Source organism: Agrobacterium tumefaciens, assembly GCF_013337285.1.
GTDB classification, from domain to species: Bacteria; Pseudomonadota; Alphaproteobacteria; order Rhizobiales; family Rhizobiaceae; genus Agrobacterium; species Agrobacterium burrii.
Window position 1 is genome coordinate 1 of the sequence record NZ_SUPW01000007.1, and the last position, 57671, is coordinate 57671.

The following is a 57671-nucleotide window of genomic DNA, read 5'->3' on the forward strand; positions in this document are numbered from 1 at the left end:
CGCCGCCCTCGTTCAGTGAGCGGACTTATAAGAGATCACCCGCAAACAAGTCAACAGCCCAAATCACAAAAAATAAGAAAATCAGGCAAACTATTGAATTTAAAATATAATTTTCATTTTCAGTCACTACCCGATGCAAAAGGCGCCGCCGCGCTGCCGGTTTTGCACAGGAGAACAGAGCCCGCGACATCAAGGCGAGCCCCGCGCCTTCTTTTGGCCCGGTTCCTCGCTAATTGCTTTGCCAACGAAGCGTTAATGCGGGCATGCGTGCGCGTGTCCTTATGTAGGCCGTTGCGACATATCTTTCGATGCGTCGATCAATTTGACTCATGGCTTTGAAAGTTGCACACCTTCGCCTGAAGTTTCTGGAGAGCGCATGACCGACGGGGCACAGCTGGTATGACTGCGGATCGTAATGTGATCCGGTCGCTAGGCACGGAACCGCCAATTCTGGCGGAAGGGCGCCGTGCACCCGATCGTCGCGAAATTTCGCTGCGATGGCTCTCCGGTACATTCCTGACCGGCATCACTTCTTCCATATTGATGGGTGTGGCTCTTTTTGCAGCCCTGGACGGTCGCCAGCAGCTCGCCATTCCCGCCGAGGCCTTCGCCAAGGCGGACATGGGTAACAATGCGACGGAAGCGGCGCGGCGCGGCACGCGCCTTATCGCCCCGAATATCGCGGCCCGGCCATCCGACCGGTCGATCATGGAAGTCTCGACCGTCATCAATGAAGGCGACAAGGAAGTGGTCCGCAAGGTTCCCTTCTCTCACGTCAAAATTCCCCTGGCGGCGAATTACGCCAAGCAGGATGACTATCCCGCCTTCGATCCCCTGAACATTTTCGCGAGCAACGACGACAAGGACGCCGCGGCGCCGGCGCCGAGCCGTACGGGAACGATCTACGGCTCCGAGGTTGAATCCGAAGTCAGCCTGAAGACCGTGGCCTTTCCCGTCCAGCACTCCAAATACGCCTTTGCCGGCTCCTTGAGTTTCGACGAGGTCGAGGAAGCGGTACGCTCGAACGGCTCGATCCTGACGGATGGCAACGAGCAGCTTGCTGCGCTTTATTACATCGACCCGCGCCGCTTCGATAATGATGAAGGCGATGTGGATATCACGGCCGGCCTCGCGGCCCGTGTCGTCGAGCAGAATATGTCGGTTTCAACCCCGCAATCCGCCTCAGTGCCGGTCAAGGAATATGCCGACGACGTGATCCCTGCCCGCCAGACCGAGACAATCGAGGCCGCTTTGTTCGGTGCGGGTTACTCCAAGGCACAATCATCGGAGATCGCCGGGCTGCTGTCACCGCAACTCCAGTCGAACAATGTTGAAAGCGGCGACGTGCTGCGTGTCGGCATTATTCAGGAAGACGAAAAAAGCGATATCGTGCGCGTCAGCCTTTATCGCAAGGGCCGCCATATGGTCACCATGGCCGTCGATGACCGGAAAAACTTCATCAAGGCCAGCGAACCGCCGAAACTCGACGCGGTCGCGACTGCCTTTGACAGCACGCCTGCACCAGCGGCCGGTCGCGACCTGCCGAGCGTCTATGACGGTGTCTACCGCGCCGCTCTCGCTTATGGCATGAACCAGAGCATGGTTTCGCAACTTATCAAGCTTCTGGCCAGCAGCGTCGATTTTCAGGCGCAGCTCAAACCGGCGGATACGCTGGAAGCCTTCTTCTCCGTGGAAGATGCCGACGGCAAGGCGACCGACAAGTCGGAACTGCTCTACGTCAATGCCAAGTTCGGCGACAACGAGACGCGTTTTTACCGGTTCCAGAACCCTGATGACAACAGCATCGATTATTTCGACGAAAACGGTAAAAGCATCCGGCAATTCCTGTTGCGCAACCCTGTTCCGAACGGCCGCATGACATCCGGTTTCGGCATGCGCCGTCACCCGGTTCTAAAATTCAGCCGCATGCACACCGGCACCGACTGGGCCGCCGCCCGCGGCACGCCGATCATCGCGACCGGCAACGGCACTGTCGAGAAAGCAGGCTGGGCCTCCGGTTACGGCAACCAGACCCTGCTTCGCCACGCCAATGGCTATGTTTCCTCCTATAATCACCAGAGTGCCATCGCCAAGGGCGTCACCGAGGGCTCCAAGGTCCGGCAGGGCCAGGTCATCGGTTATGTCGGATCTACCGGCCTTTCGACCGGCGCCCACCTGCATTACGAACTGATCGTCAACGGCACGAAAGTGGACGCGATGAAAGTGCGCCTGCCGGGCGGCAAGTCGCTTTCCGGCGATGCGCTCGCACGGTTCTCGGACGAGAGAAAGCGCATCGACAATCTTCTCAACATCGAAGACAAGCCAAATCAGGTGGCGAGCCGGTAACTCACCTGACGTCGTAGCCTGAAAAATCGGTCAAATAAAAAGGGCTCCGTTTCCGGAGCCCTTTTGCTTTATGCCGCATCTGCCGTTTCCGTTTCGGCCTCGCTCTTCGGAGGCTTGACCTTGAACAGCAGCCGATCGGTGCCAGACGTCACTTTGACCCGCGAACCATCGGGGATTTCGCCGCCGAGGATCATTTCGGCAAGCCTGTCCTCAACCGACTTCTGGATCACCCGCTTCAGCGGACGTGCGCCGTAAGCGGGATCATAGCCCTTGTTGGCGAGCCAGCTGCGGGCATCCTCATCCAGTTCGAGCGAGATCTTGCGATCGCCGAGAAGCGAGACAAGCCGCTTGAGCTGGATTTCCACGATCGCACCCATCTCGTCGCGCCGCAGGCGGTGGAAGAGGATGATATCGTCGATACGGTTGAGGAATTCCGGCCGGAAGTGCGACCGGACCCGCTCCATCACCAACTCGCGAACCGAATCCACATCGTCATTGTCGCCCATCTGCGTCATGAATTCCGAACCGAGGTTCGAGGTCATGATGATGATGGTGTTCTTGAAATCGACGGTGCGGCCCTGGCCATCCGTCAGGCGGCCATCATCCAGCACCTGCAACAGGACGTTGAAGACGTCCGGATGCGCTTTCTCGATCTCGTCAAACAGCACCACCTGATAGGGCCGGCGGCGAACGGCTTCGGTCAGGGCACCACCCTCTTCGTAACCGACATAACCCGGAGGTGCACCGATGAGCCGGGCAACGGAGTGTTTCTCCATATATTCCGACATATCGAGGCGAACCATCGCAGTTTCGTCGTCGAACAGGAAGCGGGCGAGCGACTTCGTCAGCTCGGTTTTGCCCACACCGGTCGGGCCGAGGAAGATGAACGAGCCGATCGGCCGGTTGGGATCCTGGAGACCGGCACGCGAGCGGCGAACCGCCTTGGACACAGCCTGTACGGCCTCACCCTGTCCGACAACGGACTTGGCAAGCTCGTCTTCCATGCGCAGCAGCTTTTCGCGCTGACCTTCCAGCATCTTGTCGACGGGAATGCCGGTCCAGCGAGAAACGATATGGGCGATATTATCAGGCGTCACCACTTCCTGAACCATCGAGCCGCCGCCGCTGCTGTCGCGCGCTTCCGCCGCAGCCAGTTCCTTTTCAAGGCCCGGAATGATGCCATAGGTCAATTCGCCGGCGCGCTGGAACTGGCCGTTGCGCTGGGCAATCGCCAGTTCGTTGCGGGCGTCGTCCAGCTGCTTCTTGAGGTCTGCGGCATGGCCAAGCTTCTGCTTTTCTGATTGCCAGCGGGCCGTCAGCGCATCTGCTTTTTCTTCCGTATCGGCCAGCTCATCTTCGAGCTTTTTCAGCCGGTCGGCGGAAGACTGGTCAGTCTCCTGCTTGAGGGCCTCGCGCTCGATCTTGAGCTGAATGATGCGGCGGTCCAGTTCGTCCAGTTCTTCCGGCTTGGAATCCACCTGCATGCGAAGACGCGAAGCGGCCTCGTCCATCAGGTCGATTGCCTTGTCGGGCAGGAACCGGTCGGTAATGTAACGGTTGGAAAGCGTCGCAGCCGCAACCAGCGCCGAATCCGAGATGCGGACCTTGTGGTGCTGTTCGTATTTTTCCTTCAGACCGCGCAGGATCGAGATCGTGTCTTCAACGGTCGGTTCATCCACCAGCACGGGCTGGAAACGGCGGGCAAGGGCCGGATCCTTTTCCACGTGTTTGCGATATTCATCGAGCGTGGTGGCGCCAACGCAATGAAGTTCGCCGCGGGCAAGTGCTGGCTTCAGCAGATTGGAGGCGTCCATCGCCCCATCGGCCTTGCCGGCACCGACCAGCGTGTGCATCTCATCGATGAACAGGATGATGCCGCCATTTTCGGCCTGCACCTCATTGAGTACGGCCTTCAGACGTTCTTCGAATTCACCGCGATATTTTGCACCGGCAATCAGCGCGCCCATATCGAGCGCCATCAGCTTCTTGTCCTTGAGGCTTTCCGGCACATCGCCATTGACGATGCGCAGCGCAAGCCCTTCGGCAATCGCCGTTTTACCGACGCCGGGTTCGCCGATTAGCACCGGGTTGTTCTTGGTGCGGCGTGACAGCACCTGAATGGTACGGCGGATTTCGTCGTCACGACCGATGACAGGGTCGAGCCTGCCCTCGCGGGCCTCTTCCGTCAGATCGCGCGCGAATTTCTTCAGCGCGTCAAAACCCTGTTCGGCATTGGAGCTATCGGCCGTACGGCCCTTGCGGATTTCATTGATGACCTGATTGAGGCCCTGCGCCGTCACGCCCGCCTTCTTCAGCGAAGCCGAAGTGGAAGCAGAGCTTTCAATCGCCAGAGCCTGCAAAAGGCGCTCGACAGTCACGAAGCTGTCGCCCGCCTTTTTTGCGAGATCTTCAGCAGTCGAGAAAACCTTGGCGAGCGGAGCGGTCAGCGAAAGACCACCATTGCCGCCGGAAACCTTGGGCAATTTCGCCAGTGCCGCGTCATTGGCAAGACGCGCTTCTTTCGCGTTGCCACCGGCACGCTCAATCAGCGATGCTGCCATGCCCTGCTCGTCATCGAGCAAAACCTTGAGAACATGTTCGGCAGAAAACTGCTGGTGATTTTCCGCAAGCGCAAAGGTCTGCGCCGATTGCAGAAAACCGCGAACACGTTCGGAGTATTTTTCAATATTCATAGTCGAACCTCCATTGACCGGCCCGCCCGCTTTCGGCACGGCTCCGGGTGTTAGGGTTGAGGCTCCCTCAAAAGGCAAGCCCCGCTACGACAGCCGTGTTTAAAGGATTTCACGATCGCCGCCTCTCGAAGGTCGGTTGCCGGCGAATGCGGCTTCCGTCCTTCCTGCACGAATATGGGAGGCATTTTCATCGGTTTAAAGGGGCGTAAAACCGCCGTTCGGGAAATTTTCGCCTGTTTTGACAGACATCAGCTTCGTGTCACGCATCCGCCCTCTTCGCCGACGGGTTCCTCCCCATATGAACGCCAAAAACAAAAAACTCCGGCAAGCCGGAGTTTTTCAATCGCGTGTTCGGCCGCGTGTTTGGCGCGGTCTGTTTGAAATCCCTGCTTATTCAGCAGCGTTTTCAAGGGGGGCCGGTGTTGCGTCTTCGCCGGCTGGCGCTTCTTCACCTTCGGCACCTTCCGCCGCTGCGGCACGGCGCGGGCGACGCGGGCGCGGGGTCGTGGCACGACGGGGCTTTGGCGCACGTTCGGTCGCGGGCGCTTCCGACTGCTGCTGCTCTTCCTCGACGGCCACTTCCATGGGCGTACCTTCGATGACGGGCTGCGGCGCCTGGCTGGCGTCGTAAACCGGCGGCTGCTGTTCGGACGAGACCTGCGGCTGGCGCGGCTGACGTTCCTGCCGCTCACGGCGGTCCGGACGTTCGCGACGTTCCTGGCGTGGCTCGCTCCGTTCAGGGCGCTCCTGGCGCTCCGGCTGCTGGACGCGCTCTACCTGTTCGGAATGCTGCTGCGGTGCAACGAAGCCGTCGTCGCCATCGTTTCCATCCATATCGTCGGCATCCGCGTCGGCGGCATTGTATTCACCGCGATCGTCGCGCTGGAACCGTTCCTGCATCTGGGCCTGAGCCGTGGCAATGATGCGGTTGTAATGCTCCGCGTGCTGCAGATAGTTTTCCGCGATCACACGGTCACCGGAACTCTGCGCGTCCCGGGCAAGGGCAGCGTATTTTTCCGCTATATGCTGGGCTGTACCGCGAATCTTAACATCGGGGCCGGAACTGTCATAAGTCCTGGTGAGCGGGTTACCGCCCTTGCGGTTAAAGTTGTTGTTACCGCCACCATTGTTATTGTTGTTATTATTGTTGCTTCCACGCCCCCGGCCGCGCTTGTTTTGCTGTCCTGGCCTCATCAATTGCTCACCTGAATTCTGTTTTGCTGACAATCTGGTTATTTTCATGCAATTCCGGACGGAAAACCGCTGGAAATTTTTCCTGAAATTGTTCCGTCACGCGTCCCGCCGAAGATAACCCCGGACAAAACCTCGCGTGTGACGACCGGTCGCGCAAATGCTGCACCGAGCCGCCTGCGAACAAAGTTTACTGATTCACATGCCGGAAACGCCCAGCCTTTCAGGGCTCTCAAAAGAACCCGCTTCGGGACTGACCCATACCCTGACGAATCTGCGTTCGTCCTCAGCCACCCTGCATGTGGCCGCAAACTATCCCGCTTCCCGCGGAAATCCAAGCCTTTTCTTTTGCTGTGCAAAATATCCTTGCAAAAAATCCGCCGCCATATCGCGAAGAACTATCTCCGGAAGATCAAAACTCTGTCGTTGCCGCCATAATCCTTCACGGCGTCTACAAGAGAGAAACCGTTGGAAGCAAATATGTCGGAAACATCAAGCCTTTGATCGAAACCGATCTCTACACCAACGATCCCGTTTTCCACAAGAAATCGGCCTGCGTCGGCAGCAATAAGGCGGTACGGTGCAAGGCCGTCCTGACCTCCGTCCAGCGCCGCCATCGGATCGTGATGACGAACCTCTCGGTCGAGCGTTGTAACGATATCGCTTCTTATATAAGGCGGATTCGACACAATTATGTCAAAGCGGCCGGAGATTTTCTCAAACCAGTCGCTATGCCTGATCTCGAAACGCGCTTCGAGCCCGTTTCGGGACGCGTTTCTGGCAGCTGTCTCCAGCGCATCAGCGGAAATATCACTGCCGACACCCGTCACCTCCGGGCATTCCTTCAAAAGCGCCAGACAGATCGCACCCGTGCCCGTGCCTAAATCCAGAATGCGGGCGCTACCCTTTTGGGAAACCGCCTCTTTTAACGCCGGCAAAAGCGTGTCGACGAGAACCTCCGTATCCGGGCGGGGTTCGAGCGTCTCCTTCGACAACAGAAGATCGAGGCCATGAAACTCCCGGTGACCGAGGATGCGATGGACCGGCTCTCCCCCCGCCCGCCTTTCGATCATGACGGCGATGCGGGCCTGCTCTTCCTGCGTAATGGGCCTGTCAGGCTTCATCACGAAATCGGTCAGTGAAAAGGCGATAACCTCTGCGATCAACAGGCGCGCATCGAGAAGCGGATCGGCAACACCGGCCGCCTGCAGCCGTTTGCGGGCGGCGGCAAGTTCTACCGAAACGGTTCCCTCAGCGCCGCTCAAAGCTGCTGTTCGCCAAGCAATGCCAGCTGGCCGGCCTGATAATCGGCGATCAACGCATCCACAAGCTCATCGATTTCACCTTCGATCATCCGGTCAAGCTTGTAGAGGGTAAGGTTGATGCGATGATCGGTGACGCGCCCCTGCGGAAAATTATAGGTGCGGATGCGCTCGGACCGGTCACCCGAACCAACCTGGCTCTTGCGGTCAGCCGAACGCTCGCTATCCACCTTCTGGCGCTCGATGTCGTAAAGGCGTGAGCGCAGAACCTGCATCGCCTTGGCGCGGTTCTGGTGCTGGGATTTCTCCGAACTCGTGACGATCAGGCCCGTGGGAAGATGGGTGATGCGAACGGCGGAGTCCGTGGTGTTGACGTGCTGGCCACCCGCACCCGAGGCACGCATCGTATCGATGCGTATATCCTCCGGGCGGATTTCGACGTCGATGTCCTCCGCTTCCGGTAGCACCGCAACGGTGGCGGCGGAGGTATGGATACGGCCGCTTGCTTCCGTTTCCGGCACCCGCTGAACGCGATGTACGCCGGATTCGAATTTCAGCTTGGAGAAGACCCCTCGCCCGGTAATCGTGGCGATAATTTCCTTGTAACCGCCCGCTTCACCTTCGCTGGCGGAAAGCACCTCGACTTTCCAGCCCTTGGTCGACGCGAAGCGCTCATACATACGGAACAGATCTCCGGCAAACAGCGCCGCCTCGGAGCCGCCGGTACCGGCACGGATTTCAAGGATCGCGCTTTTTTCATCCGCCGCATCCTTGGGAAGCAGCAGGACCTGCATATCCTTCTCAAGCTCACCGATGCGGGCCTCGACGTCAGGCAGTTCCATTTCCGCCAGATCGCGCATGTCCCTGTCGGTCGTCCTGTCGGCGAGCAGCGCCTCGAGATCGGCAGCCTCGGCAATCGCCTTTTCGTAGTCGCGAATTTTGTTCACGACCGGCTGAAGCTCAGAATATTCCGAAGCCAGCTTCACATAGACATCCGCCGCCGGGCCAGCCGACATCCGCGCTTCGATCTCTCCGAAACGCCTTTCCAGTTCGCGCATTTTTTCGACGGGAAGCTTCGCCACCAGTCACTCCGATAATGAAATAAGTCTTTTAAATGGGAATGGAATGCGCTGCAGCAAAGCGTAACAACACCTCGCGCCCGCTTTCCAGCGAATTATGATCGTCAAGCGCAGCATTCAGCTCGTCGGCAAGGCGCGCGGCGTCCAGCCCGAGCAGCATGGCCTTGACCGGACCGATTGCCGTCGGCGACATGGAGATCGACCGGAAACCGAGACCGATCAGCGCCATGGCAGTCAGCGGCTTGCCCGCCATCTCACCGCATAGCGTGACCGATGTGTGGTGCTTTTCGCCGGCGCGAACAATATCACGCAGAATGCGCAGGAACGGCTTGCCGAGATTGTCGAAACGATCCGAAACCCGGGCATTGCCACGATCGACCGCCATGGAAAACTGGAACAGGTCGTTTGACCCCACGGAAACGAAATCCACCTCCTGCATCAGCTCGTCGAGCTGCCACATCAAGGACGGCACTTCCAGCATCGCGCCGAATTGCAGCTTTTTCGGCAGCGCATGGCTGAATTTCGAAAGATGCTGCACTTCCTTCTGCAGAAGATCGCGTGCGGCCCGGATTTCGGATACCTCGGTCACCATCGGCAACATCATGCGCAGTTCCGCTCCGGACGCGGCGCGCAGCAGCGCGCGCATCTGTGTGCGCATCAGGCCCGGCCGGTCGAGCGACAGGCGGATCGCCCGCCAGCCCAGCGCCGGGTTTTCCTCTTCCTGGCCCCGCATATAGGAGACGACCTTGTCGCCGCCGATATCGAGCGTGCGGAAGGTGACGCTCTTGCCCTTGGCCTGCCGCAGAACCGAGCGGTAGAAAGCCTCCTGCTCCTCGCCCTTCGGCATGTTGGACGCGATCATGAATTGCAGCTCGGTGCGGAACAGGCCGATGCCATCGGCACCGGATTCCTCGAGCTGCGGCAGATCGACCAAGAGGCCCGCATTCATCTTGAGGTTGACCTTCTGGCCATCCTTGGTAATCGGCTCGACATTGCGCAGCGCGCGGAACTGCTCCTGCCGCTTGGCACGCAGGCGAACTTTTTCCTCATAGGCGCGCTGCAAATCCGACATCGGCCGCAGATGCACCTGGCCGTCATCACCATCGATGATGATCGGATCGTTATTTTCCGCCAGCGCGACGATACCGGCCGCCTGGCCGATGATCGGAATACCCATGGCGCGCGCCACGATGACGACGTGACTCGTCACCGCCCCGTCTTCGAGCACCAGACCGCGCAGTTTCTCACGCGGGTAATCCAGTAATTCGGCAGCACCCATGGCGCGTGCCAGAACGATGGCGTCCAGCGGAAAATCCAGCTCCGGGCTGCGACCGCCGAAACCGATCAGCTGGCGCAGCAGCCGGTTGGCGAGATCGTCGAAATCATGCATGCGCTCGCGCAGATAAGGATCGGTCAGGCGCATCATGCGCGCCTTGGTGTCGCTCTGCACCTTCTCGACCGCCGCTTCGGCCGTCAGGCCGTTGCGGATCGCCTCTTCCATGCGCCGCACCCACCCCTGATCGTGGGCGAACATGCGATAGGTTTCCAGAACCTCGCGGTGCTCACCTTCAGTCGGCACGTCGCGGCGCTGCAACATGTCATCGATCGACAGGCGCAGCGAACCGATGGCGTCGGCAAGACGCAGGATTTCCGTATCCGCGTCCTCGTTCAAGAGATTGGTGACGACAATGCGGGGATCGTGCAGCACGACGTGGCCAAGACCGATGCCTTCACCGTAACCGTCGCCATCGATGGAGACGGCACGCGTCAGGTCCAGCTCCACGCCGGGGCGGGTGATCTTTTTCAACTCGCCGCTCGCCACTATTTCAGCGATAAGCATCGCGGTTGTCTCAAGCGCTTCAACTTCATCCTCCCGGTATGTTCGGCTGACCTTGTTCTGAACCACAAGAACGCCAAGAGTGCGACCGGAACGCAAAATCGGCACGCCGAGGAAGGAATGATAAATTTCCTCACCGGTTTCAGGAAGATAGCGGAAAGCAGGATGCGCCTGTGCATCGGAAAGATTGAGCGGCTGAGCGGAAGCGGCGATGGTGCCGACAAGACCCTGCCCCATTTTCAACTGGGCAAGATGCACGGCATCCTTGTTAAGACCTTCGGTGGCATAAAGTTCCAGCACGCTGTCGGAACGCAGCACGTAGACCGAGCAAACCTCTGCCACCATGTTGCTGGCTATCTGACGGACGATCTGGTCCAGGCGGTCCTGCGGCTCAAGGTGCTCCGCCATCATTTCGCGCAGCCGCTTGAGCAGGACGCGCGGACCTGCAGAAAGGTCTCTCATCGCGTTTGCTCCCCGACGCTTCCGATCCGAATGTCATAATATTCGAGAATCAAAACGTCATTTAAAAAATTTATAGCGCGAGAAGCGCGTCCCGCAAGGGACACGCTTTCAAGAAACGCCACATCGGAAGAACGCAACCCCGAAGAATCGGAGCATCGGGAACCGATGTCTCGGGTTCAAGCCTTATCGAGACCGTAGGCGGAATGCAAAGTGCGAACGGCAAGTTCGGCGTAGGCGCCATCGATCAGGATCGAAATCTTGATCTCTGACGTGGTGATGGCCTTGATGTTGATGTTCTTCTCGGCAAGCGCCTTGAAGGCGCTCGCGGCAACGCCGGCGTGGCTGCGCATGCCGATACCGATGACCGAAACCTTGGCGAGACCCGTCTCGTTCTGGGCAACGTCGAAGCCGATCTGGGCCTTGTTCTCGTCGAGAACCTTGAGAGCCTTGGCAACGTCACCCGAAGGAACGGTGAAAGTCATGTCGGTGCGCGAGCCATCTTCGGAGATGTTCTGCACGATCATGTCAACATTGATATGCGCTTCTGCGAGCGGACCGAAGATCGCGGCGGAAACGCCCGGACGGTCGGCCACGCGGCGCAGCGAAATCTGTGCTTCATCCTTGGCATAGGCGATGCCGGTTACGACTTCCTGTTCCACGATTTCATCCTCGTCACAAATCAAAGTACCGGGCGGGTTGATGAGGTCGCCCATGCCCGGCGCATCGGGATCCTCGAAACTGGAGCGAACGAAGGTGCGCACCTTGTGTACCATGGCAAGCTCGACGGAGCGAACCTGCAGAACCTTCGCGCCGAGAGACGCCATTTCAAGCATTTCCTCGAAGGCGATCTTCTTCATGCGGCGAGCCTTGGGCTCGATGCGGGGATCGGTGGTGTAGACGCCATCGACATCGGTATAGATATCGCAACGATCCGCCTTCACGGCCGCAGCAATAGCCACAGCCGACGTGTCCGATCCGCCGCGACCGAGCGTCGCGATGCGGTTATCCGGACCGATGCCCTGGAAACCGGCAACGACGGCAACCTGACCTTCGCCCATGCGGTGAACGATATCCGAACCGTCAATCTCGAGGATGCGGGCGGCGCCATGCGCATTATCGGTGCGGATAGGGATCTGCCAGCCCTGCCATGAGCGCGCGTTGATGCCCATGGACTGCAGCGTAATCGCCAGCAGACCTGACGTCACCTGCTCGCCGGATGCGACGACCGCATCATATTCGCGCGCATCATAGAAGGAGGCGGCGTTGGTGCCGGCCACCTTCGCAGCATTCTGCACCCAGTCCACCAATTCGTTGGTTTTGCCGGACATGGCGGAAACGACCACGGCCACTTCATGGCCGGCATCCACTTCGCGTTTCACATGCCGTGCGACATTGTGAATGCGTTCGAGGTTCGCGACGGACGTGCCGCCGAATTTCATGACAATGCGAGCCATAGCCTTGACCAGTACATCCCTTTTTTCCGCCAGCCGGTTTTCACCCGGTGTGGACAAGAACAAACCCAGTCGGCCCTTCCTGACAAAGAGCCTCAAGTTGCGGGTCTCTTAGCGAAAAGGCGGGGGGCACGCAATGCCGTTTATGAACCATGCGGTACGCCTTTTGGCCGACCTTCGCGACGGACGGTGACGGGCTGGAACAGAAGGCGGGAGAAAGTACCCGTAAAAGAGCGTACCGCAGTGCACTGTACAAACGGGCCTATTCGCAGTATGAGCGCGGGCAATGCAACCGGCCAGATGGCCGAAATGGCCAGTATCGGCTGCCCCGGAGACTTTAGAACCTATTGGTTTCGGGCGGATGCGGGCAGCTTCATATCCGAAAGACGGTAGATGACAGACACCCAGGGTATCGCCCCGGCGATCGCGCAGGCGTTGGAAAAACGCGGTTACAAAGACTTGACCCCCGTACAGGAGGCGATGCTTTCGCCTGAACTCGCCGACAAGGATGCGCTGGTTTCCGCGCAGACCGGCTCCGGCAAGACGGTTGCCTTCGGCATTGCGCTTGCAACCACGCTGCTGCGTGACACAAATCGTTTCGGTCAGGCCTCCGCACCCCTGGCGCTTGCCATTGCGCCAACCCGCGAACTGGCCATGCAGGTCAAGCGCGAGCTGGAATGGCTTTATGAATTCACCGGCGTCTCGATTGCATCCTGCGTCGGCGGCATGGATATCCGCAGCGAGCGCCGGGCGCTGGAACGCGGCGCTCATATCGTTGTCGGCACACCTGGCCGTCTCTGCGATCATATCAAGCGCAACGCGCTCGATCTGTCCTCGCTGCGCGCCGTGGTGCTGGACGAAGCCGACGAGATGCTCGATCTCGGTTTCCGTGAAGATCTGGAATTCATTCTGGAAGAATCGCCCGCCGATCGCCGCACGCTGATGTTCTCGGCCACCGTTCCGCGCAGCATCGCCAAGCTTGCCGAAAGCTACCAGAAGAACGCCGTGCGCATCGCCACCGCTTCCGAGCAGAAGCAGCATGTGGATATTGAATATCGCGCCCTGCTGGTGTCGCCTTCCGATCGTGAGAACGCCATCATCAACGCGCTGCGCTTTTACGAAGCCCGCAACGCCATCGTGTTCTGCTCCACCCGCGCCGCCGTCAACCACCTGACGGCCCGCCTGAACAATCGCGGCTTCTCCGTCGTGGCTCTCTCCGGCGAACTGACACAGAACGAGCGCACCCACGCCCTGCAGGCCATGCGTGACGGCCGCGCCCGCGTTTGCGTGGCGACCGACGTTGCCGCCCGCGGCATCGACCTGCCGGGTCTGGAACTCGTCATCCATGCCGACCTGCCGACCAATTCGGAAACGCTTCTGCACCGTTCGGGCCGCACCGGCCGCGCCGGTCAGAAGGGCGTCAGCGCCATCATTGTGCCGGTAAGCCAGCGCCGCAAGGCCGAACGCCTTCTCGAAGGCGCCAAGGTCAGCCCGGCATGGGTTCGTCCGCCCTCCGTCGAAGAGATCGTCGAGCGCGACGGCGCAAGGCTTCTGGCCGATCCGACACTCAGCGAAGCGGTGGCTGAGGACGAACGCGATTTCGTCAACCAGCTGCTCGAACAGCATGGCGCGGAAAAAGTCGCCGCCGCCTTCGTGCGCCTTTATCATGCGGGACGCTCGGCCCCCGAAGACATCTTCGAAGTCGCGCTCGACAACACCCGCAAGCCGCGCCGCGACAGTTTCGAAACGGTCGAAAACAACGCGCCGCGCCGCGAACGGTCCGACTTCTCCGACAGCGCGTGGTTCTCGCTGTCCGTCGGCCGCAAGCAGAGCGCCGAGCCGCGCTGGCTTATCCCGATGCTGTGCCGTTTCGGCAAGATCACCCGCCAGGATATCGGCGCGATCCGCATGCAGCAGACGGAAACCTTCGTGGAACTGGCGGCCGACGCCGTCGACCGTTTCACCTCCGCCATCGGCAAGGACATGATGCTCGAAAAGGGCATTCGCCTGAAGCAGATGGAAGGCAAGCCGGAAATGACCGGCAACGCCCGTGAAGACACAAGGCCCGCCACAGCGCAGCGCAAATTCACGAAATCCGACAATGCGAGCGCGCCGCGCGACGACCGCAAGGGTGATGACAAGCCCTGGAAGAAGAAAAAGGCATTCGGCGACAAGCCTAAATACGAAGGCAAGAAGGACAAGCCGTTCGAAAAGCGTGGGCCGAAGCCGACGAAGGGCTAAGCCTACTTTATTGGTAATCCTCGGTTCAAGGCCGAGGATTACGTCCGGTCAGAGACAATGCACCACAAAAAAGCCCCGCGTCTGCGGGGCTTTTCTTTTGTCTACAGAACGCCGTCACTCAGAACTCAAGCGCGCGATCGCCGTTTTCATCCTTGATGCGGTTCGGCAGACCAATCTTGTTCAGGATGTTCAGGAACGGCTTCGGCGGCAGTTCTTCCACATTGGCCATCTGCTTCACATCCCATTCGCCGGTGGCGATGAGCATGGCAGCGGCGACCGGGGGAACGCCGGCGGTGTAGGAAATGCCCTGCGAGCCAACTTCTTCGTAAGCTTCCTTGTGGTCGGCCACGTTGTAGATGAAGACTTCGCGTTCCTTGCCATCCTTGATGCCCTTGACGATATCGCCAATGCAGGTCTTGCCGACATAGTCAGGCGCCAGCGAGGACGGATCGGGCAGGACGGCCTTGACCAGCTTGAGCGGCACGACTTCCAGACCTTCTGCCGTCTTGACCGGCTTTTCGGACAGGAGACCGAGGTTCTTCAGCACGGTGAAGACGTTGATATAGTGATCGCCGAAGCCCATCCAGAAGCGCACATCGGCACCGTCCATATTTTTGGAAAGCGAATGCACTTCGTCATGGCCGGTCATGTAGGCCTTCTGCTTGCCGACGACAGGCAGATCGAATTCCTGGCCGACTTCGAACATCTGGTTCGTCTGCCACTCACCCTTCTGCCAGGAATAGACAACGCCGGTGAATTCGCGGAAGTTGATTTCCGGATCGAAATTGGTCGAGAACCAGCGGCCATGGCTGCCGGCATTGATGTCGACGATATCGACCGAGGTGACCTTGTCGAAATATTCATCCTTGGCAAGGCGGGCATAGGCATTGACCACGCCGGGGTCGAAACCGACGCCGAGAATGGCGGTGACGCCCTTTTCCTTGCACTCAGCGGCGCGCTTCCACTCGTAGTTTCCATACCACGGCGGCGCCTCGCAAATCTTGGTCGGATCCTCATGGATCGCCGTGTCCATATAGGCAACACCTGCGTCCATGCAGGCACGAAGAACGGACATATTAACGAAAGACGAACCGACATTGATGACGATTTCCACGCCGGTCTGTTTAATCAAGGCTTTCGTCGCCTCGATATCCATAGCGTCAAGCGCATGGGCCTCAAGTTTCACATCTGTCTTGAGGCTGTTCTTTTCGCGTACGGACTCGACAATCTTGCGGCACTTTTCCAAAGTCCGTGACGCAATATGAATGTCTCCCAATACATCGCTGTTCTGGGCGCATTTATGCGCCACGACCTGTGCTACGCCACCGGCGCCGATGATCAGAACGTTCTTCTTCATTTCAGGTGATGCCTCCTTTTCCCCGCAGGGATAAGCTTCGTTTGATGTTGAAACAGGGTTTTAAGACAGGCTTTGCTCGAAATCGGCAAAGTCGAATTCACGAACGGCGCGCACGGTGCCGTCCAGTTCCTTGATGGCGATCGCCGGCATCTTCACGCCGTTGAACCAGTTCTTCTTGACCATGGTGTAACCGGCCGCGTCCTGGAAGGAGATGCGGTCACCGACCCTCAGCTCCTTGTCAAAGCGGAAATCGCCGAAAATATCACCGGCCAGGCAGGACTTGCCGCAGACCATATAGGGATGTTCGCCCTCGTTCGGCGAAACCTTCGCGGTTTCGCGATAGATCAGCAGATCGAGCATGTGGGCTTCGATGGAGCTGTCGACGATGGCGAGATTCTTGCCATTGAACAGCGTGTCGAGAACCGTCACCTCAAGTGTGGTGCTTTTGGTAATCGAAGCTTCGCCGGGTTCCAGATAGACCTGCACGCCATATTTTTCCGAGAACGCCCGCAGGCGGTCGCAGAACTGATCAAGCGGGTAATTGTCGCCGGTGAAATGAATGCCGCCGCCGAGGCTGACCCATTCGGCACGTGACAGCAGCGATCCGAACTTCTCCTCGATCTGCGCCAACATACGATCGAAGAGTTCGAAATCGCCGTTTTCGCAATTGTTGTGGATCATGAAACCGGAAATGCGGTCCATGACCTTGTCGACCTTGGCGACGTCCCATTCACCAAGACGGCTGAAAGGACGCGCGGGATCGGCAAGATCGAAACTGGAGGAGCTGACCTGCGGATTGAGACGCAGGCCACGCGTGATGCCGGCGGCCTTGTCGGCGAAACGCTCCAGCTGACCGATCGAATTGAAGATGATCTTGTCGGCGTTTGATATCACCTCGTCGATTTCGTAGTCGGCATAGGCAACGGAATAGGCGTGGGTTTCGCCACCGAATTTTTCGCGGCCAAGGCGCACCTCATAAAGCGAGGACGAGGTGGTGCCGTCCATATATTGCGACATGAAATCGAACACCGACCATGTGGCGAAGCATTTCAGCGCCAGAAGCGCCTTGGCCCCGGATTTTTCCCGCACATAAGCAATCTTCTCCATGTTTTGGAGAAGTTTTGTCTTGTCGATGAGGTAATAAGGCGTCTGAAGCATGGCGTTTCACATATTGATTGAAGTCAAGGTACGTCTCGATGATGGGCCTTATATGATGCTTGTGACAGGAAAACAAATGTCCGGCACTTAATTCCCGGAAAATCGCCCCCGGCCCGGAAAGTGCTGAAAGAAACACGTCACGTTACGGAACCAAGGCCGCACCGGCGCGTTTGAATGGCGGACAGGCGGGTGTTTCTTCCGCCGAAATGAAGGTTCGTGCGTGGCAGCAGTCGGTAAACATGCCGCCATCCCGTCAACGATGTTCAGGAAGGACTCCACCTATGGCAAGCGTGCGTAGCAGCGTTAATGACAAGATCCAGCAATCCCTCGAAAACGGTGATGCCGCCGACGTGGCAGCGCAGCTCGCCCAGCTTCGCGAAGATCTGGCAAATCTTGCCAAGAGTGTGAAAGCGCTCGGCGTCGGTGCCTCGCATGAGCTGAAGGCGCAGGCCGCCCGCGTGGCTGATGACGCGCTCACCGCCTCTGGCGAAATGGCCGACAGTGTGCGTAGCGAAATTTCGTCGCTGAACGATAATCTGACCGATCAGGTCCAGAGAAACCCGCTCCAGTCCCTCGGCATCGCCGTTGGCGTCGGCTTCGTGCTCGCTCTCCTCACACGTCGATAAGGCCGCATCATGCTTGAGGCATTGCTGGTCTATCTGGGAGACACCCAGCGCGAAGGACGCGTGGTGACGCGGCGTCTGCGTGCCACCATAATCCTGTGGGTGCTGACCGGTGTCTTTTTCCTGATTGCCTTCGTCGCCGCCGTGGTTGCAGGGTCGATCTATCTTGCCCGGCATGTCGGCGCGGGTCCCGCCGCGCTCGTCGTCGCGGGCACCGCGTTTCTGCTCGGCGTCATCATGCTGGTAGCGCTGGCAATCGTAAAAAGGCCCAGAGCCTATGCCGCACGGCCGGTAGCACCTTTGACGGCTGCTCCGCTGACGGCAGCCCCCCTCGCCTTGCAGTCACTGTTGACGCTGGCGATCCAGGCGCGGCCCTATGCGACGCTCGCTGTTGCCATGGCCGCCGGTTTCTTGGCGACAAGGGCCAATACGAGGAAAAAGAAATAAACACGCCTTCGGGCGTGTTTTATGCACTTCCGCAGACCCTCATAAAAGCTGTGCATCCAGATGATGGATGCGCAGTTTTTTTTATGTTACGCGCAATGGATAGACTGGCAAATGGCGTCCCGCGCCACGCCGCCCTTATTTGAACAAAGTGACATACAGTCTCGGCGCGTCCGTATTTATTGAAAGGCGTTTGATGAAGAAGAAAGTCCTTGTCGTTGGCGGTGCCGGTTATATCGGTTCGCACACCTGCCTTCTCCTCTCTGAGCGAGGATATGAACCGGTTGTTTTCGACAATCTGTCCAATGGACATGAGGAATTCGTCCGCTGGGGGCCCTTCGAACAGGGTGATATTCGCGACCGGGCGCGGCTGGACGAAGTCTTCGCCAAACACCAGCCGGAAGCCGTTCTGCATTTTGCGGCGCTGATCGAAGTCGGCGAATCGGTGAAGCAGCCCGTCGCCTTTTACGATAATAACGTCATCGGCTCGCTCAACCTTCTGTCCGCCGCGATTGATGCCGGCGTCACCGCCTTCGTCTTTTCCTCCACCTGCGCCACTTACGGATTGCCGGAGCAGGTGCCGATCGACGAGACGCACCGGCAGGCGCCGATCAACCCCTATGGCCGCACCAAATGGGTGGTGGAGCAGGCGCTGAAGGATTACAGCACCTATAAGGGCCTGCGCTCGGTCATGCTGCGCTACTTCAATGCCGCGGGCGCGGATTTCGAGGGCCGTATCGGCGAGTGGCACAAGCCGGAAACCCACGCCATCCCGCTCGCCATCGAGGCCGCACTCGGACGACGTCAGGGCTTCAAGGTGTTCGGCACGGATTACGACACCCGGGACGGCACCTGCGTGCGCGATTACATTCACATCCTCGATCTCGCTGACGCACATGTGCGGGCGGTGGATTATCTGCTGGCCGGCGGCGAAACCGTCGAACTCAACCTCGGCACCGGCACCGGCACCACGGTAAAGGAACTGCTGGCGGCAATTTCCGAGGTGTCGGGCCGCCCCTTCCCGGTCGAATATACCGGCCGGCGCGACGGCGACTCCACCACACTCGTGGCCAATAACGACAAGGCTAAAGAGGTTCTGGGCTGGGAACCGCGTTATTCCCTGTCGGATATCATCAAATCCGCCTGGGCATGGCATTCATCCCGCAACGCCGGCGATTAAGCGGCCCGTGGGCCAAAACAAAAAAGACACCGGCCACTGGCCGGTGTCTCTCGCGGGACGGCTGAAGCCAACTCCCGCTCCTGCCTCCCAGGTATGGAATTAAGGCTTGGTGGCGGATGTGGTCGTGCTGTCAGGTGCCGCCGGGGTTGCCGCGTTCTTCTCGCTGGTCTTCTGTTCCAGCGTCTTGAACTCAGGTGCACTCTTTAGGGTTTCCGCCGTTTCGGTCGTCGTCAGGCGGATGGTGCCATCCTGCGCATTGCGCGTCATCGTCACCTTGTCCATGGGCACGGCTACATCCTTGGCGCCGATGCCGAGGAAACCGCCAACGCCGATCACGGCTGCGACCAGACCGCCATCTTCTTCCATGATGAGGTTGGTGACGTTACCGATGCTTTCATCGGCTGCGGTGTAGACCGACTTACCAATATAGTCATTGGCGCTGATCTGCGTTTCACCCTGCTCGGTGATGTAAGCGCCACCCGTCGTTGTGGCCGCGCTGTCATTAGCAGCAGGAGCCGCAGGCGTCATCGGAGTGGCAGGCGGCGTTGCCGGCTCTGTCTGCGCACCCGGATTTGCCGGAGCAGGCTGGGTGGTGCCCTGAGCGATGGCAAGCGGCGCGAAAGCCGTCGTGCCCATCAGGGCTGCGGTGACGAGTATCGTAAGTTTCTGTGCCATTTCGTACCTTCCTTTCATCGTTCTCAACTGGCCGAGCGGGAATGAATTTCGCTTCCGCTCGCTGGCCGGTTCGTCTTGCAAACGGGCTGGTCGTTGAAATAGTTCCGATTTTTTCGGTCAAACCGGTTCATTTGCCGCATGTCGCGACAACCGAAGGTAAAAATCAGGCATTGCTAACGGGGGACAGCGCGGTATTATCCTTGCCGTAACAATGCCATAACTGCCGGAGTTTTTTATATGCCTCAACCCGGCAACAGACTGAAAGACATGATCTCGGCTTTACGGCGGCGCAGCGCGAATTTCTTTCCGACCGCCTCCATCGGCACTTATCTGGTGGTGATGGCAACCGTCATCACCCTGCCGCTGATCCTTTTTGTCGGCTATCTGATGCTGCGCCTCGAAGCCGAAAAACGCGACGACCTGCAAAGGGAGACCATCGAGGATGTCCGGGTCGTCAGCCGCAACATCGACCGTCGCCTGCAGGAAATCGCCACCTCGCTCAATCTGCTGTCGCAGTTTCCCGAGCTTGAGAGTGGCAATCTTGCAGCTTTTCAGGGACGCGTCGCCGAAAGCCTGAAAAGGGAGGGCCTCTACGCCCTGCTCGCCGCCAAGGATGGCCAGCAGCGTCTCAACACCCGGGTGCCCTATGGCCAGCCTCTCGGCAAGGTGCCGGCGGAGGCCAATCTGGCGAAGGCGATAGAATCCCGCCGTATCACCGTCTCTGATCTGTTTTTCGGCTCCACCAGCAATGAGTGGGTGTTCAACGTCACCATGCCGCTCGACCCGGAACTGAGCCTGGCCGGAGATGCCCTGATCCTGACGCAGAATGCCAGCGATCTGAGCCGGCTTATTCCCACGGAAAACCTGCCGCGCAACTGGGCGGTCGCCATCATCGACGGCACCAACCGGGTTGTCGTTTCCAGCGCGCAGGATGAGGCGGCAGTCGGAAAACCCTTTGTCACCCCCGAAATATTGTCGGAAATGCAGGCCTTCAGTGGCAATTTCTTCGACGGCAAGGGCAATCTCTATGCCTATGCGCAATTGCCGGGCTGGCAGTGGAAAACCGTGATGTGGGGACCGCTTGCCGCAAGCCAGGCAGCACTGATCGACACATGGCGACAGATGATGATCGGCAGCCTCGTGCTGGTACTGATCGCCATCGGCGGCGCCTATCTGGTCGGCCGGCAATTGCGCAGCTCCATTCGCGATCTGACCCATATGGCGGAGCGCATCGGCGAAGGCGAGATCGTTGCGCCTGTCGATACCAAGATAAAGGAAGCCAATCAGGTCGCCATCGCGCTCTCCAACGCTTCCTTTGACAGAAGCCAGTCGGAAGAGCGGCTGCAATTGCTGCTGCATGAACTGGTTCACCGCTCCAAGAATATTCTGACGCTGGTTCAGGCGATGATACGGCAATTGGGGCGGGAAAATAAAAGCATCCCGGAATTCCAGAAAGAAGTCGACCATCGCCTGCGCGGTCTCGGCATGTCGATCCGGGCACTGGCGGAGGTTCAGTGGCAGGGGTTGCCGATCCACAAGCTGATCGAGACCCACCTCGAAGTTTTCGGCACCGTTTCGGAACGTGTCGTGCTGGCGGGAGACGATTTCATGCTTTCTCCGGAAGCGGCGCAGAATTTCGGGCTTGTGGTGCACGAGCTGACCACCAATTCCATTAAATATGGCGCGCTTTCGGCGCCGCTCGGGAAAATCACCGTGAGTTGGAAGCCGCTCGAAAAAGACGGTCGGCAGATGCTCCATCTTCTCTGGACCGAGACGGGCGGACCACCGGCTAGAGAGCCGAGCCGCAAAGGTTTCGGCACCACGGTCATCAAAAGACATGCGGAAGGCGCATTCGGCGGACATGTGACGACGGAATACCGCGAAACCGGCTTCGAATGGTCTCTGGAAGCGCCTATCCGCTATTTTACGCCGAAGCGACCGGACCCGGCGCACTGAAGCGCAACGGCGGTGAGAATGGCAGAAAATCTGCCCATTGCTAAAAAAATGCATTTTCCGGGAACCGAATGCGGTTGCATGCATTATTACTGCAGGCCAAGCAATTCCCCCGTCCCCGCCTGAAGCTTGGCTGACTATAAACGGGTTTCGCCCCTGAAAACCCGTCATAAAAATAGCACGGCTCTCCTATGGGCCGTGCTTTTTTATTGCGCCTTCGCAGATTGAAACAGGCTTTCGGCCTGACCTGAGGTCCGACAACTTTCTCAGGAATCCGTGCTATCGCCTGAAGGGAATTTCAACCGGTAAACGATGCGCTCCGGCGTCAGCTGGTATTCGGCACTTCCTCCAAGAGCGGAAGGAACCACCTTTTCCAGCACGACGCTGCCAAAACTGCCGCGCCTTGCCTCTGCAGGCTCCTTCGACGGCATCATCGGCTCGTTCCATTCGACGATATAAAAATCACCGTCCTGGCGACATTGCAGGGATATAGGCGGGTGATAGGCAAGATTGCCGCTGTGGCTCACCGTGTTGACGACCAGCTCATGGAAGGCCAGCCCGATATAAAGCGCACCATTCGGATTAAGCAGCAGGTTTTCCCCTTCCATGTGGATGAGGTTCGGATATTCCGGCACATAGAGATCGAATTGCTGGCGGAGAAGCTCGAATATGCGCGCGCCCCGCCAGTCCGAATCCGTGATGAGATCCTGGCTCTGGGCAAGCGCGTGCAGCCGCCCACGGAACTTGCGCAGAAAGTCATCTTTGGTGAGGCTGAAACGGGCTGTCTGGCCCGCAAGGCTCTGGATGATCGCCAGCAGGTTTTTGGAGCGATGGCTAACTTCTCGCAGCAGCGAGCGCAGAAGCTGCTCGCGCCGCCGTTCCGCCGTTACCTCCCGAATGGTGGTTTTCATCACCATCTGTTTGGCCTGGTTGACGGTGGAATGGACCTGAAACTGGAAAACGCGGTCCTTGCCCGCACTGACTTCCAGCATGCCCCGGCTACCAGCCGTGTTCATGTCCTTTTTGAGGTTCTCGAGCCGCACCGAGAGATCATTGCCGAACAGATTTTCATCGGTTGGATGGGAATCGGCCGGCAATTTCCAGACATCCGGCAGATTAGCCACGAATATGTAATCGCGCTTCCAGTCCTGCAGCATGACTGTCTCACCCGAATCGAGCAAGGCGAGAACGAGCGAATCATGAAGCTCACTCTCGTCCCTCTCCGCGTTATGCCATGCCAGCCGATGCAAATTCGTCTCCTTGCAGAAAGCCGCGGGTCAACGCCACGACTGTAACCGCCAACGCCCGGGCACCACACTGGTTCCCGGCCCGTCTGCGATTTCGGCAAATTTCACGCCGCGACGCGAGAGCTTTCGTTGAAAAACAGGGCCTGGCTGATAAGCGCTTTCACCATGTCCGGGTTGAAAGGTTTCGTCACAAGGAACGTCGGCTCAGGCCGCTCGCCCGTCAAAAGACGCTCGGGGAAAGCCGTGATGAAGATCACCGGGAGGGTGGTCATCTGCAGGATGTCCTTCATCGCATCGAGACCGGAACTGCCGTCGGCAAGCTGAATATCGGCAAGGATCATTTTCGGCTGCGTGCGATGGAAAAGGTCAAGCGCCTCGGTATGCGTGCGGGCGATACCCGTGACGCGGTGACCGAGATCGGTGACCATCTGTTCGATATCCATGGCGATCAGAGGTTCGTCCTCGATGATCATGATATCGGTTGCGACCTGCCGGGCGATTTCGGAAGCCGCCTCATCGATCAGCCTGCCGACCTGGTCTTCCGACACTTTCAGAACCTCTGCGGCTTCCGAAGGCGAGAACTCTTCGACCGTCGTCAACAGGAAAGCCTGACGTGCAAGCGGCGGGACGGCGGAGAGGTTCGCAGAAGCGCGCTTTTCCCATCCCGAAAGGTTTTCATCGGCCTTAATATTGATCGTGACGGAACTAAAGATCGATACGAACAATTGATAAAGCGAAACGCGATCGCTGCTTGTCTGCGGGAAGATGCTGATATCGGCGATCAGAGCTTCGAGTGTTGCCGCAACATAGGCATCGCCCGTGGATTGTGAGCCGCAAACGGCACGCGCGAACCTGCGCAGATATGGCAGGTGCGGTGCGATGCGTGTAGAAACTGACATGGAATTCTCCCCTTTCATGCGGTCTGCAACGCAAACCCAAGATAGCAACGTGCGTATCGCAAAAAAAGTTCCCGACTGCCGGAACTATTTTTTTCACCGCGCATTATTTGCCACGACACAAAAGGAATACCGGACGTTATGAGCATGTTTCAATCGGACCAAGATTCGCCGGACAATTCGGCCGCCCCCCAGGTTCCACATTCCGGGCGGGCGGTGATTTCCCGCAAGCTTAGGGAGCTTTACGATGCCGTTCAGGATGAAGGCATCCCTGACAAATTCCTCGATCTTCTCGAAAAACTCGATGAAGCCGAAAGCAAAGCCAAAACAAAGGCTTCGGAGGAATGATGGCGAAAGAGCCGGAGCAGACAGAATATAATTTCAAGCGGGAAATGCTGGCGGCGCTGCCGAACCTGCGCGCCTTCGCAATTTCGCTCATCCGCTCGAGGGATCGTGCTGACGACCTCGTGCAGGACACGATCATGAAGGCCTGGGCGAAACAGGAGAGTTTCCAGCCGGGCACCAACATGCGCGCATGGCTGGTGACGATCCTGCGCAACGAGTTCTATAGCCAGATACGCAAATCCGGCCGCGAAGTGCAGGATACGGACGGTGTCTATACCTCGCGCCTTTCAGTGCCGCCCGAACAGCATGGTTCGGTAGACCTTCAGGATTTCCGTGCAGCACTGGAGAAACTGCCGGATGACCAGCGTGAAGCCATCCTGCTGATCGGCGCGTCAGGCTTTGCCTATGAGGAAGCCGCCGAGATTTGCGGCTGCCCGGTCGGCACGATCAAGAGCCGTGTTAGCCGCGCAAGATTGCGCCTTCAGGAGCTGCTGGGTATCGAAAACGAAAACGAATTCGGTCCGGACGCGCAGATGAGCGCTGTCACAGCCGCCGCCACGGCGCGCTGAAAGACCTGAATTTTGACGGCAACGAACGGGCAGGCCTGCGCCTGCCCGTTTTTCATGTCTGCCGGTAACGTGCATTCCGGACGGACGACGAGGCCGTTTTTTCCTGGAATGCCCTAAATGCCGGTTTCCTTGACCGACTGCATGACCACGAAGGTCGAGGTATTGGCGACCGATGGCAGGCTCGAGATTTTCTCACCCAGCACCCGTCGATATTTGCGGATGTCGCTGGTGCGCACTTTCAGGAGATAATCGAAGGCGCCGGCGATCATGTGGCATTCCTCGACTTCCTTGATCTTGCGAACCGCCGTGTTGAATTCCTCCAATGCCTTTTCCCGCGTATCGGAAAGTTTGACTTCGGCAAAGGCGATGTGATCGACGCCGAGTTTATGTGGATTGAGCACGGCCCGGAAGCCAAGAATATACCCCTCATCCACCAGCCGCTTCAGCCGCGTCTGGCATGGCGTCTTGGAAAGACCGACCCTTTTCGACAGTTGCAGCACCGACATGCGGCCGTCCTCGCTCAAGGCTTCCAGGATCTTGAGATCGAAGTGGTCCAGATCGTCTGTTTTGTGGCTATTTGCCATGTTATTTCACGCCATTTGAAGAAAATAAAAGTTCATATGGCCTGTTTTATTCCAAAAATAGGGCCATAGCAATTTCTCCAGCGATGGTATTGTCAGCAGCAGGATGAAAAGCGGCGGGCGGAGGACACGCTGCCGCCGACGGCCTTTCTTCAACAGCTTTTTCAGGATTTTCAGAATGGCCGATGGTGCAAGCAACGCCGGTGTAGCAGTGAACGGTATTTTCCAGAATTTTGCGCCGCCGGTGCGTGAGCAAAGCCCGCTGCGCAAGGCGATCACCGCCGCCTATCGCCGCCCCGAGGAAGAATGCCTGGCCCCATTGATCGAGGCGGCAACGGTGACGCCGGAACAGACGAAAGCCATCCGCACCACCGCCGGCAAGCTGATCGAAGCGCTGCGCGCCAAGACCAAGGGGACCGGCGTTGAAGGGCTGGTGCAGGAATATTCGCTCTCCAGCCATGAGGGCGTGGCGCTGATGTGCCTTGCCGAGGCACTGCTGCGCATTCCCGACACCGCCACCCGCGACGCGCTGATCCGCGACAAGATCGCGCGTGGGGACTGGAAGTCCCATATTGGCGGCGGGCGCTCGCTCTTCGTCAACGCCGCCACCTGGGGTCTCGTCATCACCGGCAAGCTGACCTCGACGGTCAATGACAGCGGCCTTTCGGCAGCGCTGACCAAGCTGATTTCGCGCGCCGGCGAACCCGTCATCCGCCGCGGCGTCGACATGGCGATGCGCATGATGGGCGAACAATTCGTGACCGGCGAAACGATCGGCGAAGCCATCAAGCGCTCCAGGCCGCTGGAGGAAAAGGGCTTCCAGTATTCCTACGACATGCTGGGCGAAGCCGCGACCACCGCCAGGGATGCCGAGCGTTATTACAAGGATTACGAAAACGCCATCCACGCCATCGGCAAGGCCTCTGCCGGCCGCGGCATCTATGGTGGTCCGGGCATCTCCATCAAGCTTTCGGCGCTGCATCCGCGTTACGCCCGCGCGCAGGCCGAGCGGGTGATGGCCGAGCTTCTGCCGCGCGTCAAATCGCTGATGCTGCTCAGCAAGAAATACGACATCGGCCTCAATATCGACGCCGAGGAAGCAGACCGGCTGGAACTTTCGCTTGACCTTCTCGAAGAACTGGCGCTCGACAAGGACCTTGCCGGCTGGAACGGCCTCGGCTTCGTGGTGCAGGCCTATGGCCGCCGCTGCCCCTTCGTGCTGGATTATATCATCGATCTCGCCCGCCGTTCCGGCCGCCGCATCATGGTGCGCCTCGTCAAGGGCGCCTATTGGGATGCGGAGATCAAACGCGCGCAGGTGGACGGGCTGGAGGACTTCCCGGTCTTCACCCGCAAGGTGCACACCGATGTCTCTTACATTGCCTGCGCCCGCAAGCTGCTCGACGCGCGCGACGTGATCTTCCCGCAGTTTGCGACCCACAATGCGCAGTCCATGGCGACGATCTATCATCTGGCTGGCCCCGAATTCAAACTTGGCGATTATGAATTCCAGTGCCTGCATGGCATGGGCGAACCGCTTTACAGCGAGGTCGTCGGCAAGAAGAAGCTCGACCGCCCCTGCCGCTTCTATGCCCCGGTCGGCACGCATGAGACGCTGCTTGCCTATCTGGTTCGCCGTCTTCTCGAAAACGGCGCGAACTCCTCTTTCGTCAACCGCATCGCCGATCCCGCCGTTCCGGTCGATTCCCTGCTGGACGACCCGGTCACAGTGGTCAAGGCTTATGCCGTTCCCGGCGCACGGCACGACCGTATCGCCGCGCCCGCAGGTCTCTTCGGCCCGGAACGCAAAAATTCCGCCGGCCTCGATCTTTCCAGTGAAACAACGCTCTCCGCACTCGACAGCACCTTGAAGGCAGCTGCGGCAACCGAGTGGAAAGCCGCAGCACCGCAGGTGAGCGGCCAGACACGGCCGGTGCTCAACCCCGGCGACCACACGGATGTTGTCGGCCATGTGACCGAACCGACCGAAGCCGATGCCGAAGCGGCGATGCAGCGGGCGGCAGCCTCCACCTGGCCCTCCACCCCTGTTGAAGAGCGCGCCGCCTGCCTGGAGCGCGCCGCCGACGCAATGCAGGCCGAGATGCCCAAGTTGCTCGGCCTCATCATGCGCGAGGCGGGAAAATCCATGCCCAACGCCATTGCCGAAGTGCGCGAGGCGATCGACTTCCTGCGTTATTACGCGGCGGAAGCCCGCAAGAATTTCAAGGCCGGCGAGACACCGCTTGGCCCCGTCGTCTGCATCAGCCCGTGGAACTTCCCGCTCGCCATCTTCATCGGTCAGGTGGCGGCTGCACTGGTTGCCGGCAATCCGGTTCTGGCGAAACCCGCCGAAGAAACGCCTTTGATCGCCGCCCAGGGCGTTCGCCTGCTGCATGAAGCCGGCGTTCCGCAGGACGCCGTGCAGCTTATGCCGGGCGACGGCAAGACGGGCGCGGCACTTGTCGGCTCACCGCTGACGGCGGGGGTGATGTTCACCGGTTCGACAGAAGTGGCGCGGCTCATTCAGGGCCAGCTTGCCGGCCGGGTTCTGACTAACGGCCAGCCGGTTCCGCTGATTGCCGAAACCGGCGGCCAGAACGCCATGATTGTCGATTCCTCGGCGCTCGCCGAACAGGTGGTCGCCGATGTCATCGCATCGGCCTTCGACAGCGCCGGCCAGCGCTGCTCGGCGCTGCGCATTCTCTGCCTGCAGGAAGATGTGGCGGACCGCACGCTCACCATGCTCAAAGGCGCGCTGCATGAATTGCGGATCGGCCGCACCGACCGGCTTTCCGTCGATGTCGGCCCCGTCATCACCGCTGAGGCCAAGGGCATTATTGAAAAGCATGTTGACGACATGCGCGCGCTCGGCCACCGCATCGAACAGATCACGCTTGCGGGTGAAACCGGCAAGGGCACTTTCGTGCCGCCGACCATCATCGAGATGAAATCGCTTGCCGATCTGAAGCGGGAGGTTTTTGGCCCGGTGCTGCATGTCATCCGCTTCAAGCGCGACAATCTCGACCGGCTGATCGATGAGATCAACGCCACCGGTTACGGCCTGACCTTCGGCCTGCATACGCGCCTCGATGACACGATCCAGCATGTGCTGTCGCGCGTCGCGGCCGGCAATCTTTATGTGAACCGCAACATCATCGGCGCGGTTGTCGGCGTGCAGCCCTTTGGCGGACGCGGTCTTTCCGGCACCGGCCCCAAGGCCGGCGGCCCGCTCTATCTCGGCCGCATGACGCAGGCTGCGCCGAAGATTGACCGGGTCGCAAGCCAGCAGGATCAGGCCGCCATCGATCTTGCCCGCTGGCTGGATGAAAACGGCGAAACCGTTGCGGCTGAAGCCGCACGGCAGGCGGCAGCACTTTCCGGTCTCGGCTTCGAAACCGAGCTGGCAGGCCCCGTCGGCGAACGAAACGTGTATGCGCTGCATCCGCGCGGCAGGATCCTGCTGGTCCCGGCAACCGAACAGGGGCTTTACCGCCAGCTTGCGGCAGCGCTCGCCACCGGAAACACGGCCGTCATCGACAATGCCTCTGGTCTCGAAAAATCGATCTATGGACTGCCGGCAACCGTCACCTCGCGCATCGTCTGGGCGGATGACTGGGCAAAATCCGGTCCCTTTGCGGGTGCCTTGGTCGAGGGTGACGCGGAGCGCATCGTGACGACCAACAAAAAAATCGCCACCCTGCCCGGCCCGCTGGTTCTCGTGCAGGCCGCGACCACGGAAGCGCTTTCCGGTGAAAGCCAGCCCTATAATCTCGACTGGCTGGTCGAAGAAGTCTCCGTCAGCGTCAACACGACCGCGGCCGGCGGCAATGCAAGCCTGATGAGTATCGGCTGAGCGGCACCATTGCCCAAAACAAAATCGGCGCGGAAAAATCCGCGCCGATAAAAGCAATACCACAGATCATCATCGCTCCATACGAGCGACAGGTCGCAGATGTCATTCGATGTCGAAGGACACGCCCTGCGCCAGCGGCAGCGACTTCGAATAATTGACCGTGTTGGTGGCGCGGCGCATATAGGCTTTCCACGCATCCGAACCAGATTCACGGCCGCCGCCGGTTTCCTTTTCACCACCGAAAGCGCCACCGATTTCCGCACCCGATGTGCCGATATTGACGTTGGCGATGCCGCAATCCGAGCCTTCCGACGACAGGAAACGTTCCGATTCCTGAATATCGCGGGTGAAGATCGACGATGAAAGACCGGCGGCGACGGCGTTATGCGCGTCGATCGCCTGATCGAGATCGCTGTATTTCATGACATAGAGGATCGGCGCGAAGGTCTCTTCCAGCACCGGGCCAACCTGTTGAGGCATTTCGACAAGCGCGGGCTTCACATAATAAGCATCCGCCGCACCCGTATCCACACGTCCGCCGCCATTCACCACGCCGTCATGGGCTTTCGCCGCCTCAAGCGCCTTCTGCATGCCGTCAAACGCCGCCTTGTCGACCAGCGGGCCGACGAGTGCCGAAGTTTCCAGCGGATTGCCGACAGAGACGGAGGCATAAGCCTTTTTCAGGCGCGGCACGAGCTGATCGTAAACGCTGTCATGCACGAAGAGACGGCGAAGCGTGGTGCAGCGCTGGCCGGCCGTGCCCATGGCGCCAAAGGCAATGGCGCGGAGCGCCATGTCGAGATCGGCGGACGGGCACACGATGCCGGCATTGTTGCCGCCGAGTTCCAGAATGGCGCGGGCAAAGCGCTTTGCCAGACGCGGGCCGACATCACGGCCCATGCGGGTGGAGCCGGTGGCAGAGACCAGCGGCACCTTGGGATTATCCACCAATGCTTCACCCACGGCGCGATCACCGATCAGAAGCTGCGAAAGACCGTCCGGCGCATCGCCGAAGCGGGCAGCGGCCCGTTCGAAGATGCCCTGAACGGCCAGCGCCGTCAGCGGCGTCTTTTCCGATGGCTTCCAGACCACCGAATTGCCGCAAACGATGGCGAGTGCTGCATTCCACGACCAGACGGCGACGGGGAAATTGAAGGCCGAGATGACGCCGACGACACCGAGCGGATGCCAGGTCTCCATCATGCGGTGGCCGGGACGTTCGGTGGCGATGGTGAGGCCATAAAGCTGGCGGGAAAGACCGACGGCGAAATCGCAGATATCGATCATTTCCTGCACTTCGCCGAGACCTTCGGACGGGATCTTGCCCGCTTCCAATGACACGAGACGGCCGAGATCGGTCTTGAAGGCGCGCAGCTCTTCGCCAAGCAACCGGATCAGCTCGCCACGGCGCGGCGCCGGCACATTGCGCCACTGCTTGAAGGCGGCATCGGCCTTATCGACCACGGCTGCCACGCCCTCGACCGAAACGGTCTTCAGGTTCGCGACCTGCTCACCCGTCACCGGGCTGAAGGACGCCATGGTGCCGCCGGTATAAAGATCGCGGGCAACACCCATCCTGTCGAGCAAGGCGGCTGCTTCCTGTTTCACGTCAAGCTTCGTGGTCGCATCCATGTCCAATTATCCTTTTTGGCTGAAAGGGGAGGAAAGGCCGTTTTTGATACGGCGCTTTCAACTCCCGTCGCTCTTCTTTCCCCGAATTTGTCAACGGCGCCGCCAAGCCGGCAAAACACCATTCCATTCTTTCCCGTAATCATATATGGGCATAACAACCCTTTTCCAATGAGGAAAGCGGGTAAGTTGATGCGAGAACGGAATGGATCCACGCAGACGACTGGTCCCCGATATCGTCACCCTGCAGGCGTTTGAATGCGCGGCACGGCATGGCAATTTTACCCGTGCGGCGGAAGAACTCAACCTCACGCAGAGCGCGGTGAGCCGGCAGATCGGCGAACTGGAAGCGCAGACGGGAATGCAGCTTTTCGAGCGCATCCGCAGGCGTGTCGTGCTTTCGGAGGCGGGCCGCAAATTCCTGCCCGATGTACGGCGCCTGTTGCAGCAATCCGAGCAGTTGATGGTGCGTGCGGTCTCGGCCGGAACATCGCACGCATCGCTTTCCGTCGCAACGTTACCAACCTTTGGCTCCCGCTGGCTGATGCCCCGCCTCTCCCGCTTCATCGATGCCAATCCGGATATGGCGATCACGATCGGCTCGCGCTCGCATCCCTTCGATTTCGACGAGGAAGGGTTTGATCTCGCCATTCACTATGGCCAGCCGGTCTGGGCGCATGGAACCTGCACGTTTTTATGCAATGAGGTGATCGTGCCGGTCGCGAGCCCCGCCCTGCTCAGCCGCGCCAACGTGAACCGGGCGCAGGATTTGGCCGAACACCCATTGCTGCATGTGACGACGCGGCCCAAACTATGGACGGAATGGCTGGAGATGAACGGGGTGACGGCGGAAAATGCCTATCATGGCAGCCGTTTCGACCAGTTCTCGATGATCATCGAAGCCGCCGCAAGCGGCATCGGTTTTGCCCTTCTGCCGAAATATCTCATCGAGGCGGAACTAGCCTCCGGCCGCCTCGAAATCGTCTTCGACATCCCCTTGCAGACCGACAAGAGCTATTACGTCGCCCTGCCGGAAGGGCGGCAGGACAATGCGCTTGCCCGTGCCTTTCAGGCCTGGCTTCTCGATCAGGTAGGCAAGCCGGTCTGATTTTCACCGGCGACCAAACCTCAAAGGCGATTGCGGAAAAACGGGTTCCAGCGCACGGTGCCGAGCCTTACCTTTTCACGGATCATCGTAAGTAGTCCCGATCCAGCGATGACGGCGAGACCCAGCACCGCAACGGCGTCAGGGTACTCGTGAAAGAAGGTCATGCCGATCGCCACCGCCCAGAGGATTTGCGAATAATGCGAAGGCGCGATCTGGCTTGCGGGCGCAATGCGGGTCGCAACCAGAAGGGTGATCTGTCCCGTTGCAGTGCAAAGGCCGATGAAGGCGAAGGCCAGAAGCTGGTGCAGGTTGGGCATGACGAAATCGGGAATCGAGGCGATGCCATTAAAAGTCAGGCCGTAAATCAGCAGCACACCCATGATCGAGGTGCGCTTTTCCTTTCCCGCCAGCGAGCGCAGCAGCACGATGGTCATTGCCGCCAGGAACGCCACGCCGATGGCGGCAAAATGCCCGAGTTCCAGCGACTTGAAGCCCGGCCGCACAACGAGAATGACGCCGACGATGCCGGCCAGAACCGCTGCCCAGCGCCACGGGCCGATATTCTCCTTCAGCACCACGGCGGAAAGGACGGTGACGAAAAGCGGCGACAGAAAGATCAGCGCATAGGCTTCCGCCAGCGGAATGGTGGTGAAGGCATAGATGCCGAAAATGCCGGCGAAGAGACCGGAAATCGCGCGCCCATGCACCGCGAAGGGCCGGCTCATGCGCCAGAATTCGCGCCACCTTTCCTCACGCGGCTTGCTGAAAAAGATGAAGATGCCGGAGAAGAGGATGCTGAAGAAGCCGATTTCGAAAACGCTGATCTGCGATCCAAGCGACTTGATGGTGGCATCGCCCATGGAAAAGGTCGCATAAGCGAACAGACCGAGCAGAAAACCCTTTTGCATGTCACTTCCCCGAACACCGACCGCAATGCAAAGCATCCCCCGGCCGCGTGGAACGCGACCCGGACGCCCCTTAAAGGGACAGACAGTCTGGCAGATTTGATCCTCACCCTATGGCTAGACCCGGCTACCTATGAGTGCAAGCCGCAAAAGAAGCAAAATTGCCCAATTGGACCCGGCCAGTGCAAATGGCTGCAAGGTGCGGCAAATTTGTCCCGCCGCCGCCATCACATCACCGTCATGGAAAGAGGTTAGCCGGTGTTGATCGTAGCGCTTGGCGACGGGCATGAAGGCGGCTAAATATTATCTTGTGATTTTCGCCCGCCGATTTCCCCGGCTGGTATTACCGCGTTAACATGGCCTCGCTAACCGAAAGGAAAAAGAATGCGGATTGTGATGATCGGTTCAGGTTATGTCGGCCTCGTGTCCGGCGCGTGTTTTGCAGATTTCGGTCACGATGTGGTCTGCGTCGACAAGATGCCGGAGAAGATCGAGGCCCTGAAAAAAGGCCAAATTCCGATCTTCGAACCGGGTCTGGAGACGATCGTCGCCAACAACGCCAGGGCGGGCCGGTTGAGTTTCACCACCGATCTAACCGCTGCCGTCGCCAATGCCGAGGTCGTCTTCATCGCGGTCGGCACGCCCTCGCGACGCGGCGATGGCCATGCCGATCTCGGTTATGTCTATGCGGCAGCAAAAGAGATCGCCCATGCGCTGGATGGTTTCACCGTCATCGTCACCAAATCCACCGTTCCCGTCGGCACCGGCGATGAGGTGGAGCGTATCATTCGCGAGGAAAACCCTTCCGCCGATTTCGCCGTGGTGTCCAACCCGGAATTCCTGCGCGAAGGTGCAGCCATCGAGGATTTCAAGCGGCCGGACCGTATCGTCGTTGGCCTTTCGGACGAGCGCGCCCGCCCTGTCATGACGGAGGTTTACCGTCCGCTCTACCTCAACCAGTCGCCGCTGCTCTTCACCACGCGGCGCGCCTCGGAACTGATCAAATATGCCGCCAACGCTTTTCTGGCGATGAAGATCACCTTCATCAACGAAATGGCCGACCTCTGCGAAAAGGTCGGCGCCAATGTGCAGGACGTGTCGCGCGGCATCGGTCTCGATGGCCGCATCGGCTCGAAGTTTCTGCATGCCGGCCCGGGATATGGCGGCTCCTGTTTCCCAAAGGATACGCTGGCGCTCGCCAAGACCGCGCAGGATTATGATGCGCCGGTGCGGCTGATCGAAACCACCATCGCCATCAACGACAATCGCAAGCGCGCCATGGGCCGCAAGGTCATCAACGCCATGGGCGGCGACGTGCGCGGCAAGAAGATCGCCGTGCTTGGCCTTACCTTCAAGCCGAATACCGACGACATGCGCGACAGCCCGGCAATCGCCATCATCCAGACCCTGCAGGATGGCGGTGCACGGGTTGTGGGCTACGACCCCGAAGGCATGGCGAATGCCCGCCATCTGATGGAGGATATCGAATACGCAACAGGTCCCTACGAGGCGGCGGAAGATGCCGATGCGGTGGTGATCGTGACGGAATGGAATCAGTTCCGCGCGCTTGATCTGCCGCGCCTGAAGGCGATCATGAAAAACCCTGTTCTGGTGGACCTGCGCAATATTTACCGCACGGATGAAGTCGCCGCGCATGGCTTCATCTATGCTGCCGTCGGCCGCCCGCATGAGGGTGGCTCCGGCAAAGAACTTTAGCGATCTGTCGTCTGGAATTTCACTGAAACAATTTTCGCGCTTCGGTTTAACCGCAAACGCACCAACAGATTCGGGATATAGTCATCATGCGTTATCTGGTTACCGGCACGGCTGGCTTCATCGGCTTTTACGTCGCAAAGCGGCTGCTGGATGCCGGCCACTTCGTGACCGGCTTCGACGGCATGACGAAATATTATGATGTCAGCCTGAAAGAAAAGCGCCACGCCATCCTTTCCCGCTCCAACGGCTTCCGGGCCGAAATCGGCATGCTGGAAGATACCGATGCGCTGAAGCGGGCGGCGGAGGCCGCAGAACCGGAAATCATCATCCATCTCGCCGCCCAGGCCGGTGTTCGTTACAGCCTTGAAAATCCGCGCGCCTATATCGATTCCAATCTCATCGGCTCGTTCAACATGCTGGAGCTCGCGAGAAGCCTTGACGTCAAGCACCTGATGCTGGCATCGACCTCCTCCATCTACGGCGCCAACGAAAAAATCCCCTTTGCGGAGAGCGACAAGGCCGACGAGCCGATGACGCTTTATGCCGCCACCAAAAAATCGATGGAGCTGATGGCGCATAGCTATGCACATCTGCACAAATTACCCACCACAGCATTCCGCTTCTTTACGGTCTACGGGCCATGGGGCCGGCCGGACATGGCGCCGATCAAATTCGTCGATGCCGTCTCCAACGGCCGGCCGATCGATATTTACGGCCAAGGCAATATGAGCCGCGACTTCACCTATATCGACGATCTGGTCGAAGGCATCGTCCGGTTGAGCCAGATCATCCCGTCGGAAGAAAACCGGGTTACGCAGGAAGGTGTCACCGACACACTCTCGCACCACGCGCCCTTCCGCGTCGTCAATATTGGCGGCGGCCAGCCGGTGGAGCTGATGCAATTCGTCGAAACGATCGAAAAGGCAGTCGGCAAGCCGGCAATCCGCAACATGCTGCCGATGCAGCAGGGCGACGTTCCGCGCACCTTTGCCTCACCCGATCTTCTGAGGGCATTGACCGGTTATGTGCCACAAACCCCGGTCGAGGAGGGCATCAAGGCCCTCGTCGCCTGGTATGGGCAAATGCAATCATCCGAACTGCGGGAGTAGTTCAGAGCGTTGCGAGCAACCGGTTGGAGAGCGCGCCACCCGATGCGGCCTGCATGGAGACTTTGGTTTCCACTGCTTCGATGATCGTATCGCTGAAATCAACATTGGTGAGTTCGAGGATATTCGATAACCCACCGGGCGAAAACACGTTCACCTCCAGTATCTTGTCGCCAACAATATCAAGCCCCACGAGGAACATGCCGTCCTCCACCAGCTTCGGCCGCATCATTTCAGCCAGCGCCACGATGTCGTCCGTCACCTTCACCGCTTCCGCCGTGCCTTTGGCGTGGATGTTGGAGCGAAGATCGCCTTTGGCCGGCACGCGACGAAGCGCTGCATATTGGCCGTCCCGCATCAGCGGCCGGCCATTCATCATGAAGAAGCGAATATCGCCGTCCTTGGCGGCCGGCAGATAGGCCTGCGCGATCAGATAACCCTCAAGGCTGACCGCCTCGAAAATCTGGTTGAGGTTGGCTTCCTTGCTGGAGCCGATCTTGAAGACATTCTTGCCGCCGGAGCCCTGCAGCGGCTTGACGATGACGCCCTTGGGATGGGCATCGGCAAAGGCCCGGATTTCCTCGACATTACGCGAAATGATCGTGGTCGGCCGGACGATTTCGGGAAAGCTCTGGAAATAGAGCTTGTTCTGCGCCAGCGCCAGACCTTCCGGATCGTTCAGCACCACAACGCCGCGCTGTTCGGCAAGCCGCCCGAACAGAATGCCGGCATGCACGGCCCATGGCCGTGTCGTCTGGTCGAGCGACGGGTCGTTGCGCAGCATCAGCGCGTCGATTTCCTCGATATCCATGGTCCGCCGCTCCAGCGCCTTATCCTGAAGCGTGGTGTGGAATGTCTCGCCCTTCTTGATTTTCGCCTTCGGCAGTACGGTGGCATGGATGGTCAGGCTGTCATCCGACCGCAAGGTGAAGTCGCCGGGTGTGAGATAAACCACCTCATGGCCGCGATTGAGCGCCGCCCTGGCCAGCAGGCCGGTAGCGTAATTTGGTCCCTCGGTCTCGATGGAATTGACGAAAAATGCAATACGCATGAAGCCCCTCCTATAATGTCGCCAGTTCGGCAATGGATAATCCCGCCCGTATTTTTTCGAGCCGCTCATTGGCCTTAGCGGGCAGTAAGAAAGCGGGCCTGACACCCGGCGGTCGCAAGAGACCGCGCAGGGCAAGCTCCTGCATGACAGGGAAATGGGCGGCAGCGATCTTGCCCATCCAGAATGGATCGAGCGCCCCGCCCCTGCGCAAATGCTCCAGCACCTCGGCCAGCCCACGCAGATAAATCGCATCCTTCGATAGGCCGCCGCCGCGATAGATGCGCAGCACCATGTTGAAAGCGCCGGCCTCGTCGAAACCGTGATCGCGGGTCATGATGCGGAAGGTCTCAACGAAAGTCGCGCCATCAAGCATGGTGGCGCAGCCGACGACGCGCCCGGCAATCAGCCGCAGGCGCTCGCGCGTCATGCCACCGGCCAGATGTTCCGCCAGCACCGCCAGCCCCTCCTGCACGCCCTCATAACCGGAAAGGCCGGTGCGGAAGAGCCGCAGGCCCTGAGACGAGCCGTTGAAATAGGTGAGAAGATGCACGCCGATCTCATGCGACAGCAGTGCCTCGACGCGGCGCTGTTCCATGACGGTGTGGCGGGAAATCAAAAGCTTCTCGCCCGTCACCATCAGGCCGGGCGGCAGGTCGTCGCGGATTTCAACGCGGGCCTTGAATTCCGGTTCTTCCGCCAGATAGGTCTCGACCATCTCGCGCGATTTCCTGGCGACCGCGTAACAATCGACCATGGCGATTTCGCCGCTTTCCTGGGCGCGTGGGCAGTCCTCAAGCACACGAAGCGCCAGCGTGAGAAGGGCGGGTTCGACTGCGCCATAGAGGGCGCGCGAAAAATCGGTGAAGGTTCGGTGATGCAGGTTCGCAAGCATCGTTAGCTGCAGATCGATCTCCTGCTGTTTCTCCCGGTAGAGATGATAGAGCACCGGGTCTTCCAGATGATCGAAGACGACGGAATAGAGCCTGCGTTTCTGCTCCTCGACATCAACGCCGAGCGGCCGATAAAGCAGGCGTGGCGCAAATTGAAAGCTGCCATCGCGAAACTCCTCAAACGCCCGGCGGGCATTGATCGGTGTAACGGACAGAAGAAAATCGAAGGATGAAACGATCTCATCCACTGAGCGATCGGCGCGCCGGACGGCATCGACAAAGGCCTTACGGCCAAGCGCCCGGTGGCTGGTGACTTTCAGCGCATCCATGCCGGAAGCAAATGACGAGAAGGCTTGCAGACCAGCATCGAAAAGATCGGCGATCATCGTCTCACGCAGGCCGGGATAATCGGCGCCGGATTCCGGCTGTCGATAGATCGGCGCGAAGCGCACACTGATGCAGGGAAAATCCAGACCGGCATTCTGAAACCTGAGGATCGGATCGGCATCCAGCTCCGGCCGGGTGATGCGCGGCGTGCGAAACCGCACTTCGGCATCACAGACCGCCTTGATGAAGACCCGGCGGGCTTTCTGCGTTTCCGGTTCGGAGGTCGCTGAAACGGAAACCTCATAATGCGGCAGGAAGGGGGAATCGTCGGCCAGCAGAATATCGTGTTCCAGCTCGCCTATATCGATTACCAAGAAAGCGCCGAAGCGCTGCCGCATGGCCATGCCAACAGCCTCGATCAGCGGCGCAGCCTCCTGAATGTTCGACGCTATGAGATAGGATGCGTGGGCGGCGGCGATATCCCGCGCAGCGAGGTCTTTCGTGCCGCCCGTCAGATGCAGGCAGAGGAACGGCAGCGGCCGGTCGATGTGCAGCCTGCCGTTTTTTCCGACATCCCGGCGGATAGCCTTGCCGGCCTCCAGGCAGGAGACGACATCATCCACCAGATCGGCGATGGGGGAAGGCTCGCTGCGGGCGGAGGAAACACTCATCGCCGCGACCCCAGGCATTTCTCAAGAACCGGCTGAAGGGCGGCGATCGTATCACGGATATCCGAGATCACCCGTGTGTCCGGCTTTCCCGTCCATTCATCCATGAAGAATTTCTTGAACTCGATTGCAATCGCGCAGCCGTTTTCGGCAAATCTTTCGTGGATGAAGCGGGTCTGCTCCCCTTTGCCCTGAAACGCCACATTCTCTCGCACATCAAGGCGTCGACCACCAATGGTCGCTGACGCGAAATGATGACCGACGGCGCTGACCACATCGCTCCAGCGGCTGCGATCCATGGAAAATGTACCGATATTGATATCGGGCGCTTCCACCTGCGCCGTCGCAGGCGCGGCAGCGCCCTGCCGGCGATGATTGTAGCTGTGCGTATCCAGCACCACGAAAGCTCCGTACCGCCGTTCCACCGCGGACAGAACCGTCTCCAGCATCGCATAATAATCGGCGTGGAAGTGGAGCGATTGCCGAAGCGCTTCCTCTGTCGGCTCCTCGTTCCAGACCTCAAGCCCCCAGGATTGCTCGGGCTTCAGGTAGATCGCCTGATCGGCAGCGCGGTTGAGATCGATTTCGAAGCGAGAATGATGAACGACGAGACGATTAGTCAGCCCCGAAATCATCTCGCCGGTGAAGGGATCTTCCTCGCGCAGCCTCTGTTCGGCTGAAAGGGCCATGAACTCCGCCACCTCCGGGCGAATGAAATGGCCGTCATGAATGGCCGTGCCGACAACAGGGGAATTGCCGAAGTCGATCGACCAGAAACCGCTGTTTTTGTTGTGACCGTAATGTTCGCCGTCGCTATGTCTGGCTGCCATGCTGCCTCCCCTGCATCGGGTGTAAAACAACGCGACTTGCCCGTTTGTTCCGGGAAAAATTGCGCACGATACATTTGCCCCCTGTACAGACACCGCCCGAAAAACTGCGGAACCATACCGGAAAGCTCACGTTGTTCTGACAGGAGGGCCGCCGTGTCAAACGGACGTGATGGTGCCGAAGAACATCGGGATTTTTCCGTTTTCTCCCGGTGGCCAACGAAGCGGCAGTCGAGCTTCTTACCCATCCGGCGTCCCTCCGTCCCCACTTTCCGCGCACAAGGAGCTGCGACATGGAAAAGACCGAAACGCGCAAACTTGCGGAAGAATACCTGCGGCTCGGCGGCACACGTCAGGTGATGATCGACGACAACAAGACCTTCGTGCGCCAATGGGAAAACGAACCGGCAGAGGCCGAGACATTCTGGCAAACGCACATCGAAAATCTCGAGGCCGAACGCCGCAAGGACGTGGAATTTTTCCTGCCCTCCGTGAATTCGGACAAGGACGACTGAACACAGAAGGAGACAGACATGACTTCAATCAACGCTGCAAAAATCGTCATTCTCGCAACCGACGGCTATGAACGCTCGGAACTCAGGGTGCCCTACGATCAGCTGAAGGCCAAAGGTGCCGATGTAAAGATCGCCTCGATCAAAACAGGCGAAATCAAGAGCTGGGATGAAAAGAACTGGGGCGACAGCATCGCCGTCGATCTTTCCGCCAAGAACGTCAAATCGGATGATTTTGACGCGCTGGTTCTTCCGGGTGGCCAGATCAACCCGGATATTCTGCGCCATGATGAGGATGCGATGCGCGTGGTGCGCGATTTCGTCAAATCCGGCAAGGTGGTGGCCGCCATCTGCCATGCGCCATGGCTGCTGGTGGAAGCGGATGCCCTGCGCGGTCGTGACGCCACCTCTTATTGGTCGATCAAGACAGACCTGAAAAACGCCGGCGCCAACTGGAAGGACGAAAAGGTGGTGACGGACAAGGGCATCATCACCTCTCGCAGTCCCGAGGACCTGGACGCCTTCGTCGCCAAGATCGTCGAAGAGATCGAGGAAGGCCGCCACGAGCGCCGCGCCGCCTGAGGACCATACAAACCTGTGCCGCCGGTTTCTCCGGCGGCACTCTTAATGGGAGACATCCATGAAAAGCAGATTGCTTTCAGGTGGTGCTGAGCGCACTTTCATTCTCATCATCGAGCCGGAGGAAGAAGCCTTCGAGGCCATCCGGCGTTTTGCGGGCACGGAAAACATCAACGCTGCATCAGTGACGGCCATCGGTGCCTTTGCAACGGCAACCCTCGCCTTTTTCGATCTTTCGACGCGGGAGTACAAGGAAATACCGGTTGCCGAGCAGAGCGAGGTTCTGAGCCTGCTCGGCGATATTACCCTAGATGAAAACGATGACCCCAATCCGCATCTGCATGTGGTGCTGGGCTTTGCGGATGGGTCCACCAGGGGCGGCCATTTTCTGAAGGGAGTGGTACGACCGACCCTGGAAGTGGTCATCCGCGAAACACCCGCGGAATTGCGGCGCAGCTATCGCCCGGAATTCGGCATCGCCCTTATCGATCCCGCGAAATAAACGGCGGAACCGGAAAAACACCATTGCGTTATTCCCCCATGTGAGGGGCGGCATGGCGGCAGCAATCAATCGACAAGACACCGGTGACGATGAGGTCAGACAGTTTCTGACCGGTCTGGCACGCGGCACGGCGGGTGCTCTGCTGTTTGCACTGCCGATGCTGATGACCATGGAAATGTGGTTTCTCGGTCTTTACATCAATCCGTGGCGGCTGCTGCTCCTCTGCATCCTCAACCTGCCGCTGCTGCTGCTTCTCGCCCGCCGCATCGGCTTTGAGAATATTCATTCCTGGGGCCCGGCGCTGCGCGACGCGATCACGGCTTATGGGCTCGGCATAGCCGTCAGCGCCGCTGTGCTGCTGCTGTTCGGTATCCTGAACGACCAGATGACCGTCTCCACCATCATCACCAAGATTGCGCTGCAATCCGTGCCGGCGAGCATCGGCGCGCTGCTCGGCCGCAGTCAGCTCGGCCAGCATTCGGATGCGCAGGACGAAGAAGAAGGCGAATATTCCGGCGAGACCGGTTATCTGCACGAGCTGTTCATGATGATGGTCGGCGCGCTGTTTCTGAGCCTCAATGTCGCGCCGACGGAAGAGATGATCCTGATCGCCTATAAGGTGACGCCCTATCACATTCTGGCGCTCTGCCTGCTGTCGATCGCCATCATGCATGGCTTCGTTTACGCGCTTCATTTCAAGGGCTCTCACCAGCTGCATGAGGGGCAGCAATGGTGGCAGTCCTTCATCCGTTTTACCCTGCCGGGCTATGTCATCGCCATCGCCATCAGCATCTACACGCTCTGGACCTTCGAGCGTCTCGACCATACGTCGCTGTCGCAGATCATGAGCGCCGCCGTCATTCTCGGCGTTCCGGCTTCGATCGGCGCGGCCTCTGCCCGATTGATCCTGTGAGGACAAGATGACGACATCGAAGGGTAACAAACACACCGAAAGTTCCGATCCCCACTGGATAGAATGGGTGACAGGCGCGATCTGCACGCTTCTCGTTACGGCCATGCTCGGCTGGATAGCCTACGACATCTATCGTTACCAGCCGGAGGATGCCCGTTTCGAAATAGCCGTCACCAGCGTGGAGGGGCAATCCGGTTCGTACCGCGTGAAGTTCGATATCCGCAATCTCTCGATGACGACGGCGGCGCAGGTGCAGGTGCGCGGCGACCTGGAGCAAGACGGCGCGATGCAGGAAAGCGCTGATGTGACATTCGATTATGTCGCCTCGGAATCAAAGGATGCCGGCACGCTTTTCTTCCGCAACGACCCCCGCCGCGGCACACTCAATCTCAACGTCTCCGGCTATACCGAGCCGTGAGACCTTTCAGGACTATTTCATGCCAACATCCAAACTGACGAAAGAACGCGATCTCAGGGATTCAAAGCCGCTCTGGGCCGATAGCCCGCGCATCGGCATCCGCAGCGGAAAGACGCCAAAAGCCGACCGTTACGACACGATCGTCGTCGGCGCCGGCATCAGCGGCGCGCTGGTGTCGCACGCGCTGCATCGCCCGGGGCAATCCATGCTGATTATCGATAAAGGCGAACCGGTGATGGGCAGCAGCGTGGCCAGCACCGCGATGATCCAGCACGAGATCGACACACCGCTGACGGAACTCAGAAAGATGATCGGCAAGGATGCCGCCGACAGGGCATGGCAGCGCTCGGCCCGCGCCGTCTTGCGTCTCGAAGAAATCGTCACTTCGCTCGGCATCTCCTGCAGCATGGCGCGCAAGCAGGCGCTTTACCTTGCCGGAGACGAAATGGGGTCTCGCGCGTTGAAGACGGAAGCAGCTGCGCGCGAGGAGGCTGGCATCGAGGCCACGTTCCTCACTGCTGCGGAACTACAAGAACAATATGGCCTAGAGCGGACCGCCGCCATTCTCAGCGACATCTCGGCCTCCGCCAATCCCGCGCAGCTGACAGCGGGCCTGTTGCGCCACACGGCGGGTGCAGGCGCTGAAATTGTCTCACAGCTTGAAATCACCGATCTTAGAAATCTCGGTGACGAGGTGGTCCTTGCGACCGCTGAGGGCAAAATCCTCTCCGCCCGCAATGTCGTCTTCTGCACCGGATATCAATTTCTGAAGATGCTCGAAAGTCCGAAACACCAGATCATTTCCACCTGGGCAATGGCGAGCAGGAAAGGACTTGAACTGCCGGACTGGCTGGAGAACCACATCGTCTGGGAGGCTTCCGACCCCTATCTTTATCTGCGCACCGATCGAAACGGACGCATGATTGCCGGCGGCGAAGATGAGGAAAATCCCACCGCCTTCCAGTCGGAGCGCAAGCTGGCCACTAAAACGAAAATTATCCGCAGCAAGATCGAAAAACTGCTCGGCGTCGATATCGGCGAACCGGAATATCGCTGGGCAGCGGCGTTTGGCACCACCACCACCGGCCTGCCGCTGATCGGCACGGTTCCCGGCATGAAGAATGTCTATGCCGTCATGGGTTTCGGCGGCAACGGCATCACCTTCAGCCAGATCGCCGCCGAAATCGTCGCCGCCGCCGTTAATGGCGGCAAGGACCCAGACGCCGATCTTTTCCGCTTCGGTTGATGCCCGATCAGTCTTCCTTGATGCCGGCGGCCACCTGCATGCGGCGAAGCGTCCAGAGAACGATAATCCCGACGCCGGAGGCTAACAGCGCGAGCGGCCACATGCCGAGCCCGGCAGAGAGGCCGATCGCGGCCGAAAGCCACATGCTGGCCCCCGTCGTCAGGCCTTTGACGTCACCTTTGGTATAAACGACCACGCCCGCGGCTAGAAAGGCGATGCCGGCCGTCACGGCCTCCACCAGCCGGATGGGATCGAGCCGCGCCGCCTCATGGCCTTCCGCCATCGTCTCCATCATGTGGATGGTGATGACACAGAAGGTGACGGCGGCAAGGCCGATCAGCATGTTGGTGCGCAGACCGGCGGTGTTCTTGTGAAACTCCCGCTCCAGCCCGATCAGGCCGCACAGGATGACCGCGCCGAACACGCGCACCAGCAGCACCTCGAAAGGCATGGAAACATTCATGGAAAATTCTTCTGCAAGGCTCTGGGGCACTATCGCGTCTCCTCCCGAAATTTCATCACCAGTAAGTTCGGGAAGGCCGGTTGGTTCCGCGCGGCAATATAAACGTTGCGCGCAACGGAGCCGGAACCATAGGGACTGCGAAGGGTTTGTCTCCCGTGCGCATAAGCGCACATCGTGAATTTTCACACCATGGGAGAAGGAACAATGGCCGAGAAGAAACTCGACGACCTGTTTTATGATACGCTGAAGGATATCTATTACGCCGAAAGGCAGATTCTGAAAGCCCTGCCGAAAATGGCCCGGGCAGCGACCGACCCGAAGCTGAAACAGGCGTTTGAAAAACACAAGGAAGAGACGCAGGGTCACGTGGAGCGCCTGCAGGAAGTATTCGAAGTCATCGGCAAGCGGGCGCAGGGCAAGACCTGTGAAGCGATCCAGGGCATCATCGCCGAGGGCGAAGAGATCATTGATGAGTTCAAGGGCACTGCGGCGCTCGATGCCGGTCTCATTTCGTCGGCCCAGGCCGTCGAGCATTATGAAATCGCCCGTTACGGCACGCTGAAAGCCTGGGCGGAAAAGCTTGGGCACACAAAGGCGGTTTCGCTGCTGGACGCCACGCTCAAGGAAGAAACCAAGACCGACGATGCGCTGACCTCGCTCGCCAAGACCTCGATCAATGCTGCGGCTCAGAAAAAGGCGGCATGATCACCTCTTCAACCGCACAAGCAAAAACCGGAATGGTCTCCCATTCCGGTTTTTTATTTATCTGAAGCTGCCGCGTTTTACGGCAGCGTATAAGCGATCACATAGTCGCCCGGTTTGGTGCCGACGGAACCATGACCACCCGCAACCATCACCACATATTGCTTGCCGCCTTCCAGCGCATAGGTCATGGGCGTTGCCTGACCACCGGCCGGCAGGCGCGCTTCCCAGAGCTGTTTGCCGGTTGTGAGGTCGTAAGCGCGCAGAAAATTATCCACAGCAGCACCGAGGAAGGCCACGCCGCCCTTGGTGATCATCGGCCCGCCAATGCCCGGCACGCCCACCTTGAAGGGCAACGGCAGCGGCGTCATGTCATAGACCGTGCCGTTCTTGTGCTTGTAGGCGATATCGCCGGTGCGCAGATCAGCACCCGCGACATAACCCCATGGCGGCGCCTGGCAGGGGATTTTCAACGGACCGAGGAACGGTCCCATGAACACGCCATAAGGCGCGCCGTCATTGCGGTTCAGACCTTGCTCGCTACCCTTCTCATCCTGTCCCTTCGGGGGGATGTCGGCGCGCGGAACGAGCTTGGAGGTAAAGGCAAGATATGTCGGCATGCCGAACATGACCTGCCGCTCGGGATCTACCGCTACGCTGCCCCAGTTGAAGGTGCCGAAATTGCCCGGATAGATGATCGAGCCATTAAGCGAGGGCGGCGTATAACGGCCCTTGTAGTCCAGCTGATGGAAGCGGATGCGGCAGGCGAGCTGATCGAACATGGAGACGCCCCACATGTCCTTTTCCTTCAGCGGCTCCGGCTTGAAAGACAGGGCCGTCGTCGGCTGCGTCGGCGAGGTGAAGTCTTCAGGGATCGCTCCGCCCGGTGCCGGTTCTTCCGTAATCGGCAGAAGCGGCTCGCCGGTGCGCCGGTCGAGAACATAGATATCGCCCTGTTTGGTCGGACCGACAAGGGCAGGCACGCTCTGGCCGTCCTTCGTAATGTCGAGCAGCACAGGCTGTGCGGGAACGTCCATGTCCCAGAGATCGTGATGGACCGTCTGGCGCACCCAGCGGTCCTTGCCGGTATTGATATCGAGCGCAACAATGGAGGAGGAATATTTCTCCACATTCTCGCTGCGGCCCATGCCAAGCTGGTCCGGCACCTGATTGCCGAGCGGGACATAAACCAGGCCGAGGCCCTCGTCATAGCTCAGTACCGACCAGCTGTTCGGCGAGTTGGTCGTATAGGTCTCGCCCGCCGCAATCGGCTCGGTCTTTTCCGGATTGCCGGAATCCCAGTTCCAGATCAGGGCACCGCTGTTCACATCGAAAGCACGGATGACGCCGGACTGTTCCTGCGTGGAATAATTGTCATTCACCGCACCGCCGATGATGATCTTGCCCGCCGCGATGACGGGCGGCGAGGTCGAATAATAATAACCGGCAGGATTGTATTTCATGCCCTGCTCGAGATGCAGGACACCCTGATCGGCAAAGGAGGTGCAGACCTGACCGGTCGCAGCATCAAGCGCGATCAGCCGCGCATCCGAAGTCGGCAGGTAGACGCGCTCGGCGCATGCCGTGCCTTGAGCGGCATTCGGCTCGGCATAATAGGAAACGCCACGGCACGTCTGGTGCTGGCGGTCCGGATTGAGACCGACATTCGGGTCGTATTTCCACTTTTCCTTGCCGGTTGCCGCATCGATGGCGATCGCCCAATTATGCGGCGTGCAGATGTAAAGTGAATTGCCAACCTTGAGCGGCGTCACCTGATAGGTGGTTTCACCCACGTCGTCAGGCAGTTTCACGTCGCCCGTCTGGTAACGCCAGGCTTCCTTCAGCTGCGAGACATTGTCGACATTGACCTGCGTGAGTGGCGAATAACGCTGGCCATAAGGCGTGCGGCCATATTGGTGCCATTCGCTATCCGGCACGTTCCCGCCATAGGCGGGCGTCGCAGACACTGTCTCCTGCGACAATGAACCGGACTTGCCGTGCGGATCCTGCGTCATGGAATATCCGGCGACCACGATCGAAGCGAGAACGGACAAGGCGAGCGGCCAAGCGTTCGGGCCGTAGTTAAGCCCCGTTGGGCTGGAAAACCCGAGCGGCTTTCTGACCCAGGGCACAAGCAGCCACAGACCGATGAGAATGACGATGCCGCCACGCGGACCAAGCTGCCACCAGTCGAAACCCACTTCCCAGATTGCCCAGGCGAGCGTTGCGACAATGAAAACAGCATAAACATGGAGTGCGGCGCGATTGCGCTTGAAGAGCAGAGTGGCCGTCAACAGGAAGGCCAAACCAGAAAGGACATAATAAAAACTGCCGCCCAGCATTACGAGCTGGGAGCCGAAACCAAACAGCGCAAGGCCGATCAGCGTGAGAACAACCGCAGTGACGGTGACTGCCATGAATGAAACCCCCGATTCCTGTCACTTTGGGTGAAATGAAATCGGGGCCAATCTGGTTCCACACAAACTATTCATTTGTCATGAAAAATTTCACGTCATGGTCGTTAAGGGTTTTGCGGCGCCCCCGTCGAATCCTGTCGTGAGGGATTTGTATCGGTGGAAGCTGGCGGCGCTACACGGCCATTTGCAGGGTTGTTGTCGAAGCTTCCGGAGCCGGAAGGTTGCTGCGGCACAGGTGCCGTCTCGGTCTGCGTGCTTTGCGGACGATTTTCATCCGGCTCAAAAACCGAATATTCAACGACCGCCCAGACGACCAGCGCAAGAAAAAAGCTGACAATCAGAATGACAAGAACCGGCCGTCCTCTGGATCCCTGCCGCGCCCGGGTTGCCGTCTCCGTTTTCGGAGCGTCCCGACCGTGGAGATAGCTGGCATTTTCTCTGGCCATATCTTTTACTCCCTGTAACCTGCCAATTTAATCCGCAGGGTCAGGGTTTTGTTCCAGATAGAAGAGAGAGCCTTCAGGCACACTCGGCCGCACGGGGCATATCCAGATAAGGATCAGCAGGCGTCTCCAGCGCGCTGAAGCTTTGCCTGAGCCCCAGCCAAGATGTTGTTCGCCGGGCATCGGCATCCGCCGTTTCGCACGGCTTATCCGGGAAGGTTCCAGTGCTCGCGGCGGGAGCAGGGGTTTGGTTCAACCGCACAGGCGCTCGCATGCCACCAAATTCGGAATGACCGCCGGCAGCCCGATATTTTTTTGCCTCAAGGCGACGGCTGCGCCATACCGGCAGAATCTCCAGAAAAGTAAAAATTTTCAACATCATGATTATCAGAAAAATAGATCAATTAAAAACAATGTCCCACTGTGGCATGTTCGCCGGCAATGTGCACCCCCTATTGCGACACAACCACAGCGAATAGTCAGATTGTGCTAATAATACGTCATAAAGCGTCAGATCAGCAGCCTACATCTTCGCGTTTCAGCGCCCCGACAAAGCTACACAATGGAAAATCGCAGAATAATGCCGGAAGCAAGCGACGGCTTCGCAAGGCACGCCGGCAGAAATTACTTTGCGGTCCAGCCACCGTCGATGGAGATAGTCGTTCCTGTGATGGATCGCGCCATGTCACCCGCGAGATAAAGCGCCATCTCCGCCACTTCTTCCGGTTGCACAAATTGTCTGGTCGGCTGCGGCGCAAGCATCACCTTCTTCACCACATCCTCCTCGCTCATGCCATGCACCCGCGCCTGATCCGCGACCTGTGCGGCAACGAGCGGGGTCCAGACATAACCAGGGCAGATCGCATTGCAGGTGATGCCGAGTTCGGCCACCTCCAGCGCCACGCTTTTCGTCAGCCCCACCACCGCATGTTTAGTCGCCACATAAGGCCCCTTGAAGGGCGAGGCACGCAGGCCGTGGGCGGAGGCGATGTTGACGATGCGGCCCCAGCCCCTTTCCTTCATGCCCGGCAGGGCCGCGTGGATGGTGTGAAAAGCGCTGTCGAGCGAGATGGCGACGATGCGGGAAAAATCGGCGAAATCGAACTCGTCGATCGGCGCGACCTTCTGGATGCCGGCATTGTTGACCAGCACGTCGATGTGGCCGAACTCGGCAATGACCGTTTCCGGCAGATGCGCGCTCTCGTCATAGTGGGCGAGATTAGCCGAAAAATAGACCGGCCTGTGCCGCGCCACCTGCGCAACCATCTCCAGGGCCTGCGTCGCCTCTTCCGTCGTCTCTATGCCATGCACCGCGACCAGATACCCCGCCTCGGCAAAACGTTTGGCGATGGCGAGCCCGATGCCGCTGGTGGAACCCGTGACGAGCACGGTTTTCGGTTGGTCCTCCATCGGCCTAGTCCTTCAGTTGCGGCAGGTTGCGGAAAAGATCGAGTGCCTCGGGATTAGCGAGCGCATCGGCATTCTTCACCGGCCGGCCATGAATGGTATCGCGCACCGCGATTTCGGAAATCTTGCCCGAACGGGTGCGGGGAATGGCACTGACGGCGATGATCCTTGCCGGCACATGCCGCGGCGTGGCACCTGAACGGATGCGGGTGCGGATGGTCTTTTCCAGCTCTTCCGTCAGGGCCGCGCCACCTTTCATGCGCAGGAAAAGGATGACCCGCTGGTCTCCATCGAAGTCCTGCCCCACGGCAATGGCCTCTTCCACATCAGGTACCGTTTCCACCTGCCGATAGATCTCAGCCGTGCCGATGCGGACCCCGCCGGGATTGAGCGTCGTGTCCGAACGGCCATGGATGACATAACCGCCGGATGGGCGCATTTCGGCAAAATCGCCATGCGCCCAGATGCCCGGAAAACGGTCGAAATAGGCGGCCTGATAGCGCGAACCATCCTCATCGCCCCAGAATTTGACCGGCATGGACAGATGCGCATTGCGGCAGACAAGCTCACCGGCAACGCCGCGAACGGAACGGCCGTCATCATCCAGCGTATCGATATCCATGCCCAGCATCGCGCCCTGCAATTCACCGCGATGAACCGGCTGCAACGGATTGCCGCCAAGGAAACAGGCGCAGATATCCGTGCCACCGGAAATGGAGGCGAGATGCACGTCGGCCTTCCAGTCGCGATAGATATAATCGAAGGATTGCGGAATGAGCGGCGAGCCGGTGGAAAGAATTGTTCTCAGAGAGGACAGGTCATGGCTTTCACGCGGTTTCAGCCCGGCCTTCAGGCAGGCATCGATGAACTTGGCCGAGGTGCCGAAGGTAGCGATCCGTTCGGCATCGATGAGATCGATCAGCCGCGCAGGGTTGGGATAACCGGGGTTGCCATCATAGGTGACGAGCGTTGCGCCAAGCGCCAGACCGGAGACCTGCCAGTTCCACATCATCCAGCCGCAGGTGGTGAAGTAGAAGAAGCGCTCGCCCTGCCTGATATCGCATTGCAGCTTCTGCTCCTTCATGTGCTGAAGCAGCAGCCCGCCGCCGGAATGGGTGATGCATTTCGGTTTGCCGGTTGTGCCGGAGGAATAAAGGATCGCCAACGGCGCCTTGATAGGCAGCCGGTTGAAGGTAATCTCCCCCACCTTATGTGGCGAGACGAAATCCGTGAGCGTCACACAGCCGAGATCGGCAAGGCCGGAAGGAACCACATCACCGATCAGCACGATCTTTTCGGGTCTCGCACTTTCCGCCACGGCACGGATGGTGGGGCCGACATCGATGCGCTTGCCGGCATAACCATATTCCGGCACGGCGATGAGGATTTTTGGGTCGATCTGCGACAGACGATCGGAAGCGCCGGCCGGGCCGAAATCCGGCGAGCAGGACGACCAGATGGCGCCGATGGCGCTGACGGCCAGATAGCTGACGATCGCCTCGATATCATGAGTGACGATGGCCCCAACTCGGTCGCCTTCCTTCACGCCCGCATGGGTGAGCGCCTGCACCATGCGGGAGACCTCGTCGTAAAGTTCCCTCCGGCTTATCTCGCGCCGGGTGCCATCGTCGCGATGGGCGATGATGGCCAGCCGCTCGTCGGCATCGCGCAGCAGGTTTTCGGCATAGTTGAGCCTAGCACCCGGATAGAACTCAACATCCCGGATCGTAGCACCGGCTTTGAACGCCGTTTCTCCGCGTGTGCCGATAATGCCGAGTTCATCCCACAGCGCATCGTAAAAGTCATCCGGTGCATCGATGGACCAGCGCAGCAGGCCGGCATAATCATCGGCGGCCACCCCGTGCAGTTTTGCCGTTTTCTCTGCGAAGGAAAAAAGTGCCGAGCGCGCCAGCCTTTCCCTCGCCGGCACCCACAAAATATCGGAAGGCGCGGCGTCCGTCATGCTTCGCTCCCGCGCAGCATCTCGACGATGGCGGAAAAATCACGCCCGCCGCCGCCCTCGCCGACGAAGTTCTCGTAAAGCGCCGATGCCGCTGCACCAAGCGGGGTGGAGGCCCCGGCTCCATTGGCGGCCTCCTGCGAAAGCTTCAGATCCTTGAGCATCAGGGCCGCCGCAAATCCGGGCTGGTACTCCTTGTTGGCGGGCGATGTCGGCACCGGCCCCGGCACCGGGCAATAGGTGGTGAGCGACCAGCATTGCCCCGAGGAGGTGGACGCGACATCGAACAGCGCCTGATGCGAAAGACCGAGTTTTTCGCCGAGCACGAAGGCTTCAGAGACCGCAATCATGGAAATGCCGAGGATCATGTTGTTGCAGATCTTCGCCGCCTGGCCGTTGCCGCCCTTGCCGCAATGGACGATCTTCTTGCCCATCGCCTCCAGCACCGGCCTTGCCGCCGAAAAGGCGTCGGCCTCGCCGCCGCACATGAAGGTCAAGGTGCCTGCTGCCGCCCCACCCGTGCCGCCGGAGACAGGCGCATCGACCGAGGGGCAACCGGCGGAAGCGGCCAGCTCATGCGCCTTCAGGGCGCTTTCCATATCCACCGTCGAACAATCGATGAGCAGCGTGCCCGCAGATACCTTTCGAACCAGATCGCCATAGACCGAAACCACATGTTCGCCCTTGGGCAGCATGGTGATGATCACATCAGCCGCTGCCGTCGCCTCGGCGGAATCCGCAGCAACGGGAATGCCGGCTTCCCTCGCCGCCGCGCGGCAGGTTTCAGAAAGGTCAAAACCCCTCACGGTATAACCCGCCCTGACGAGATTGGCGGCCATCGGCAGGCCCATATGTCCAAGTCCGATAAAAGCGACGGTCTTCATGGGAGCGTTCCTTTCAGCGATTATCCGCAAGGATCATGTCGGCAGCCTTTTCGGCAATCATGATCGTCGGCGAATTGGTATTTCCGGATGTGATCCGCGGCATGATGGATGCATCCGCGACACGCAGCCCCGCAAGCCTGCGGAACTTCAGCCTGTTATCGACAACACTTTCCGTATCCGATCCCATGCGCAACGTGCCGACGGGATGAAAAATGGTTGTGCCGATATCGCCCGCCGCCCTGGCGAGATCATTGTCGTTTTCGAAGGAGGGGCCGGGTCGGTATTCCTGTGGCTTGAACCGGGCAAAGGCTGGCTGGGCGACGATGCGGCGCGTCAGTCGCATGGAATCGATGGCCACCTGGCGGTCGCCTTCCGTGGAAAGATAGTTCGGGCGGATTTCCGGCTGCATGGCGAAATCCGGTCCTTTCACATGCACTGAGCCGCGGCTTTCCGGCCGCAGATTGCAGACACTTGCGGTAATGGCCGGAAAAGTGTGAACCGGATCACCAAACTTGTCGAGTGAAACCGGCTGAACATGATATTCCAGATCGGCGGTTTCCTTTTCCGGCGAAGAACGGGTGAAGACGCCGAGCTGGCTGGGCGCCATCGACATCGGCCCGGAGCGGGTCAGCGCATATTCAAGACCGATCCGCGCCTTGCCGAACAGGGTGGAGGCCCTCTCATTCAGCGTCAGAACACCGGAAACCTTATAGACCATGCGCAATTGCAGGTGATCCTGCAGGTTTTCGCCCACGCCCTGAACCTCCGCTACGGTATCGATGCCGGCGGCCTGAAGCACATCACCCCGGCCGACACCGGAAAGCTCCAGAATATGCGGCGAGCCGATTGCCCCCGCGGAAAGCACCGTCTCGCGCCGCGCCCGCATCTTTTTCAAGACACCGTCATGGTGAAACTCCACGCCCGTGACCCGGCCTTCTTCGATGATCAGCCGCTTGACATGCGCCTTGGTGAGGACCGTGAGGTTCTTGCGACCAAGCGCCGGCTTCAGAAATGCCTTGGCCGTGTTCCAGCGCCAGCCAGAGCGCTGGTTCACATCGAAATAACCGGCACCCTCATTGTCGCCGCGGTTGAAATCCTCGGTCGCGGGAATACCCGCTTCACCCGCCGCCTTCTGGAAGGCATCAAGCACATCCCAGCGCACACGGGCTTTTTCCACGCGCCACTCGCCACCGGCGGAATGCAGGTCGCTCTTGCCGCGATAAAAATCCTCCGACTTCAAGAAATAGGGCAGGATGTCGTTCCAGCCCCAGCCCTCGCAGCCGAGCTGACGCCAGACGTCATAGTCCCGCGCCTGACCGCGCATATAGATCATGCCGTTGATGGAGGAGCAGCCGCCCAGAACCTTGCCACGCGGATAGATCAGCGCGCGACCGTTAAGGCCCGGCTCTTCCGCCGTCTTGAAACACCAGTCGGTGCGCGGGTTGTTGATGCAATAGAGATAACCGACCGGAATATGGATCCAGTGGTAATTGTCGTTGCCGCCCGCTTCCAAGAGCAGCACGCGGTTGTTCGGATCTTTCGAAAGGCGGTTGGCGAGAACGCATCCGGCACTCCCCGCTCCGATGACAATATAGTCATATTCGCCCATGCTCTTCTCCATGCGCCGCCCTTGCCGTGTCGTCCCGGACGCGGGGGAGGCCTTTTCCAGTGTTTTCAAAAATGTCTAACCGCGGTGCTGGAAGCCGAGTTTTCTCCCCAGACGCGACGCATAAAACTCGCCGATCAAACCGCGCCGGAACACCAGAACGCAAGCCATGAACACAAGGCCGGTGATGATGGTGACCGGGAAATCCGATGTCGCGAGATAGTTCTGCAAGGTGACCACGAGGCCCGCGCCAAAAATCGGGCCGATCATGGTGCCGATGCCACCGAGCAACGTCATCAGGATCACTTCGCCGGACATTTGCCAGGTGACGTCGGTCAGCGTCGCGAACTGGAAGACCAGCGCTTTCAGACCGCCCGCAAGCCCGGCAAGCGCCGCCGACATGACGAAGGCGCCGAGCTTGTAACGCTGCACGCTGTAGCCAAGCGAAATGGCGCGCTGCTCGTTTTCGCGGATGGATTTCAGGATCATGCCGAAGGGCGAATTGACGAAACGCCAGATGACCAGAAGCGCCAGCACAAAGGCGGCCAGCACCGTGTAATAGATGTTGAGCGGCGCGTTGAGATCAAGAAGGCCGAAGAGATGGCCGCGCGGCACGCCCTGCAAGCCGTCCTCACCATGGGTAAACGGAGCCTGAAGACAGAAGAAATAAAACATCTGCGATAGCGCCAGCGTGATCATGGCGAAATAGATGCCCTGGCGGCGGATGGCGAAAAAGCCGATGACGAGGCCGAGAAGGGCAGCGCCGGCCATGCCGATGACAAGGCCGATTTCCGGTGTCACGCCCCATTCCTTCACCGAATAGGCGGTGAAATAGGCCGCACCGCCGAAAAACGCCGCATGGCCGAAGGACAACAGTCCCGTGTAACCGATGAGCAGATTGAAGGCGCAGGCAAACAGCGCAAAGCACAGGAGCTTCATCAGAAAGATCGGATAGACAAACATCGGCGCGGCGATGAGCAGGGCAAGCCCCGCCAGAATGAGCACGGTCTTGATGGTTCCCGCAGTCGTCGAAACTTCGGCCTGCGGCATCGCACCGGCAGTGGGGTTATGGGTGGCTTTGGACATATCAGGCGTCCTTTCCGAAAAGTCCGGCGGGGCGGATGAGCAGCACAAAGGCCATGATGACGAAAATGACGATGTTGGAGGCCTCCGGGTAAAACACCTTGGTCAGTCCTTCGGCGATGCCGAGCATGTAACCGGTGACAATGGCCCCCATGATCGACCCCATGCCACCGACGACGACCACGGCGAAGACGACGATGATGAGGTTGGTGCCCATCAGCGGCGAGACCTGATAGATGGGCGCCGCCAGCACGCCGGTGAAGCCTGCAAGGCCCGCCCCCAGCGCGTAAGTCAGCGTCAAGAGCACCGGCACGTTGATGCCGAAGGCCTGCACCAGCGTCGGGTTTTCCGTCGCGGCTCGCAGATAGGAGCCAAGCCTCGTTTTTTCGATCAGCGCCCAGGTGGCAAGGCAGGCGACCATTGAGATGACGACGACGAAGGCGCGGTAATTCGGCAGGAACATGAAGCCGAGATTGGTGCCACCGGCAAGCTCACGCGGCACCGAATAGGGCTGGCCCGCCGCACCGTAGAGCCAGCGGAACGTGCCTTCCACCACCAGCGCCAAACCGAAAGTGAAGAGCAGCCCGTAAAGTGGATCGAGATCATATAGCCGCGACAGCATGAGACGCTCAACGATCGCGCCGAAAAGCGCAACGACCAGTGGCGTCACCACCAGCGCCACCCAGAAATTGATGCCGAAATATTGCAGGCCTAGAAAAGCGACGAAAGCGCCGAGCATATATTGCGCCCCATGGGCGAAATTGATGACGCGCAGCAGGCCGAAAATGACGGCAAGGCCCAAAGACAGCAGGGCATAAAACGAGCCGTTGATGAGGCCGATCAGCAATTGCCCGAGCAGGGCCTGAACCGGAATGCCGAAGATCATCGTCATCGTTAAACCCCCAGCACTTTATTGAGTTCGCCCATGCGGGCGGAAAGCTCACCCACCGGAAAACTGCTGACCATCTGGCCATGATCCATCAGGTAGAAACGGTCGGCAATGCGGCTGGCAAAACGGAAATTCTGCTCGACCAGAACAACGGTCATGCCGCGGCTCTTCAGCTTTTGCAGCACTTCGCCGATGCGCTGCACGATAACAGGAGCAAGTCCCTCGGTCGGTTCGTCAAGCAGCAGCACCTTCACTCCGGTGCGCAGGATGCGCGCCATGGCCAGCATCTGCTGCTCGCCACCGGAAAGCTTGGTGCCGGGGCTGGTGCGGCGTTCGTAAAGGTTTGGAAACAGTTCGTATATTTCATCGAGCGTCATGCCGCCGGGTGCAACGACGGGCGGCAGCTTCAGATTTTCCTCGACACTCAGCGTTGCGAAGATACCGCGCTCTTCCGGTACGAACCCGATGCCATATTTCGCCGTGCGATGCAGCGGCACCGGCATCATGTCCTTGCCGCCAAGCGTGATGACGCCCTTGCGGTTGCGGATGATGCCCATGATGGTGCGCAGCGTCGTGGTTTTACCTACACCGTTACGGCCGAGAATGGTGATGGTTTCACCCTCGCCGACGGTCAGATCGACGCCGTGCAGGGCCTGGCTTTCGCCATACCAGGATTTCAGGTTGGAGACTTCGAGCATTGCCGCCATATCAAGCCTCCTCCGTGCCCATATAGGCCGTTCGCACACGCGGATCAGCGGAAACGGCGGCATAATCGCCCTCCGCCAGAATTTCACCGCGCTGCAGAACCGTGACGTGGTGGCAGATATCCGCCACGACTTTCAGATTATGTTCGACCATCAGCACCGCGCGCGTCTTTGCCACCTCGCGGATGAGTTCGGCGACATGAGAGACATCTTCACCACCCATGCCGGCCATCGGCTCGTCCAGCAGCAGAACCTTGGGATCGAGCGCCAGCGTGGTGGCGATTTCGAGAACCCGCTTGCGGCCATAGGAAAGATCGGCCGCAAGCGCATGTTTTTCCCTTGTCAGGCCAACCGTTGCGATCAGCTCCTCGGCACGGGCATTCAGCCTGTCGAGCGAGGACAGCGGCAGCCAGAATTGCGTTGCAAGGCCATTCGGCCTTTGCAATGCCACCCGTACATTTTCCAGAACCGTCAGATGCGGAAACACCGCCGATATCTGGAAAGACCTGACGAGGCCGAGCCGCGCCACCTTGTCCGGCGGCGTCTTTGTTATGTCCGTTCCCATGAAGGTGATCGCCCCGCCTGTCGGCTGGAGAAACTTGGTCAACAGGTTGAAGACCGTGGTTTTGCCGGCGCCGTTCGGACCGATCAGTGCATGCACGCGGGCATGGTGAACATCGAGATCGACATTCTTCACGGCCGCGAATGCGCCGAAGGTCTTGGAGAGACCGCGCGCCGACAGCACGACGCGAGGTTCCGCCTGCCCGGCAAGGGCGGGAGCGATCGTCATGAAACTTTCCCCTTTATTGCGTCAGTCTTTTATTGCGTTACCAGCGGGCAACCGCTTTTTGCGGGGTCCATGAAGGCTTCCTTGCCGGGGATGGTGGCGAGCACCTTGTAATAATCCCACGGCTGCTTGCTCTCATCCGGCTTCTTCACTTCCATGAGATACATGTCGTGGATCATACGGCCATTGGCGGCCACGTGACCGTCCTTGGAGAACACGTCGTTGACGGGCATTTCCTTCATGGCCTTGGCGACGGCATCGGCATCGTCAGTGCCGGCCTTTTCGATGGCCTTCAGATAATGCAGCACGGCGGAATAGGTGCCGGCATGCACCATGTTCGGCATGGCGCCGGTGCGTTCCTTGAACCGCTCGCCGAATTTGCGCGATTCATCATCACGGTCCCAATAAAAACCTTCCGTCAGCGTCAACCCTTGAGCCGCTTCGAGACCAAGCCCGTGCACTTCGGCAAGTGTGAAGAGAAGGGCG

49 protein-coding genes (1 of these 49 running past the window's edge) are annotated in these 57671 nt (G+C 59.3%); 19 read left to right on the forward strand and 30 right to left on the reverse strand.

The window, feature by feature from the left end:
* Positions 1-399 precede the first annotated feature (399 nt).
* Positions 400-2346 carry a M23 family metallopeptidase gene (locus FCH38_RS17820; protein ID WP_174374605.1) on the forward strand — a complete coding sequence of 649 codons (1947 nt, stop codon included), beginning with the start codon at positions 400-402 and terminating at the stop codon, positions 2344-2346.
* A 68-nt stretch (positions 2347-2414) separates the two neighbouring features.
* On the opposite strand, the gene clpB is transcribed toward FCH38_RS17820, so the two are convergent.
* From clpB to FCH38_RS17850, 6 genes are all read right to left on the reverse strand, one after another.
* On the reverse strand, positions 2415-5039 hold the full coding sequence (clpB, locus tag FCH38_RS17825; RefSeq protein ID WP_174374606.1) for an ATP-dependent chaperone ClpB: 2625 nt from the start codon (positions 5037-5039) through the stop codon (positions 2415-2417).
* A gap of 390 nt (positions 5040-5429) precedes the next feature.
* Complete coding sequence (locus FCH38_RS17830; RefSeq protein WP_174374607.1) at positions 5430-6233, reverse strand: DUF4167 domain-containing protein; 804 nt, start codon at positions 6231-6233, stop codon at positions 5430-5432.
* 395 nt (positions 6234-6628) lie between these two features.
* Positions 6629-7495 carry a peptide chain release factor N(5)-glutamine methyltransferase gene (prmC, locus tag FCH38_RS17835; protein ID WP_174374608.1) on the reverse strand — a complete coding sequence of 289 codons (867 nt, stop codon included), beginning with the start codon at positions 7493-7495 and terminating at the stop codon, positions 6629-6631.
* On the reverse strand, positions 7492-8574 hold the full coding sequence (gene prfA, locus FCH38_RS17840) for a peptide chain release factor 1 (RefSeq protein ID WP_149901141.1): 1083 nt from the start codon (positions 8572-8574) through the stop codon (positions 7492-7494). Before prfA ends, prmC begins: the two co-directional genes overlap by 4 nt.
* 28 nt (positions 8575-8602) lie before the next feature.
* Entirely contained in the window at positions 8603-10870 is a 2268-nt protein-coding gene (gene ptsP / locus FCH38_RS17845) for a phosphoenolpyruvate--protein phosphotransferase (protein WP_149901142.1), read from the reverse strand.
* Between the two features lie 176 nt (positions 10871-11046).
* On the reverse strand, positions 11047-12324 hold the full coding sequence (locus FCH38_RS17850; RefSeq protein ID WP_035243307.1) for an aspartate kinase: 1278 nt from the start codon (positions 12322-12324) through the stop codon (positions 11047-11049).
* Between the two features lie 390 nt (positions 12325-12714).
* Between FCH38_RS17850 and FCH38_RS17855 the strand changes: the two genes are divergently transcribed.
* On the forward strand, positions 12715-14562 hold the full coding sequence (locus FCH38_RS17855; RefSeq protein ID WP_149901143.1) for a DEAD/DEAH box helicase: 1848 nt from the start codon (positions 12715-12717) through the stop codon (positions 14560-14562).
* Positions 14563-14680: 118 nt separating this feature from the next.
* Here the strand turns inward: FCH38_RS17855 and FCH38_RS17860 are convergent, their stop codons facing one another.
* A complete protein-coding gene (locus FCH38_RS17860) occupies positions 14681-15919 on the reverse strand; it encodes a saccharopine dehydrogenase family protein (RefSeq protein ID WP_149901144.1) in 1239 nt (412 codons plus the stop codon).
* Between the two features lie 60 nt (positions 15920-15979).
* Positions 15980-17077, reverse strand: coding sequence for a carboxynorspermidine decarboxylase (nspC, locus tag FCH38_RS17865; protein ID WP_149901145.1), 1098 nt, complete (start codon positions 17075-17077; stop codon positions 15980-15982).
* 281 nt (positions 17078-17358) lie between these two features.
* On the opposite strand from nspC, the gene FCH38_RS17870 reads away from it, so the two are divergent.
* The 3 genes from FCH38_RS17870 to galE all read left to right on the forward strand — a co-directional run bounded on the left by FCH38_RS17870 (position 17359) and on the right by galE (position 19324).
* Positions 17359-17703, forward strand: coding sequence for a DUF883 family protein (locus FCH38_RS17870; protein ID WP_142842396.1), 345 nt, complete (start codon positions 17359-17361; stop codon positions 17701-17703).
* Between the two features lie 9 nt (positions 17704-17712).
* A complete protein-coding gene (locus FCH38_RS17875; RefSeq protein ID WP_003498528.1) occupies positions 17713-18147 on the forward strand; it encodes a hypothetical protein in 435 nt (144 codons plus the stop codon).
* A 193-nt stretch (positions 18148-18340) separates the two neighbouring features.
* A complete protein-coding gene (gene galE, locus FCH38_RS17880; protein ID WP_045015763.1) occupies positions 18341-19324 on the forward strand; it encodes a UDP-glucose 4-epimerase GalE in 984 nt (327 codons plus the stop codon).
* Positions 19325-19423: 99 nt separating this feature from the next.
* Here galE and FCH38_RS17885 read toward each other — a convergent pair whose 3' ends face one another.
* Positions 19424-19999, reverse strand: a complete 576-nt coding sequence (locus tag FCH38_RS17885; RefSeq protein ID WP_149901147.1) for a PRC-barrel domain-containing protein — start codon at positions 19997-19999, stop codon at positions 19424-19426.
* A gap of 237 nt (positions 20000-20236) precedes the next feature.
* Here FCH38_RS17885 and FCH38_RS17890 point away from each other — a divergent pair, with 237 nt between their 5' ends.
* Positions 20237-21955, forward strand: a complete 1719-nt coding sequence (locus FCH38_RS17890) for a sensor histidine kinase (RefSeq protein ID WP_153515782.1) — start codon at positions 20237-20239, stop codon at positions 21953-21955.
* 263 nt (positions 21956-22218) lie between these two features.
* Here FCH38_RS17890 and FCH38_RS17895 read toward each other — a convergent pair whose 3' ends face one another.
* Together FCH38_RS17895 and FCH38_RS17900 are read right to left on the reverse strand one after the other, a co-directional pair.
* Complete coding sequence (locus FCH38_RS17895; protein ID WP_153515781.1) at positions 22219-23202, reverse strand: sensor histidine kinase; 984 nt, start codon at positions 23200-23202, stop codon at positions 22219-22221.
* A gap of 101 nt (positions 23203-23303) precedes the next feature.
* Positions 23304-24098 carry a response regulator gene (locus FCH38_RS17900; protein ID WP_149901150.1) on the reverse strand — a complete coding sequence of 265 codons (795 nt, stop codon included), beginning with the start codon at positions 24096-24098 and terminating at the stop codon, positions 23304-23306.
* A 138-nt stretch (positions 24099-24236) separates the two neighbouring features.
* Between FCH38_RS17900 and FCH38_RS17905 the strand changes: the two genes are divergently transcribed.
* Positions 24237-24443 carry a NepR family anti-sigma factor gene (locus FCH38_RS17905; RefSeq protein WP_046802106.1) on the forward strand — a complete coding sequence of 69 codons (207 nt, stop codon included), beginning with the start codon at positions 24237-24239 and terminating at the stop codon, positions 24441-24443.
* Complete coding sequence (locus tag FCH38_RS17910) at positions 24443-25009, forward strand: RNA polymerase sigma factor (protein WP_149901151.1); 567 nt, start codon at positions 24443-24445, stop codon at positions 25007-25009. Before FCH38_RS17905 ends, FCH38_RS17910 begins: the two co-directional genes overlap by 1 nt.
* A gap of 113 nt (positions 25010-25122) precedes the next feature.
* On the opposite strand, the gene FCH38_RS17915 is transcribed toward FCH38_RS17910, so the two are convergent.
* Entirely contained in the window at positions 25123-25593 is a 471-nt protein-coding gene (locus tag FCH38_RS17915) for an Lrp/AsnC ligand binding domain-containing protein (RefSeq protein WP_142842404.1), read from the reverse strand.
* 175 nt (positions 25594-25768) lie between these two features.
* Here FCH38_RS17915 and putA point away from each other — a divergent pair, with 175 nt between their 5' ends.
* Positions 25769-29443, forward strand: coding sequence for a trifunctional transcriptional regulator/proline dehydrogenase/L-glutamate gamma-semialdehyde dehydrogenase (gene putA / locus FCH38_RS17920; protein WP_174374609.1), 3675 nt, complete (start codon positions 25769-25771; stop codon positions 29441-29443).
* Between the two features lie 102 nt (positions 29444-29545).
* Here the strand turns inward: putA and FCH38_RS17925 are convergent, their stop codons facing one another.
* On the reverse strand, positions 29546-31075 hold the full coding sequence (locus FCH38_RS17925) for an aldehyde dehydrogenase family protein (protein ID WP_174374610.1): 1530 nt from the start codon (positions 31073-31075) through the stop codon (positions 29546-29548).
* 202 nt (positions 31076-31277) lie between these two features.
* Here FCH38_RS17925 and FCH38_RS17930 point away from each other — a divergent pair, with 202 nt between their 5' ends.
* Positions 31278-32180 (forward strand): LysR family transcriptional regulator, encoded by a 903-nt coding sequence (locus FCH38_RS17930; protein ID WP_174374611.1) that lies wholly within the window; start codon positions 31278-31280, stop codon positions 32178-32180.
* A 20-nt stretch (positions 32181-32200) separates the two neighbouring features.
* Here the strand turns inward: FCH38_RS17930 and FCH38_RS17935 are convergent, their stop codons facing one another.
* Entirely contained in the window at positions 32201-33088 is an 888-nt protein-coding gene (locus FCH38_RS17935; protein ID WP_142842410.1) for a DMT family transporter, read from the reverse strand.
* Positions 33089-33469: 381 nt separating this feature from the next.
* Here FCH38_RS17935 and FCH38_RS17940 point away from each other — a divergent pair, with 381 nt between their 5' ends.
* Entirely contained in the window at positions 33470-34801 is a 1332-nt protein-coding gene (locus tag FCH38_RS17940; RefSeq protein ID WP_149901156.1) for a UDP-glucose dehydrogenase family protein, read from the forward strand.
* Positions 34802-34887: 86 nt separating this feature from the next.
* Positions 34888-35910: an NAD-dependent epimerase gene (locus tag FCH38_RS17945; protein ID WP_174374612.1), complete on the forward strand. Its 1023-nt coding sequence runs from the start codon at positions 34888-34890 to the stop codon at positions 35908-35910.
* A 1-nt stretch (position 35911) separates the two neighbouring features.
* Here the strand turns inward: FCH38_RS17945 and FCH38_RS17950 are convergent, their stop codons facing one another.
* The 3 genes from FCH38_RS17950 to FCH38_RS17960 are packed head-to-tail and all read right to left on the reverse strand — an operon-like array spanning position 35912 to position 39673.
* Positions 35912-36958, reverse strand: a complete 1047-nt coding sequence (locus FCH38_RS17950; RefSeq protein WP_174374613.1) for a glutathione synthase — start codon at positions 36956-36958, stop codon at positions 35912-35914.
* Between the two features lie 10 nt (positions 36959-36968).
* Complete coding sequence (locus FCH38_RS17955; protein ID WP_153515775.1) at positions 36969-38846, reverse strand: flavohemoglobin expression-modulating QEGLA motif protein; 1878 nt, start codon at positions 38844-38846, stop codon at positions 36969-36971.
* Positions 38843-39673 (reverse strand): N-formylglutamate amidohydrolase, encoded by an 831-nt coding sequence (locus FCH38_RS17960; RefSeq protein WP_174374614.1) that lies wholly within the window; start codon positions 39671-39673, stop codon positions 38843-38845. Before FCH38_RS17960 ends, FCH38_RS17955 begins: the two co-directional genes overlap by 4 nt.
* Before the next feature lie 290 nt (positions 39674-39963).
* On the opposite strand from FCH38_RS17960, the gene FCH38_RS17965 reads away from it, so the two are divergent.
* Genes FCH38_RS17965 through FCH38_RS17990 form a run of 6 tightly spaced genes read left to right on the forward strand, consistent with a single transcriptional unit; the run spans position 39964 to position 43840 of the window.
* On the forward strand, positions 39964-40185 hold the full coding sequence (locus tag FCH38_RS17965; protein WP_149901161.1) for a hypothetical protein: 222 nt from the start codon (positions 39964-39966) through the stop codon (positions 40183-40185).
* Positions 40186-40203: 18 nt separating this feature from the next.
* Positions 40204-40764 (forward strand): type 1 glutamine amidotransferase domain-containing protein, encoded by a 561-nt coding sequence (locus FCH38_RS17970; RefSeq protein WP_174374615.1) that lies wholly within the window; start codon positions 40204-40206, stop codon positions 40762-40764.
* 58 nt (positions 40765-40822) lie between these two features.
* Entirely contained in the window at positions 40823-41263 is a 441-nt protein-coding gene (locus tag FCH38_RS17975) for a PPC domain-containing DNA-binding protein (RefSeq protein WP_174374616.1), read from the forward strand.
* Positions 41264-41315: 52 nt separating this feature from the next.
* On the forward strand, positions 41316-42176 hold the full coding sequence (locus tag FCH38_RS17980) for a TIGR02587 family membrane protein (protein ID WP_174374617.1): 861 nt from the start codon (positions 41316-41318) through the stop codon (positions 42174-42176).
* A 7-nt stretch (positions 42177-42183) separates the two neighbouring features.
* Complete coding sequence (locus FCH38_RS17985; RefSeq protein ID WP_174374618.1) at positions 42184-42594, forward strand: TIGR02588 family protein; 411 nt, start codon at positions 42184-42186, stop codon at positions 42592-42594.
* Positions 42595-42613: 19 nt separating this feature from the next.
* On the forward strand, positions 42614-43840 hold the full coding sequence (locus FCH38_RS17990) for an NAD(P)/FAD-dependent oxidoreductase (protein WP_174374619.1): 1227 nt from the start codon (positions 42614-42616) through the stop codon (positions 43838-43840).
* Positions 43841-43847: 7 nt separating this feature from the next.
* On the opposite strand, the gene FCH38_RS17995 is transcribed toward FCH38_RS17990, so the two are convergent.
* Positions 43848-44333 (reverse strand): MgtC/SapB family protein, encoded by a 486-nt coding sequence (locus FCH38_RS17995; RefSeq protein ID WP_149901167.1) that lies wholly within the window; start codon positions 44331-44333, stop codon positions 43848-43850.
* Between the two features lie 174 nt (positions 44334-44507).
* Here FCH38_RS17995 and FCH38_RS18000 point away from each other — a divergent pair, with 174 nt between their 5' ends.
* On the forward strand, positions 44508-45008 hold the full coding sequence (locus tag FCH38_RS18000) for a ferritin-like domain-containing protein (RefSeq protein WP_142842422.1): 501 nt from the start codon (positions 44508-44510) through the stop codon (positions 45006-45008).
* Between the two features lie 77 nt (positions 45009-45085).
* On the opposite strand, the gene FCH38_RS18005 is transcribed toward FCH38_RS18000, so the two are convergent.
* From FCH38_RS18005 to FCH38_RS18060, 12 genes are all read right to left on the reverse strand, one after another.
* Positions 45086-47422: a glucose/quinate/shikimate family membrane-bound PQQ-dependent dehydrogenase gene (locus FCH38_RS18005; RefSeq protein ID WP_174374620.1), complete on the reverse strand. Its 2337-nt coding sequence runs from the start codon at positions 47420-47422 to the stop codon at positions 45086-45088.
* A 104-nt stretch (positions 47423-47526) separates the two neighbouring features.
* Complete coding sequence (locus tag FCH38_RS18010; protein WP_153515767.1) at positions 47527-47868, reverse strand: hypothetical protein; 342 nt, start codon at positions 47866-47868, stop codon at positions 47527-47529.
* Positions 47869-47941: 73 nt separating this feature from the next.
* Positions 47942-48247, reverse strand: coding sequence for a hypothetical protein (locus FCH38_RS18015; RefSeq protein ID WP_174374621.1), 306 nt, complete (start codon positions 48245-48247; stop codon positions 47942-47944).
* A gap of 242 nt (positions 48248-48489) precedes the next feature.
* Positions 48490-49275 carry a 3-hydroxybutyrate dehydrogenase gene (locus FCH38_RS18020; protein ID WP_046802127.1) on the reverse strand — a complete coding sequence of 262 codons (786 nt, stop codon included), beginning with the start codon at positions 49273-49275 and terminating at the stop codon, positions 48490-48492.
* A 4-nt stretch (positions 49276-49279) separates the two neighbouring features.
* The gene (locus tag FCH38_RS18025) at positions 49280-51235 is read right to left on the reverse strand and encodes an acetoacetate--CoA ligase (protein WP_174374622.1); all 1956 of its coding nucleotides are present in this window, start codon (positions 51233-51235) and stop codon (positions 49280-49282) included.
* The gene (mmsB, locus tag FCH38_RS18030) at positions 51232-52116 is read right to left on the reverse strand and encodes a 3-hydroxyisobutyrate dehydrogenase (protein WP_153515763.1); all 885 of its coding nucleotides are present in this window, start codon (positions 52114-52116) and stop codon (positions 51232-51234) included. Before mmsB ends, FCH38_RS18025 begins: the two co-directional genes overlap by 4 nt.
* Positions 52117-52129: 13 nt before the next feature.
* Entirely contained in the window at positions 52130-53725 is a 1596-nt protein-coding gene (locus FCH38_RS18035) for a GMC family oxidoreductase (protein WP_153515806.1), read from the reverse strand.
* 75 nt (positions 53726-53800) lie between these two features.
* Positions 53801-54808: a branched-chain amino acid ABC transporter permease gene (locus FCH38_RS18040; protein WP_149901175.1), complete on the reverse strand. Its 1008-nt coding sequence runs from the start codon at positions 54806-54808 to the stop codon at positions 53801-53803.
* 1 nt (position 54809) lies between these two features.
* On the reverse strand, positions 54810-55697 hold the full coding sequence (locus tag FCH38_RS18045; RefSeq protein ID WP_149901176.1) for a branched-chain amino acid ABC transporter permease: 888 nt from the start codon (positions 55695-55697) through the stop codon (positions 54810-54812).
* 2 nt (positions 55698-55699) lie between these two features.
* Positions 55700-56401, reverse strand: coding sequence for an ABC transporter ATP-binding protein (locus FCH38_RS18050; protein WP_153515762.1), 702 nt, complete (start codon positions 56399-56401; stop codon positions 55700-55702).
* Position 56402: 1 nt separating this feature from the next.
* Positions 56403-57188, reverse strand: a complete 786-nt coding sequence (locus tag FCH38_RS18055; RefSeq protein ID WP_153515761.1) for an ABC transporter ATP-binding protein — start codon at positions 57186-57188, stop codon at positions 56403-56405.
* A 29-nt stretch (positions 57189-57217) separates the two neighbouring features.
* Positions 57218-57671, reverse strand: the 3' end of a protein-coding gene (locus FCH38_RS18060; protein WP_153515760.1) for an ABC transporter substrate-binding protein. It continues 755 nt past the right edge of the window; the window shows 454 of its 1209 coding nt (coding positions 756-1209); its start codon lies off the right edge, out of view; it ends in the stop codon at positions 57218-57220.

Bases quoted from the DNA above. Each gene is read 5' to 3' on its own strand.
- FCH38_RS17985 (WP_174374618.1), top strand. From the start codon at position 42,184: ATGACGACATCGAAGGGTAACAAACACACCGAAAGTTCCGATCCCCAC.
- FCH38_RS17960 (WP_174374614.1), bottom strand. From the start codon at position 39,673: ATGGCAGCCAGACATAGCGACGGCGAACATTACGGTCACAACAAAAAC.
- FCH38_RS17925 (WP_174374610.1), bottom strand. From the start codon at position 31,075: ATGGATGCGACCACGAAGCTTGACGTGAAACAGGAAGCAGCCGCCTTG.
- FCH38_RS18050 (WP_153515762.1), bottom strand. From the start codon at position 56,401: ATGGCGGCAATGCTCGAAGTCTCCAACCTGAAATCCTGGTATGGCGAA.
- FCH38_RS18015 (WP_174374621.1), bottom strand. From the start codon at position 48,247: ATGATGTTGAAAATTTTTACTTTTCTGGAGATTCTGCCGGTATGGCGC.
- ptsP (WP_149901142.1), bottom strand. From the start codon at position 10,870: ATGAGAGACCTTTCTGCAGGTCCGCGCGTCCTGCTCAAGCGGCTGCGC.
- FCH38_RS18055 (WP_153515761.1), bottom strand. From the start codon at position 57,188: ATGACGATCGCTCCCGCCCTTGCCGGGCAGGCGGAACCTCGCGTCGTG.
- FCH38_RS17970 (WP_174374615.1), top strand. From the start codon at position 40,204: ATGACTTCAATCAACGCTGCAAAAATCGTCATTCTCGCAACCGACGGC.
- FCH38_RS17890 (WP_153515782.1), top strand. From the start codon at position 20,237: ATGCCTCAACCCGGCAACAGACTGAAAGACATGATCTCGGCTTTACGG.
- FCH38_RS17915 (WP_142842404.1), bottom strand. From the start codon at position 25,593: ATGGCAAATAGCCACAAAACAGACGATCTGGACCACTTCGATCTCAAG.
- FCH38_RS17950 (WP_174374613.1), bottom strand. From the start codon at position 36,958: ATGCGTATTGCATTTTTCGTCAATTCCATCGAGACCGAGGGACCAAAT.
- FCH38_RS17910 (WP_149901151.1), top strand. From the start codon at position 24,443: ATGGCGAAAGAGCCGGAGCAGACAGAATATAATTTCAAGCGGGAAATG.
- putA (WP_174374609.1), top strand. From the start codon at position 25,769: ATGGCCGATGGTGCAAGCAACGCCGGTGTAGCAGTGAACGGTATTTTC.
- FCH38_RS17945 (WP_174374612.1), top strand. From the start codon at position 34,888: ATGCGTTATCTGGTTACCGGCACGGCTGGCTTCATCGGCTTTTACGTC.
- FCH38_RS17820 (WP_174374605.1), top strand. From the start codon at position 400: ATGACTGCGGATCGTAATGTGATCCGGTCGCTAGGCACGGAACCGCCA.
- FCH38_RS17830 (WP_174374607.1), bottom strand. From the start codon at position 6,233: ATGAGGCCAGGACAGCAAAACAAGCGCGGCCGGGGGCGTGGAAGCAAC.
- mmsB (WP_153515763.1), bottom strand. From the start codon at position 52,116: ATGAAGACCGTCGCTTTTATCGGACTTGGACATATGGGCCTGCCGATG.
- FCH38_RS18045 (WP_149901176.1), bottom strand. From the start codon at position 55,697: ATGACGATGATCTTCGGCATTCCGGTTCAGGCCCTGCTCGGGCAATTG.
- FCH38_RS17990 (WP_174374619.1), top strand. From the start codon at position 42,614: ATGCCAACATCCAAACTGACGAAAGAACGCGATCTCAGGGATTCAAAG.
- FCH38_RS17875 (WP_003498528.1), top strand. From the start codon at position 17,713: ATGCTTGAGGCATTGCTGGTCTATCTGGGAGACACCCAGCGCGAAGGA.
- FCH38_RS17885 (WP_149901147.1), bottom strand. From the start codon at position 19,999: ATGGCACAGAAACTTACGATACTCGTCACCGCAGCCCTGATGGGCACG.
- FCH38_RS18025 (WP_174374622.1), bottom strand. From the start codon at position 51,235: ATGACGGACGCCGCGCCTTCCGATATTTTGTGGGTGCCGGCGAGGGAA.
- FCH38_RS17900 (WP_149901150.1), bottom strand. From the start codon at position 24,098: ATGTCAGTTTCTACACGCATCGCACCGCACCTGCCATATCTGCGCAGG.
- FCH38_RS17855 (WP_149901143.1), top strand. From the start codon at position 12,715: ATGACAGACACCCAGGGTATCGCCCCGGCGATCGCGCAGGCGTTGGAA.
- FCH38_RS17930 (WP_174374611.1), top strand. From the start codon at position 31,278: ATGGATCCACGCAGACGACTGGTCCCCGATATCGTCACCCTGCAGGCG.
- FCH38_RS18000 (WP_142842422.1), top strand. From the start codon at position 44,508: ATGGCCGAGAAGAAACTCGACGACCTGTTTTATGATACGCTGAAGGAT.
- FCH38_RS17955 (WP_153515775.1), bottom strand. From the start codon at position 38,846: ATGAGTGTTTCCTCCGCCCGCAGCGAGCCTTCCCCCATCGCCGATCTG.
- FCH38_RS18040 (WP_149901175.1), bottom strand. From the start codon at position 54,808: ATGTCCAAAGCCACCCATAACCCCACTGCCGGTGCGATGCCGCAGGCC.
- FCH38_RS18035 (WP_153515806.1), bottom strand. From the start codon at position 53,725: ATGGGCGAATATGACTATATTGTCATCGGAGCGGGGAGTGCCGGATGC.
- FCH38_RS17975 (WP_174374616.1), top strand. From the start codon at position 40,823: ATGAAAAGCAGATTGCTTTCAGGTGGTGCTGAGCGCACTTTCATTCTC.
- FCH38_RS17980 (WP_174374617.1), top strand. From the start codon at position 41,316: ATGGCGGCAGCAATCAATCGACAAGACACCGGTGACGATGAGGTCAGA.
- FCH38_RS17905 (WP_046802106.1), top strand. From the start codon at position 24,237: ATGAGCATGTTTCAATCGGACCAAGATTCGCCGGACAATTCGGCCGCC.
- FCH38_RS17860 (WP_149901144.1), bottom strand. From the start codon at position 15,919: ATGAAGAAGAACGTTCTGATCATCGGCGCCGGTGGCGTAGCACAGGTC.
- galE (WP_045015763.1), top strand. From the start codon at position 18,341: ATGAAGAAGAAAGTCCTTGTCGTTGGCGGTGCCGGTTATATCGGTTCG.
- FCH38_RS18020 (WP_046802127.1), bottom strand. From the start codon at position 49,275: ATGGAGGACCAACCGAAAACCGTGCTCGTCACGGGTTCCACCAGCGGC.
- FCH38_RS17965 (WP_149901161.1), top strand. From the start codon at position 39,964: ATGGAAAAGACCGAAACGCGCAAACTTGCGGAAGAATACCTGCGGCTC.
- FCH38_RS18010 (WP_153515767.1), bottom strand. From the start codon at position 47,868: ATGGCCAGAGAAAATGCCAGCTATCTCCACGGTCGGGACGCTCCGAAA.
- clpB (WP_174374606.1), bottom strand. From the start codon at position 5,039: ATGAATATTGAAAAATACTCCGAACGTGTTCGCGGTTTTCTGCAATCG.
- FCH38_RS17870 (WP_142842396.1), top strand. From the start codon at position 17,359: ATGGCAAGCGTGCGTAGCAGCGTTAATGACAAGATCCAGCAATCCCTC.
- nspC (WP_149901145.1), bottom strand. From the start codon at position 17,077: ATGCTTCAGACGCCTTATTACCTCATCGACAAGACAAAACTTCTCCAA.
- FCH38_RS17940 (WP_149901156.1), top strand. From the start codon at position 33,470: ATGCGGATTGTGATGATCGGTTCAGGTTATGTCGGCCTCGTGTCCGGC.
- FCH38_RS17935 (WP_142842410.1), bottom strand. From the start codon at position 33,088: ATGCAAAAGGGTTTTCTGCTCGGTCTGTTCGCTTATGCGACCTTTTCC.
- FCH38_RS18005 (WP_174374620.1), bottom strand. From the start codon at position 47,422: ATGGCAGTCACCGTCACTGCGGTTGTTCTCACGCTGATCGGCCTTGCG.
- FCH38_RS17850 (WP_035243307.1), bottom strand. From the start codon at position 12,324: ATGGCTCGCATTGTCATGAAATTCGGCGGCACGTCCGTCGCGAACCTC.